The 56423-nt window shown below is 75.5% G+C and carries 57 protein-coding genes and 1 pseudogene (2 of these 58 cut by a window edge); 43 read left to right on the forward strand and 15 right to left on the reverse strand.

The window, feature by feature from the left end:
* The 11 genes and pseudogenes from rpsB to ACQPX6_RS10375 all read left to right on the forward strand — a co-directional run.
* Positions 1-630 (forward strand): annotated as a pseudogene (gene rpsB, locus ACQPX6_RS10325) (30S ribosomal protein S2); its annotated part reaches 234 nt to the left of the window's first position; the annotation flags it as partial.
* 211 nt (positions 631-841) lie between these two features.
* Positions 842-1666, forward strand: coding sequence for a translation elongation factor Ts (gene tsf, locus ACQPX6_RS10330; protein WP_433787207.1), 825 nt, complete (start codon positions 842-844; stop codon positions 1664-1666).
* Positions 1667-1763: 97 nt separating this feature from the next.
* Positions 1764-2510 carry a UMP kinase gene (gene pyrH, locus ACQPX6_RS10335; protein WP_433788242.1) on the forward strand — a complete coding sequence of 249 codons (747 nt, stop codon included), beginning with the start codon at positions 1764-1766 and terminating at the stop codon, positions 2508-2510.
* Between the two features lie 13 nt (positions 2511-2523).
* A complete protein-coding gene (gene frr / locus ACQPX6_RS10340; protein ID WP_433787208.1) occupies positions 2524-3081 on the forward strand; it encodes a ribosome recycling factor in 558 nt (185 codons plus the stop codon).
* Between the two features lie 13 nt (positions 3082-3094).
* Positions 3095-4060 (forward strand): phosphatidate cytidylyltransferase, encoded by a 966-nt coding sequence (locus ACQPX6_RS10345; protein WP_433787209.1) that lies wholly within the window; start codon positions 3095-3097, stop codon positions 4058-4060.
* On the forward strand, positions 4057-4779 hold the full coding sequence (locus ACQPX6_RS10350) for a class I SAM-dependent methyltransferase (protein WP_433787210.1): 723 nt from the start codon (positions 4057-4059) through the stop codon (positions 4777-4779). Before ACQPX6_RS10345 ends, ACQPX6_RS10350 begins: the two co-directional genes overlap by 4 nt.
* A 157-nt stretch (positions 4780-4936) precedes the next feature.
* The gene (locus tag ACQPX6_RS10355; protein ID WP_433787211.1) at positions 4937-6163 is read left to right on the forward strand and encodes a glycine cleavage T C-terminal barrel domain-containing protein; all 1227 of its coding nucleotides are present in this window, start codon (positions 4937-4939) and stop codon (positions 6161-6163) included.
* 7 nt (positions 6164-6170) lie between these two features.
* The gene (locus ACQPX6_RS10360) at positions 6171-7064 is read left to right on the forward strand and encodes a methylenetetrahydrofolate reductase (RefSeq protein ID WP_433787212.1); all 894 of its coding nucleotides are present in this window, start codon (positions 6171-6173) and stop codon (positions 7062-7064) included.
* A gap of 51 nt (positions 7065-7115) precedes the next feature.
* Positions 7116-7775 (forward strand): hypothetical protein, encoded by a 660-nt coding sequence (locus ACQPX6_RS10365; RefSeq protein WP_433787213.1) that lies wholly within the window; start codon positions 7116-7118, stop codon positions 7773-7775.
* A complete protein-coding gene (gene rlmN, locus ACQPX6_RS10370) occupies positions 7772-8914 on the forward strand; it encodes a 23S rRNA (adenine(2503)-C(2))-methyltransferase RlmN (protein ID WP_433787214.1) in 1143 nt (380 codons plus the stop codon). The genes ACQPX6_RS10365 and rlmN overlap by 4 nt, the downstream gene beginning before the upstream one ends.
* A complete protein-coding gene (locus tag ACQPX6_RS10375) occupies positions 8911-10185 on the forward strand; it encodes a GNAT family N-acetyltransferase (RefSeq protein WP_433787215.1) in 1275 nt (424 codons plus the stop codon). Before rlmN ends, ACQPX6_RS10375 begins: the two co-directional genes overlap by 4 nt.
* Positions 10186-10232: 47 nt before the next feature.
* On the opposite strand, the gene ligD is transcribed toward ACQPX6_RS10375, so the two are convergent.
* Positions 10233-11183 (reverse strand): non-homologous end-joining DNA ligase, encoded by a 951-nt coding sequence (gene ligD, locus ACQPX6_RS10380; RefSeq protein WP_433787216.1) that lies wholly within the window; start codon positions 11181-11183, stop codon positions 10233-10235.
* Between the two features lie 53 nt (positions 11184-11236).
* Here ligD and ACQPX6_RS10385 point away from each other — a divergent pair, with 53 nt between their 5' ends.
* Entirely contained in the window at positions 11237-12619 is a 1383-nt protein-coding gene (locus tag ACQPX6_RS10385; RefSeq protein WP_433787217.1) for an FAD-dependent oxidoreductase, read from the forward strand.
* Between the two features lie 49 nt (positions 12620-12668).
* On the opposite strand, the gene ACQPX6_RS10390 is transcribed toward ACQPX6_RS10385, so the two are convergent.
* The gene (locus ACQPX6_RS10390) at positions 12669-14645 is read right to left on the reverse strand and encodes an amino acid transporter (RefSeq protein WP_433787218.1); all 1977 of its coding nucleotides are present in this window, start codon (positions 14643-14645) and stop codon (positions 12669-12671) included.
* The gene (locus ACQPX6_RS10395) at positions 14642-14944 is read right to left on the reverse strand and encodes a DUF2631 domain-containing protein (RefSeq protein WP_433787219.1); all 303 of its coding nucleotides are present in this window, start codon (positions 14942-14944) and stop codon (positions 14642-14644) included. Before ACQPX6_RS10395 ends, ACQPX6_RS10390 begins: the two co-directional genes overlap by 4 nt.
* A 79-nt stretch (positions 14945-15023) precedes the next feature.
* Between ACQPX6_RS10395 and dxr the strand changes: the two genes are divergently transcribed.
* The 6 genes from dxr (at position 15024) to ACQPX6_RS10425 (ending at position 23109) form a co-directional block, all read left to right on the forward strand.
* Positions 15024-16211 carry a 1-deoxy-D-xylulose-5-phosphate reductoisomerase gene (dxr, locus tag ACQPX6_RS10400; protein WP_433787220.1) on the forward strand — a complete coding sequence of 396 codons (1188 nt, stop codon included), beginning with the start codon at positions 15024-15026 and terminating at the stop codon, positions 16209-16211.
* A gap of 61 nt (positions 16212-16272) precedes the next feature.
* Positions 16273-17592 (forward strand): M50 family metallopeptidase, encoded by a 1320-nt coding sequence (locus ACQPX6_RS10405; RefSeq protein ID WP_433788243.1) that lies wholly within the window; start codon positions 16273-16275, stop codon positions 17590-17592.
* Positions 17593-17746: 154 nt separating this feature from the next.
* The gene (ispG, locus tag ACQPX6_RS10410) at positions 17747-18916 is read left to right on the forward strand and encodes a flavodoxin-dependent (E)-4-hydroxy-3-methylbut-2-enyl-diphosphate synthase (protein WP_433787221.1); all 1170 of its coding nucleotides are present in this window, start codon (positions 17747-17749) and stop codon (positions 18914-18916) included.
* Positions 18917-19091: 175 nt separating this feature from the next.
* Positions 19092-21851: an alpha/beta fold hydrolase gene (locus tag ACQPX6_RS10415; RefSeq protein ID WP_433787222.1), complete on the forward strand. Its 2760-nt coding sequence runs from the start codon at positions 19092-19094 to the stop codon at positions 21849-21851.
* Between the two features lie 62 nt (positions 21852-21913).
* Positions 21914-22747, forward strand: coding sequence for a GNAT family N-acetyltransferase (locus ACQPX6_RS10420; RefSeq protein ID WP_433787223.1), 834 nt, complete (start codon positions 21914-21916; stop codon positions 22745-22747).
* Positions 22747-23109 carry a DUF3054 domain-containing protein gene (locus ACQPX6_RS10425; protein WP_433787224.1) on the forward strand — a complete coding sequence of 121 codons (363 nt, stop codon included), beginning with the start codon at positions 22747-22749 and terminating at the stop codon, positions 23107-23109. The genes ACQPX6_RS10420 and ACQPX6_RS10425 overlap by 1 nt, the downstream gene beginning before the upstream one ends.
* Before the next feature lie 33 nt (positions 23110-23142).
* Here the strand turns inward: ACQPX6_RS10425 and ACQPX6_RS10430 are convergent, their stop codons facing one another.
* Positions 23143-23349, reverse strand: coding sequence for a hypothetical protein (locus ACQPX6_RS10430; RefSeq protein WP_433787225.1), 207 nt, complete (start codon positions 23347-23349; stop codon positions 23143-23145).
* Between the two features lie 242 nt (positions 23350-23591).
* On the opposite strand from ACQPX6_RS10430, the gene map reads away from it, so the two are divergent.
* The 5 genes from map to ACQPX6_RS10455 all read left to right on the forward strand — a co-directional run bounded on the left by map (position 23592) and on the right by ACQPX6_RS10455 (position 28113).
* Positions 23592-24449 (forward strand): type I methionyl aminopeptidase, encoded by an 858-nt coding sequence (gene map, locus ACQPX6_RS10435; protein WP_433787226.1) that lies wholly within the window; start codon positions 23592-23594, stop codon positions 24447-24449.
* Between the two features lie 73 nt (positions 24450-24522).
* Positions 24523-25533, forward strand: coding sequence for a dihydrofolate reductase family protein (locus tag ACQPX6_RS10440; RefSeq protein ID WP_433787227.1), 1011 nt, complete (start codon positions 24523-24525; stop codon positions 25531-25533).
* A 3-nt stretch (positions 25534-25536) separates the two neighbouring features.
* Positions 25537-25959 carry a hypothetical protein gene (locus ACQPX6_RS10445; protein WP_433787228.1) on the forward strand — a complete coding sequence of 141 codons (423 nt, stop codon included), beginning with the start codon at positions 25537-25539 and terminating at the stop codon, positions 25957-25959.
* Between the two features lie 43 nt (positions 25960-26002).
* Positions 26003-26578: a pyridoxamine 5'-phosphate oxidase family protein gene (locus tag ACQPX6_RS10450; RefSeq protein WP_433787229.1), complete on the forward strand. Its 576-nt coding sequence runs from the start codon at positions 26003-26005 to the stop codon at positions 26576-26578.
* Complete coding sequence (locus ACQPX6_RS10455) at positions 26575-28113, forward strand: cobyric acid synthase (protein WP_433787230.1); 1539 nt, start codon at positions 26575-26577, stop codon at positions 28111-28113. The genes ACQPX6_RS10450 and ACQPX6_RS10455 overlap by 4 nt, the downstream gene beginning before the upstream one ends.
* On the opposite strand, the gene ACQPX6_RS10460 is transcribed toward ACQPX6_RS10455, so the two are convergent.
* The 4 genes from ACQPX6_RS10460 to ACQPX6_RS10475 all read right to left on the reverse strand — a co-directional run bounded on the left by ACQPX6_RS10460 (position 28092) and on the right by ACQPX6_RS10475 (position 30369).
* Positions 28092-29315 carry a saccharopine dehydrogenase family protein gene (locus ACQPX6_RS10460; protein WP_433787231.1) on the reverse strand — a complete coding sequence of 408 codons (1224 nt, stop codon included), beginning with the start codon at positions 29313-29315 and terminating at the stop codon, positions 28092-28094. The two genes, ACQPX6_RS10455 and ACQPX6_RS10460, sit on opposite strands and share 22 nt — an antisense overlap.
* A gap of 65 nt (positions 29316-29380) precedes the next feature.
* A complete protein-coding gene (locus ACQPX6_RS10465; protein WP_433787232.1) occupies positions 29381-29554 on the reverse strand; it encodes a hypothetical protein in 174 nt (57 codons plus the stop codon).
* A 35-nt stretch (positions 29555-29589) separates the two neighbouring features.
* A complete protein-coding gene (locus ACQPX6_RS10470) occupies positions 29590-29733 on the reverse strand; it encodes a hypothetical protein (protein ID WP_433787233.1) in 144 nt (47 codons plus the stop codon).
* Between the two features lie 186 nt (positions 29734-29919).
* The gene (locus ACQPX6_RS10475) at positions 29920-30369 is read right to left on the reverse strand and encodes a nitroreductase family deazaflavin-dependent oxidoreductase (RefSeq protein WP_433787234.1); all 450 of its coding nucleotides are present in this window, start codon (positions 30367-30369) and stop codon (positions 29920-29922) included.
* A 105-nt stretch (positions 30370-30474) separates the two neighbouring features.
* Between ACQPX6_RS10475 and ACQPX6_RS10480 the strand changes: the two genes are divergently transcribed.
* Both ACQPX6_RS10480 and ACQPX6_RS10485 read left to right on the forward strand, forming a co-directional pair.
* Positions 30475-31131 (forward strand): TetR/AcrR family transcriptional regulator, encoded by a 657-nt coding sequence (locus tag ACQPX6_RS10480; RefSeq protein ID WP_433787235.1) that lies wholly within the window; start codon positions 30475-30477, stop codon positions 31129-31131.
* An 89-nt stretch (positions 31132-31220) separates the two neighbouring features.
* Positions 31221-31523, forward strand: a complete 303-nt coding sequence (locus ACQPX6_RS10485; protein ID WP_433787236.1) for a hypothetical protein — start codon at positions 31221-31223, stop codon at positions 31521-31523.
* Positions 31524-31528: 5 nt separating this feature from the next.
* On the opposite strand, the gene ACQPX6_RS10490 is transcribed toward ACQPX6_RS10485, so the two are convergent.
* Complete coding sequence (locus tag ACQPX6_RS10490; protein ID WP_433787237.1) at positions 31529-32158, reverse strand: TetR/AcrR family transcriptional regulator C-terminal domain-containing protein; 630 nt, start codon at positions 32156-32158, stop codon at positions 31529-31531.
* A gap of 63 nt (positions 32159-32221) precedes the next feature.
* On the opposite strand from ACQPX6_RS10490, the gene ACQPX6_RS10495 reads away from it, so the two are divergent.
* Both ACQPX6_RS10495 and ACQPX6_RS10500 read left to right on the forward strand, forming a co-directional pair.
* Positions 32222-33223 (forward strand): ATP-binding cassette domain-containing protein, encoded by a 1002-nt coding sequence (locus ACQPX6_RS10495; RefSeq protein ID WP_433787238.1) that lies wholly within the window; start codon positions 32222-32224, stop codon positions 33221-33223.
* Positions 33223-34101 carry an ABC transporter permease gene (locus ACQPX6_RS10500; RefSeq protein ID WP_433787239.1) on the forward strand — a complete coding sequence of 293 codons (879 nt, stop codon included), beginning with the start codon at positions 33223-33225 and terminating at the stop codon, positions 34099-34101. The genes ACQPX6_RS10495 and ACQPX6_RS10500 overlap by 1 nt, the downstream gene beginning before the upstream one ends.
* A 3-nt stretch (positions 34102-34104) precedes the next feature.
* Here ACQPX6_RS10500 and ACQPX6_RS10505 read toward each other — a convergent pair whose 3' ends face one another.
* Positions 34105-35493, reverse strand: coding sequence for a mycothione reductase (locus tag ACQPX6_RS10505; RefSeq protein ID WP_433787240.1), 1389 nt, complete (start codon positions 35491-35493; stop codon positions 34105-34107).
* Between the two features lie 276 nt (positions 35494-35769).
* On the opposite strand from ACQPX6_RS10505, the gene ACQPX6_RS10510 reads away from it, so the two are divergent.
* From ACQPX6_RS10510 to ACQPX6_RS10555, 10 genes are all read left to right on the forward strand, one after another.
* On the forward strand, positions 35770-36630 hold the full coding sequence (locus ACQPX6_RS10510) for a S1 family peptidase (RefSeq protein ID WP_433787241.1): 861 nt from the start codon (positions 35770-35772) through the stop codon (positions 36628-36630).
* A 258-nt stretch (positions 36631-36888) separates the two neighbouring features.
* Positions 36889-38904 carry a VWA domain-containing protein gene (locus ACQPX6_RS10515; RefSeq protein WP_433788244.1) on the forward strand — a complete coding sequence of 672 codons (2016 nt, stop codon included), beginning with the start codon at positions 36889-36891 and terminating at the stop codon, positions 38902-38904.
* Between the two features lie 55 nt (positions 38905-38959).
* The gene (gene cobO, locus ACQPX6_RS10520; RefSeq protein ID WP_433787242.1) at positions 38960-39574 is read left to right on the forward strand and encodes a cob(I)yrinic acid a,c-diamide adenosyltransferase; all 615 of its coding nucleotides are present in this window, start codon (positions 38960-38962) and stop codon (positions 39572-39574) included.
* Between the two features lie 14 nt (positions 39575-39588).
* Positions 39589-40947, forward strand: a complete 1359-nt coding sequence (locus ACQPX6_RS10525; protein ID WP_433787243.1) for a cobyrinate a,c-diamide synthase — start codon at positions 39589-39591, stop codon at positions 40945-40947.
* Positions 40944-41825 carry an alpha/beta fold hydrolase gene (locus ACQPX6_RS10530; protein WP_433787244.1) on the forward strand — a complete coding sequence of 294 codons (882 nt, stop codon included), beginning with the start codon at positions 40944-40946 and terminating at the stop codon, positions 41823-41825. The genes ACQPX6_RS10525 and ACQPX6_RS10530 overlap by 4 nt, the downstream gene beginning before the upstream one ends.
* The gene (locus ACQPX6_RS10535; protein WP_433787245.1) at positions 41826-42173 is read left to right on the forward strand and encodes a cobalamin biosynthesis protein; all 348 of its coding nucleotides are present in this window, start codon (positions 41826-41828) and stop codon (positions 42171-42173) included.
* Between the two features lie 64 nt (positions 42174-42237).
* Positions 42238-42654 (forward strand): lipopolysaccharide assembly protein LapA domain-containing protein, encoded by a 417-nt coding sequence (locus ACQPX6_RS10540; protein WP_433787246.1) that lies wholly within the window; start codon positions 42238-42240, stop codon positions 42652-42654.
* Positions 42651-43736 carry a cysteine--tRNA ligase gene (locus ACQPX6_RS10545; protein WP_433787247.1) on the forward strand — a complete coding sequence of 362 codons (1086 nt, stop codon included), beginning with the start codon at positions 42651-42653 and terminating at the stop codon, positions 43734-43736. The genes ACQPX6_RS10540 and ACQPX6_RS10545 overlap by 4 nt, the downstream gene beginning before the upstream one ends.
* Before the next feature lie 161 nt (positions 43737-43897).
* A complete protein-coding gene (locus ACQPX6_RS10550; protein WP_433787248.1) occupies positions 43898-45451 on the forward strand; it encodes a hypothetical protein in 1554 nt (517 codons plus the stop codon).
* A gap of 192 nt (positions 45452-45643) precedes the next feature.
* On the forward strand, positions 45644-47395 hold the full coding sequence (locus ACQPX6_RS10555; RefSeq protein WP_433787249.1) for a proline--tRNA ligase: 1752 nt from the start codon (positions 45644-45646) through the stop codon (positions 47393-47395).
* Positions 47396-47410: 15 nt separating this feature from the next.
* Here ACQPX6_RS10555 and ACQPX6_RS10560 read toward each other — a convergent pair whose 3' ends face one another.
* Together ACQPX6_RS10560 and ACQPX6_RS10565 are read right to left on the reverse strand one after the other, a co-directional pair.
* Positions 47411-48631 (reverse strand): MFS transporter, encoded by a 1221-nt coding sequence (locus ACQPX6_RS10560; protein WP_433787250.1) that lies wholly within the window; start codon positions 48629-48631, stop codon positions 47411-47413.
* On the reverse strand, positions 48628-49284 hold the full coding sequence (locus ACQPX6_RS10565; RefSeq protein ID WP_433787251.1) for an HAD-IA family hydrolase: 657 nt from the start codon (positions 49282-49284) through the stop codon (positions 48628-48630). Before ACQPX6_RS10565 ends, ACQPX6_RS10560 begins: the two co-directional genes overlap by 4 nt.
* Positions 49285-49341: 57 nt before the next feature.
* Between ACQPX6_RS10565 and ACQPX6_RS10570 the strand changes: the two genes are divergently transcribed.
* Positions 49342-50520 carry an ROK family transcriptional regulator gene (locus tag ACQPX6_RS10570; protein ID WP_433787252.1) on the forward strand — a complete coding sequence of 393 codons (1179 nt, stop codon included), beginning with the start codon at positions 49342-49344 and terminating at the stop codon, positions 50518-50520.
* A 5-nt stretch (positions 50521-50525) separates the two neighbouring features.
* On the opposite strand, the gene ACQPX6_RS10575 is transcribed toward ACQPX6_RS10570, so the two are convergent.
* Positions 50526-50933, reverse strand: coding sequence for a secondary thiamine-phosphate synthase enzyme YjbQ (locus ACQPX6_RS10575; RefSeq protein ID WP_433787253.1), 408 nt, complete (start codon positions 50931-50933; stop codon positions 50526-50528).
* A gap of 52 nt (positions 50934-50985) precedes the next feature.
* On the opposite strand from ACQPX6_RS10575, the gene ACQPX6_RS10580 reads away from it, so the two are divergent.
* Both ACQPX6_RS10580 and ACQPX6_RS10585 read left to right on the forward strand, forming a co-directional pair.
* Positions 50986-51795, forward strand: coding sequence for an SDR family oxidoreductase (locus ACQPX6_RS10580; protein ID WP_433787254.1), 810 nt, complete (start codon positions 50986-50988; stop codon positions 51793-51795).
* Between the two features lie 122 nt (positions 51796-51917).
* A complete protein-coding gene (locus ACQPX6_RS10585; RefSeq protein WP_433787255.1) occupies positions 51918-53279 on the forward strand; it encodes a hypothetical protein in 1362 nt (453 codons plus the stop codon).
* Positions 53280-53288: 9 nt separating this feature from the next.
* On the opposite strand, the gene ACQPX6_RS10590 is transcribed toward ACQPX6_RS10585, so the two are convergent.
* Positions 53289-53756, reverse strand: coding sequence for a ferritin-like domain-containing protein (locus tag ACQPX6_RS10590; protein ID WP_433787256.1), 468 nt, complete (start codon positions 53754-53756; stop codon positions 53289-53291).
* Positions 53753-54268 carry a hypothetical protein gene (locus ACQPX6_RS10595; protein WP_433787257.1) on the reverse strand — a complete coding sequence of 172 codons (516 nt, stop codon included), beginning with the start codon at positions 54266-54268 and terminating at the stop codon, positions 53753-53755. The genes ACQPX6_RS10590 and ACQPX6_RS10595 overlap by 4 nt, the downstream gene beginning before the upstream one ends.
* 182 nt (positions 54269-54450) lie before the next feature.
* Between ACQPX6_RS10595 and rimP the strand changes: the two genes are divergently transcribed.
* The 3 genes from rimP to ACQPX6_RS10610 all read left to right on the forward strand — a co-directional run.
* Positions 54451-55101 carry a ribosome maturation factor RimP gene (rimP, locus tag ACQPX6_RS10600; protein ID WP_433787258.1) on the forward strand — a complete coding sequence of 217 codons (651 nt, stop codon included), beginning with the start codon at positions 54451-54453 and terminating at the stop codon, positions 55099-55101.
* Positions 55098-56210 carry a transcription termination factor NusA gene (gene nusA, locus ACQPX6_RS10605; RefSeq protein ID WP_433787259.1) on the forward strand — a complete coding sequence of 371 codons (1113 nt, stop codon included), beginning with the start codon at positions 55098-55100 and terminating at the stop codon, positions 56208-56210. The genes rimP and nusA overlap by 4 nt, the downstream gene beginning before the upstream one ends.
* A 138-nt stretch (positions 56211-56348) precedes the next feature.
* Positions 56349-56423, forward strand: the start of a protein-coding gene (locus ACQPX6_RS10610; protein ID WP_433787260.1) for a YlxR family protein. The gene runs 204 nt beyond the window's last position; the window shows 75 of its 279 coding nt (coding positions 1-75); its start codon is at positions 56349-56351; its stop codon lies beyond the right edge, outside the window.

Consider the following 56423-nt stretch of genomic DNA (forward strand, 5'->3'; position numbering starts at 1 on the left):
GCCATCGACGAGCAGGCGCGCCGGGTCGGCATGCCCTTCGTCAACCAGCGCTGGCTGGGCGGCATGCTCACCAACTTCCAGACCGTGCACAAGCGCCTCCAGCGCCTCAAGGAGCTGGAGGCCATGGAGCAGAGCGGGGGCTTCGAGGGTCGCACCAAGAAGGAGATCCTCATGCTCACCCGCGAGCACGACAAGCTCGAGAAGACGCTCGGCGGCATCCGCGACATGGGCCGCGTGCCCAGCGCGGTGTGGGTGGTCGACACCAAGAAGGAGCACATCGCGGTCGGTGAGGCCCGGAAGCTCAACATCCCGGTCGTCGCCATCCTCGACACCAACTGCGACCCCGACGAGGTCGACTACCCGATCCCGGGCAACGACGACGCCATCCGCTCGGCGGCGCTGCTGACCCGCGTGGTCGCCCAGGCGTGCGCCGACGGCCTCCAGGCCCGCGGCCAGCGCGACGGTGGCGGCGAGCGCGGCGAGGACGAGCCGCTGGCCGAGTGGGAGCAGGAGCTCATGGCCTCCGGCGGCGACGGCGCGTCCGCGCCGACCGGGCTCGACCAGGGCAGCACCAGCAGCGCGGTCGACGCGCCCGGTGACTCGCCGGTGGCCTCGCCCGAGGCCGAGGCGACCGCGGACGCCATCGGCGACGACACCACGCCGACCAGCCGCCCGGAGCGCACCGAGGGCGTCGCCACCGAGGACTCCGAGGTGGACGACAACGCCATCGCCGCGTCGCCGGAGGCCGGCCAGGTCAACGGCAACACCCCGTCCGGCGGGGCCGGCTGACGGTCCCCGCCGGCGACCGACACACGACGACGAGGACGGACGAGAGCCTCACATGGCGAACTACACCGCAGCGGACGTGAAGAAGCTCCGGGACCTGACCGGTTCCGGGATGATGGACTGCAAGAAGGCCCTCGAGCAGGCCGAGGGCGACATGGACCAGGCGGTCGAGGCGCTGCGCATCAAGGGCGCCAAGGACGTCGGCAAGCGGGCCGGCCGCACCACCGCCAACGGCGTGGTGGCCGCCCGTGACGGAGCGATCATCGAGCTCAACTCGGAGACCGACTTCGTCGCCAAGAACGCCGACTTCGTGGCGCTCGCCGACGACATCCTCGGCGCGGCCCTGGCGAACGGCACGAAGGACCTCGAGTCCCTCAAGGCCGCGAGCCTCGGCCAGGGCACGGTGGACGACAAGGTGCAGGAGCTTTCGGCCCGCATCGGCGAGAAGCTCGAGCTGCGCCGCGTCGCGGTGCTCGACGGGCCGACCGCCACCTACCTGCACCGCCGGTCCTCGGACCTCCCGCCGGCCATCGGCGTGGTCGTCGCCTACGACGGTGACGGCGACGACGCGGCCGACGCGGCGCGCGGTGCCGCGATGCAGGTCGCGGCGGCCCGCCCGCTCTACACCACCCGCGACGAGGTCCCGAGCGAGGTGGTGGAGAACGAGCGCCGCATCGCCGAGGCCACCGCCCGCGAGGAGGGCAAGCCCGAGAAGATCCTCGAGAAGATCGTCGAGGGTCGGCTCAACGGCTACTACAAGGACACCGTGCTCCTCGAGCAGGACTCGGTGGCCGTGGACAAGAAGACGGTCGGCAAGGTGCTGGAGGAGGCGGGCGTCGGAGTCCGCTCCTTCGCGCGCTTCGAGGTCGGCCAGCCCTGAGCCCGCCGCGGCGCCGGCACCCGGGAGCACCGGGTGCCGGCGTCGCGATCGGCGCGCCGAGAACCCCGTGGAGGAGAGCGTGGCCAGTCCCCAGACGGTGTCGGACGCCGGTCCCGACGCCCGTTCCGGTCACCGACGGGTCCTGCTCAAGCTCGGCGGCGAGATGTTCGGCGGGGGCGCCGTGGGCGTCGACCCGGTCGTCGTCCAGACCGTCGCCCGCCAGATCGCCGACGTCGTGCGCACCGGCGTCCAGATCGCCGTCGTCATCGGCGGCGGCAACTTCTTCCGTGGCGAGGAGCTGCACCGCTACGGCATGCAGCGCCAGCGTGCCGACTACATGGGCATGCTCGGCACCGTCATGAACTGCCTCGCGCTGCAGGACTTCCTCGAGCGCGAGCACCACATCGACACCCGCGTGCAGACCGCCATCACCATGGGCCAGGTCGCCGAGTCGTACATCCCGCGCCGTGCCATGCGCCACCTCGAGAAGGGCCGCGTGGTCATCTTCGGTGCCGGGGTCGGCATGCCCTACTTCTCCACCGACACCACGGCCGCGCAGCGGGCGCTGGAGATCGAGTGCGAGATCGTGCTCATGGCCAAGGGCGTCGACGGCGTCTTCACCGCCGACCCGAAGCTCGACCCGTCGGCGGCGATGTTCCACGAGATCTCCCACCGCGAGGTGCTGGAGAAGGGCCTCAAGGTCGCCGACGCCACCGCGTTCAGCCTCTGCATGGACAACAACATGCCGATCATGGTGTTCAACCTGTTGGTCGAGGGGAACATCGCCCGTGCGGTGCGGGGTGAGAGGATCGGGACGCTGGTCACCACCCCCTCCGGCCCCTGAGGAGAGCCCACACATGATCGACGAGACGCTCCTCGACGCCGAGGAGAAGATGGAGAAGGCCGTCAGCGTCGCCAAGGACGACCTGGGCGGCGTGCGCACCGGGCGGGCCAGCCCGGCGATGTTCAACCGCATCCAGGTCGAGTACTACGGCTCGTGGACGCCGCTCAACCAGCTCGCGTCGGTGCAGGTCCCCGAGGCGCGCATGGCCGTCATCAAGCCGTACGACGCCAGCCAGCTCCAGACCATGGAGCGCGCCATCCGCGACTCCGACCTGGGCGTCAACCCCAGCAACGACGGCCAGATCATCCGCGTCGTGTTCCCGCAGCTCTCCGAGGAGCGCCGCAAGGACATGGTCAAGGTCGCGCGCAGCAAGGGCGAGGACGCCAAGGTCTCGATCCGCAGCGTGCGCCGCACCGCGATGACCGAGCTGCAGCGCATCGTCAAGGACGGTGAGGCCGGCGAGGACGAGGAGTCGCGGGCCGAGAAGGAGCTCGAGAGCGTCACCGCGCGCTACGTCGCGCAGGTCGACGACCTCGTCAAGAACAAGGAAGCCGAGCTCCTCGAGGTCTGAGGTCACCGGTCCCATGCCCCCCTCCGCGCCCCGACGGCCCACCCCGGCCTCGCCCGACCCCGCGCCGTCGCGGGACGCGGACCCGGCGCGCACCGAGGGCGTCGACGACACCCGGGTCCCGGCCGAGCCCGCCGAACCGGCCGAGCCCGCCGAGAAGCCCCGCTCCTCGCGGGCGGGCCGCAACCTGCCCGTCGCGATCGGCGTCGGTCTCGCGATGGGCGGCGTGGTCCTGGTCGCGCTGCTCACCGTCCGGTGGGCGTGGATCGGCGTCCTCGCGGTGTGCGCCGTGATCGGCACCTGGGAACTGTTCGGCGCGCTGCACCGGGCCGCCGGCATCCGGCTCTCCCGCGTGCCGGTGCTCGTGGGCGGTCAGGCGATGATCTGGCTGGCCTGGCCGTTCGGCACCGAGGGCATCCTCGGCGGGCTGATGGTCACGGTGCTCGGCTGCTTCCTGTGGCGCATGCGGCTGGGGGCCGGCGGGTTCGTCCGCGACGTCGGCGCCTCGATGCTGGTGCTGTGCTGGATCCCGCTGTGCATGGCGTTCGGCACCATGCTCGTGGTGCCCGCCGACGGCGCGCAGCGGGTGCTGACGTTCCTCATCGTCGTCATCTGCTCCGACACCGGCGGCTACGCGCTGGGTGCGCTGTTCGGCAAGCACCCGATGGCGCCGAAGGTCAGCCCGAAGAAGTCGTGGGAGGGCTTCGCCGGCTCGCTGCTGTTCGGCTCGGCGGGCGCCTGCCTGTCGATCGCGCTGCTGCTCGGCGACCGCTGGTGGTACGGCCTCATCGTCGGCCCGCTGCTCGTCGGCACCGCCGTCACCGGTGACCTCGTCGAGTCCTTGATCAAGCGGGATCTCGGCATCAAGGACATGGGCTCGGTGCTGCCCGGGCACGGCGGGCTCATGGAGCGCCTGGACTCGCTGGTCACCTCGGCGCCGGTGGCGTGGCTCCTGCTGCTCGTCCTGGTCCCGGTGCCTTGACGCGGTTCCGCAGCAGGGACGTCGTCGAGTCCCCGAACATCTGGCGCTGGCCCGAGGTCTACGAACGGGAGAACGAGGCGCAGGACGCGACCGGCGCGCTGTGGGACGTGGTGTGCGCGCTGGCCCCGCACGACGGCGCCGACGTCCTGGACGTCGGCTGCGGCGACGGCTACCACCTGCCGCGCTTCGCCGAGCGCGCCCGCTCGGTGGTCGGCGTCGAGCCGCACGCCCCGCTGGTCGCCCGCGCCCGCGAGCGCGTCGCCGGCGTGGACGGGGTGCACGTCGAGCAGGGCAGCGCCGCCGCCCTCCCGCTGCCCGACGACGCCGCCGACGTCGTGCACGCCCGCACCGCCTACTTCTTCGGGCCCGGCTGCGAGCCCGGCCTGGCCGAGGCGTCGCGGGTCCTGCGCCCCGGCGGGGTGCTCGTGATCGTCGACCTCGACGCCACCCGGCACTCCTACGGCGCGTGGATGCGCGCGTCCGCGCCGCGCTACGACCCCGCGGGCGCCGAGCGCTTCTTCGCCCGCAAGGGCTTCGCGGTGCGGCGCGTCGACACCCAGTGGCGCTTCCCGGACCGCGCGACCCTCGCCGACGTCCTGCGCATCGAGTTCACGCCCGCCGTCGCCGCCCGCGCGATCGGGGACACCCCGGGCCTCGCGCTCTCCGTGGCCTACCGCGTCCACACCCGCCGCGAGCCCGTCGGCCTCGTGCGGCCCTGAGCGCGCACCGGGATATATCAGTCCTCGCGAACCCCTTGACGTGATGTCGCTCACGGTCGCAAACTCGTTGCGTCAGCGACAACCCGTTGCGTTGAACGCAACATCGTCCGAGCGGTTCAGCGGAGGTGCCCCGGACGCACGAAGGACTGGAGTACCGATGACGGACGTCCTGCCCCACCCGGGCGCGCTCGACATCGCGCCGGAGCCGCCCCCCGCGACGGTCACCGACCCGGCGATGCTGCTGTACCCGCGCCTGCGCAAGTCGCCCTACTTCTGGAAGTCCCGGGCGCACGGCGTGGCGATGTACAGCGTCTACAACCACACCTACCACCCCCGCCACTACGGCGACCCGGTCGCCGAGTACTGGGCGCTGCTCGAGGGCGTGACCCTCTGGGACGTGGGGGTGGAGCGCCAGATCGAGATCACCGGCACCGACGCCTTCGCGTTCACGAACACGCTCGTGCCCCGCGACCTGACCAAGTGCGCCGTCGGCCAGTGCAAGTACGTGTTCGTCACCGCGCCCGACGGCGGGATCATCAACGACCCGGTCCTCCTGCGCATCGACGAGGACCGCTTCTGGCTCTCCCTCGCCGACTCCGACGTCGGGCTTTGGGCCACGGGCCTGGCGCACGCCGGCGGCTGGGACGTGCGGGTCCGGGAGATCGACGTCGCCCCGGTGCAGGTCCAGGGGCCGAAGGCGAAGGCGCTGGTCACCGACCTGTTCGGCGCCGACGTCGCCGAGATGCCCTACTACCACCTGCGCCACGCCGTCCTGGACGGCATGGACGTCGTGGTCAGCCGCACCGGGTACAGCGCGGAGATCGGGTACGAGATCTACCTGCACCACGCGACCCGGGACGCGGGCCGGCTGTGGGACCGGGTGTGGGAGGCGGGCCGGCCGCACGGCCTGCGCCCGATCGGCCCGTGCCACATCCGCCGCATCGAGGGCGGCATGCTCGCCTACGGCTGCGACATCACGCTCGACACCAACCCGCTCGAGGTCGGCTACGACTACACGTGGATGGTCGACCTCGACCAGGAGGCCGACTTCGTGGGCAAGGACGCGCTGATCCGCGCCAAGGCGCGGGGGCTGACGCGCTCGCTGGTCGGGCTCGAGATCGGCGGCGCGCCGCTGGGGTCGTTCAACGACGGGTCGATGATCGAGCCGTTCGCGGTGCGCGATCCCGCGGGGCAGCTCGTCGGGTCGGTGACCAGCGCCTGCTGGTCCCCGCGGCTCGAGCGCAACATCGGCCTGGCGATGGTCGCGACGCCGTCGACGCCGCTGGGCACCGAGCTCGTCATCGCGACCCTCGACGACGTGCGCGACGGCGTCGTGGTGGAGAAGCCGTTCGTCGACCCCCGCAAGCAGACCCCGAAGGGCTGAGCGGGACGTGGACGGAGCCGGGGGAGCGGCCGTCCCGGACGGGCCCGACGCCCGCCGGGCGGTCGCCGCGCTGCTCGACCGGCCGCGCTTCGAGGTGGCGCCGACCGCGGGGGTGCTCGAGGCCGCCGCCGACCTGCCCGCCGGGGCGACGGTGGCCGTCACCGCGTCGCCGAGCCGGGGCGTCGGGGCCACCGTCGCCACGGCCGAGGCGCTCGCGGCCCGCGGGTTCGCCGCCGTGCCCCACCTCGCGGCCCGGAGCCTGCGCGACCGGGGCGAGCTGGCCGAGGTCCTCGACCGGCTCGCGGCCGCCGGCGTCGCCGAGGTGTTCGTCGTCGGCGGCGACGCCCGCGAGCCGGCCGGGGCGTTCCCGGACGGGCTCGCCCTGCTGCGGGCCGTCGAGGACCTCGGGCGGCGGCCGGCCCGGGTGGGCGTGCCGTCGTACCCCGACGGCCACCACCGCATCGGCACCGACGTGCTGTGGGCGGACCTGGCGGCCAAGGCGGCCCACGCCGACCTGACCGTCACGCAGCTGTGCTTCGACGCCGATCTCGTGTGCGCGTTCGCCGGCGAGGCCCGCCGGCGGGGGATCGGGCTGCCGGTCGTCGTCGGCGTGCCCGGCGTGGTCGACACCGCGCGGCTGCTGCGGATCAGCGTCCGCATCGGCGTCGCCGACGCGGTGCGGTTCGCCCGCTCGCACCGCACGACGGCCGGGGCGCTGCTGCGCCCTGGGCGCCACCGGCCCGACGCGCTGGTCGGCGCGCTCGCGGCCCACGTGGCGGCCGGCCGGTGCGAGCTCGCGCAGCTGCACCTCTACACGTTCAACCAGGTCGAGCCGACGGTGCAGTGGCTGGCGCAGGCCCGCCGGGCGGCCGCTCCCGGCTTGCGGGAAGGGGGCCGCTGAGCCGGGGGCCGTGCGCTGGGCCACCCCGCCGACCGGGTTACCGTGGACGTCGTGTCGTATCCCCCTCCCCGCCCGCCGTCGGGGCCCCATGGCCCCGGGCGTGGTCCCGGTGGCTTCGGCGGTGCCGGTGGCGGCCCCGGTGGTGGCCGCGGTGGCCCGCCGCCCCGCCGGGGGCGCACGGGCCGCGCCGTGCGCGTCGACCCCGTGCTCGTCGAGCTCGGGGCCGGGCTCGTGTGGCTCGCGGTGGGCACGCTCGGGCTCGGCGCGGGCGGCGCGGGCACGCTCGTGCTCGCGATCGGCATCGCGGTCGCCATCGTCATCGGGGTCGAGAACCGCCGCCGCGGCCCGCGGCTGTTCGACACGACCCGCTCCACCGAGCTGCTGCGCCTCGCCGGCGGGGTGATCGCGCTGGTGGTCCTCGCGTCGCTCGTGCTCGGCCTGCTCAGCTCGTCGGCGTTCCTGCCCGGGCTCGCGCTCGTGCTCACCGGGGCGGCGTTCGTGCTGCTCAGCCGGGTGACGGGCCAGCAGCCGAGCCGGTGGCTCGGGTTCGCGCTCGTCGCCGAGGGCCTGCTGTCCGCGCTGCTGACCACCATGCTCGGCGGCGGCTTCGTCACCCAGGGCCTGCTGGGCATCCTCGCCGGGGTCCTCGTGCTGCTGTCCGCGGCCGACCGCGTCGGCCTGGTCGAGATGCTGCGGGACCGGTCGCGGTGAGCGAGCCCGCCACCGAGCCCGCCCCGCTCCCGGTGCTGTCCCTGTCGCCGGCGGGCACCCGGCGCACGCGCCCGGCGCGCCACCTCGCCGACATCGACACCGACGCCCGCCGTGCCGCGGTCGCCGAGCTGGGCCTGCCCGCCTTCCGCGCCGACCAGCTCTCGCGGCACTACTTCAGCCGCCTCGAGAGCGACCCGGCGACGATGACCGACCTGCCCGCCGCGGCCCGCGACGCGGTCGGCCCCGCGCTGTTCCCCGAGCTGCTCGCCCCCACGTCGGTCGTCGAGTGCGACGGCGGCACCACCCGCAAGACGCTGTGGCGCGCGAACGACGGCGTGCTCATCGAGAGCGTGCTCATGGGCTACCCGGACCGCGCCACCGTCTGCATCTCCAGCCAGGCCGGCTGCGGGATGGCGTGCCCGTTCTGCGCCACCGGGCAGGGCGGCCTCGAGCGCAACCTGTCGACGGCCGAGATCGTCGAGCAGGTCCGGTCGGCGGCCGCCGTCGTCCGCGACGGCGGGCTGGGCCCGGACCTGCGGCGCCTGTCCAACGTCGTGTTCATGGGCATGGGCGAGCCGCTGGCCAACTACCGGCGCGTCGTCGACGCCGTGCACCGCCTCTGCGACGCGCCGCCCGCCGGGCTGGGGCTCTCGCAGCGCTCGGTGACGGTGTCGACGGTCGGGCTCGTGCCGGCGATCCACCGCCTCGCCGACGAGGGCCTGCAGGTCACGCTCGCGGTGTCGCTGCACACGCCGGACGACGAGCTGCGCGACAACCTCGTCCCGGTCAACCAGCGCTGGCCGGTGGCCGACGTGTTCGCCGCCGCCCGCCACTACGCCGACGTCACCGGGCGCCGCATCTCGATCGAGTACGCGCTGATCCGCGACGTGAACGACCAGCCGTGGCGCGCCGACCTGCTCGCCAAGCTGGCGCACCGGCACCTGGGCCGGCTGGTGCACGTCAACCTCATCCCGCTCAACCCGACGCCGGGCAGCAAGTGGGACGCGAGCCCCGCGCCGGTGCAGGCGGAGTTCGTCCGCCGGGTGCGCGACGGCGGCGTGGCGTGCACGGTCCGCGACACCCGCGGGCGCGAGATCGCCGCGGCCTGCGGGCAGCTCGCCGCCACCGCCCGGCCGTGAGCCCCGGGCCGCGCGGCCACGAGGTCCGTCGCCTCGTCCCGCACGTGGTCGAGGGCGCCGCGGACGCCGACACGGTGACGTGGACGCGCGCGGTGCAGGCGGCGTTCCTGGGCCCGCGCATGGACCCGGGCGACCTGGCCCGCGCAGGCGCGGCGTTCGCGGGGCAGCGGCTGCGCGGGGTGTACGAGACCGCCGACCCGGCACCCGTGGCCACCCTGCGCTCGTGGGACGTGCGGATGGCGGTGCCCGGCGGCGAGGTGGGCGTCGACGCCGTCAGCTCCATCGGCGTCCGGTCGACGCACCGCCGGCGCGGGCTGCTGCGCGCGGTGCTGACCGACGACCTCGCCGAGGCGGCCCGCGACGGGACCCCGGTCGCGGCGCTGACCTCGACGCAGGGCGCGCTCTACGAGCGGTTCGGCTTCGGGCTGGCCACCTGGACGCGCTCGCTCTCGCTCGACACCCGCCTCGCGACGTTCCGCGACCCGGCGCCCACGGGGCGCCTGCGCACCCTCGACGTCGCGACGCTCGGGCCGGCCGCGGCGCCGGTGGCCGACCGCGCCCGGCGTCGGCACCCCGGGTCGATGGACCGCACCGAGGGGTCGTGGTCGCCGCTGCTGACCGGCGAGGTGGGCTTCGCCGGCATGGTGCCCGACCGCGGCCGCCACGCCGTGCTCTGGTCGGACGCGACCGGGCGCCCCGGCGGGTACGTCGTCTACCGCGTCGCGCGGGGCTGGGGGCAGACCGGCACCGCCGAGATCGCCGTGCTCGACCTGCAGACCACGACACCCGAGTCCTACCGCGAGCTCTGGCGCCACCTGGCCTCGCTCGACCTCGTCGACACCGTGAGCTGGGCCGACGCGTCGGTCGACGAGCCGCTGCCGTGGCTGCTCGCCGACCCGCGGACCGTGACCGCGGGCACGAGCCGGGAGATGCTCTGGCTGCGGGTCCTCGACGTCCCCGCGGCGCTGACGGCCCGCCGCTACCCGGTGACCGACCGGGTCGTGCTGCGCGTGCACGACCCCGGCGGGTTCGCGCACGGCACGTGGGCCCTCGACACGTCCGACCCCGTCAGCCCGGCGGTCGCCGCGACACGGGACGACGCCGACGTCGCCCTCGACGCCCCGGAGCTCGCGTCGGTGTACCTGGGCGGGGTCGACCCGCGGGTGCTCGCCCGCGCCGGGCGCCTGGAGGAGCTGACCCCCGGCGCCGCGGGGCGGCTCGCGCGCCTGTTCGCCGCTCCGAGCGTGCCCTGGAACGGCATCCGCTTTTGACCTCCGGTCCCGTGCGTGCCCGCCCGTGCCGGGGCACGGGCAAGCGCTCACACCTCCGGGGCCTCGTCCGGGACGCCGTCGTCGCGGTCGGCCCACGCGATCAGTGCGTTGAGGTCGAACACCTCGTCGTCGATCGCCGCGTGCAGCTCGCCGACCTCCGCGTAGCGCGCCGGCATGGTCGCGATCGTGAAGTCGCCGGGCTCGGCGTCGTCGATCTCGTCCCAGCGCACCGGGGCCGAGACGCGCGCCTCCGGGGTGCCGCGCACCGAGTACGCCGAGGCGATGGTGTGGTCGCGGGTGTTCTGGTTCCAGTCGAGGAACACGGTGTCCGGCGCGCGGTCCTTGCGCCACCACGCCGTCGACACCAGGCCGCCGGCGCGGCGCTCGACCTCGCGGGAGAAGGCCAGCGCGGCCCGGCGCACCTCGCCGAACGAGTGCTCGGGGCGGATGCGGACGTAGACGTGCAGGCCCTTGCCGCCCGAGGTCTTGGGGAAGCCGACGGCGCCGAGCTCGTCGAGGACCTCGTGCACGACGCCCGCCACCCGCCGGATCGTCGGGAACTCGACGCCGGGCATCGGGTCGAGGTCGATGCGCCACTCGTCGGGGGTCTCGACGTCGGCGGCCCGGGTGTTCCACGGGTGGAACTCGACGGTCGACATCTGCACCGCCCAGACGACGTCGGCGATCGAGGCGACGCACAGCTCGTCGGCGGTGCGGTTGTAGCGGGGGAAGTGCACGCGCACCGTCGGCACCCAGTCCGGCGCGCCCTTGGGCAGGCGCTTCTGGTGCACCTTCTCGCCGTCGACGCCCGACGGGAAGCGGTGCATCATGCAGGGCCGGTCGCGCAGCGCCCGCACGATGCCGTCGGCGACCGACAGGTAGTACTGGGCGAGGTCCAGTTTGGTTTCTCCCCGCGCCGAGAAGTACACCCTGCCCGGGTTGGTCAGCCGTACGGTCCGGCCGTCCACCTCGATCTCCGCAGCGTCGCTCCCGGCCACGGCCCGAGAACCTACCCCTGCGGACGGCACCTCCCCGATCCGAACGGAGCCCCATGAGCAAGCGGATGGTCGTCATCGGCGGCGACGCGACCGGGATGTCCGCGGCCTCCACCGCCCTGCGGCACTCCGCGGAGGGGGAGATCGAGGTCGTCGTCCTCGAGCGCGGCCACTACACGTCGTACTCCGCCTGCGGGATCCCGTACTGGATCTCCGGGCACGTCGCCGACGGGGACCAGCTCATCGCGCGGACCCCGGAGCAGCACCGCGAGGCCGGGATCGACGTGCGGATGCGCACCGACGCGACGGCCATCGACCTGGAGAACCGGACGGTGAGCGTCCGCGGCGTCGACGACGGCGACACCTACGACCTCGGCTTCGACGAGCTCGTCATCGCCACCGGCGCGGTGCCGACGGTGCCGCCGCTGGAGGGTGCCGACGCGCAGGGCATCTTCGGCGTGCAGTCGCTGGAGCAGGGCGAGGAGATCGTCAAGGACCTCGCCGACGGCGACCGCCGCCGGGCGGTGGTGGTCGGCGCGGGCTACATCGGCGTCGAGATGGCCGAGGCGATGGTCGTGCGCGGGCTCGACACGACGGTCGTCGAGCGGGCCACCGAGCCGTTCACGCAGGTCGACCCGGACATGGGTGCGATCATCCGGGAGGCCATGGAGGGCATGGGGATGTCCGTGCTCACCGGCACCGCGGTGGAGGGCTTCGACGTCGGCGAGGACGGGCGCGTGCGCGCGGTGCGCGCCGGCGACACGGTGCTGCCCGCGGACATCGTGATCATCGGGCTGGGGGTCAAGCCGAACGCCCAGCTGGCCGCCGACGCCGGCCTGACGATCGGGCCGTCGGGCGGCATCGTCACCGACGCGCGGATGCGGGCCGCGCCCCACGTGTGGGCGGGTGGCGACTGCGTCGAGACCCACCACCGCCTCTCGGGCCACAACGTGCACATCCCGCTGGGCACCCACGCCAACAAGCACGGCCGCATCATCGGGACGAACATCGCGGGCGGCTACGGCGCCTTCCCCGGGATCATCGGTACCGCGATCAGCAAGGTGTGCGACCTCGAGATCGGGGTCACCGGCCTGGGCGAGACCGAGGCCGACGCCGTCGGCTTCGGCTACGTCACCGCCACCGTCGAGTCGACGACCACGGCCGGCTACTGGCCGGGGGCCGAGCAGATGACGGTCAAGGTGCTCGCCGAGCAGCGCACGGGCCGGCTGCTCGGCGCCCAGATCGTCGGGCGCACCGGCTCGGGCAAGCGCATCGACGTGTTCGCGACGGCGATCTGGAACGGGATGACGGTGGAGGAGATGACCTTCATGGACCTCTCCTACGCCCCGCCCTTCTCGCCGGTGTGGGACGCGGTGCTCGTCGCCGCCCGCAAGGCGGCCAAGGAGGTCCAGGGCGAGATCCCCGCGTCGCCCGTGTAGTACGTGCGTGATCTTCTGAGCTATAGCTCAGAAGATCACGCACGTGGGGTCAGCCGACGTGGACGGCCGGGCGGCGGTCGCGGTCGGGCTCGGCCTCGCGGAGCACCTCGCGCGTCACCGGCGCGACCTCGCCGACCCCGAAGAGCAGGTAGCGGGCGATGTTGGTGGCCGGGCTGCCCTCGTCCCACTCGAAGTAGACGTGCGGCACGCGGCCGGTGACGTCGCGCAGGTGCAGCAGCAGCGCGGCGATGGCGTTGGGCACCGTCGCCGACCGCGCCCGCAGGATGCGGTAGCCGTGGCGCTCCTCGCCCAGGACGTGCAGCTCGGACTCGAAGTTCGACGGGTCGTCGACGGTGATCTCGACGAAGATCACGACGTCGCCGGACGGGATGTGGTGGTCGAGGCGCTCCTCGAGCTCCTTCTCCTCGTACTCGCGCTTGTCGCGCCGGTTGGGCTCGTTGGCCACCAGCCGGATCGTCGCCTCGGGGTCCTCCTCGTGGGCCTCGCGGATGATCCGGCGCGCGGTCTTGTCGAGGTGCACCGCGCTGATCCGCAGCTCGGTGCTGCGCAGGGCCCGCGACGCGAACGACACCACGAAGATCGCCAGCACGAACAGCAGGCCGATCTTGAGGCCCTCCGGGCGCTCGATCATGTTCGCGACGGTGGTGTAGAGGAAGACCAGCGCGATGACGCCGAAGCCGACGGTCGCCGCGCGCTGGCCCTTCGCCCGCGCGGAGAGCGTCACCGCGATCGAGGCCGACGTGATCAGCACCAGCACGCCGGTGGCGTAGGCGCCGCTCTGCGCGTCGACGTCCGCCTTGAAGATGATCGTGATGGCGATGCCCAGCGCCGTGAACACCAGCACCATCGGGCGCACCGCGCGCGCCCAGTTCGGCGCCATGCCGTAGCGCGGCAGGTAGCGCGGGACGAGGTTGAGCAGCCCCGCCATCGCCGAGGCGCCGGCGAACCACAGGATCGTGATGGTCGAGAGGTCGTAGACGGTGCCGAGGACCTCGCCGAACTGCTCGTGCGCGAGGTAGGCCAGCGCGCGCCCGTTGGCCTGGCCGTCGGGCCCGAACTGCTCGAGCGGGATGAGCAGCGTGGTGACGAAGCTCGACGTGACGAGGAACCCGCTCATGATCAGCGCGGCGGTGGTGAGCAGCTTGCGCGCCCCGGCGATGCGCCCGGCCGGGTCCCGGTGGGTGTCGCCCTCCGCGCCGCGCACCAGCGGCATGACCGCGACGCCGGTCTCGAAGCCGGACAGGCCCAGCGCGAGCTTGGGGAAGACGACGAGGGCGATGGCCACGACCACGAGCGGGCTGCCGTGCTGGGTCAGCAGCGCGTCGCCCCAGTCGGTGATGAGCGCGGGCTCGGTGAACACGCGGTAGAGCGCGCCGCCGACGACGACGAGGTTGAGCAGCAGGAACACGCCGACGACGACCACGGCGATGCCGATGGCCTCGGCGAACCCCATGAGGAACACGACGCCGAGCAGCAGCACCAGCCCGACGGTCAGCGGCACCTCCCACCCGTGCAGCGCCGTCCCCACCAGCGGGTTCTCGACGATGTGCGCGGTGGCGTCGGCGGTGGACAGCGTGATGGTGATGAGGAAGTCGGTGACCGCAAAGCCCAGCAGCACCAGCACCAGCAGCTTCGACCACCAGTAGGACAGCAGCCGCTCGAGCATGGCCACCGAGCCCTCGCCGTGGGGGCTCTCGCGCGCGACCCGCCGGTAGATCGGCAGGGCGCCGCCGAGGGTGAGGACGACGAGGACGAGCGTGGCGATCGGCGAGACGACGCCGGCGGCGACGACCGCGACCGCCGGCTGGTAGCCCAGCGTCGAGAAGTAGTCGACGCCGGTGAGGCACATGACGCGCCACCACGGCTTGCCCTCGTGCTCGGGGGCCGGGCGGGCGTGGGGCCCGGAGTGCTGGGCGCTGCGGTCGGCGAGGCCGTCGAGCAGCCAGGCCCGCAGCCCGGAGGTCTGCTCACGGCGCTCCGCGGGAGCGGCGGGCGGGGCGCTCACCGCCGCCAGGACGTCCGCGAGCGGATGATCGCGCCGAGCGACAGGCAGAAGAAGCCCACGGCCAGGACCACGAGCCAGATGTCCTCCTGGGCGCCCACGTGGTTGCCCCAGAGCATGACCAGCAGGATCGCCGCGACGAGGAACCCGGACAGGCGCGCGACCTTCGGGTAGTGCCCGTGCCAGCCCCACTCGACCGAGGGCTCGTCGTCGGACGACACGCCGTTGACCACCACACCGGCGTCGTCGCGGTGCGCGACACCGCCGTCGTGTCGCCGCTTGGCGGGGCTGTTCGAGGCCACGAGGGACTCCTGGGATTCGCGGTCGGACGGGCGCGCCCAACCTACCGCGAGTGGCGCGCGCCCGTGATGATGAGCCGCGATGAGCACACCCACCGGGCCCCCCGACCAGCGCCGGCTCGTCCTGCTCGGGTCGACGGGCTCGATCGGCACGCAGGCCCTCGACCTCGTGCGCGCCCACCCGGAGCGCTTCGTGGTCACCGGCCTCGCCGCGGGCGGCGGGCGCCCCGACCTGCTCGCGCAGCAGGCCGTCGAGTTCGGGGTGACGACGGTGGCCGTCGCCGAGCCCGCCGCGGCGCAGGACCTGCGCGGGCGCCTCGGCCCGCACGTCGAGGTGCTCGTCGGCGAGCAGGCCGCGGCCGAGCTCGCCGGGGCCTGCGCCGACCTCGTGCTCAACGCGATGGACGGCTCGCGCGGCCTCGCCCCCACCCTCGCCGCGCTCGCCGCCGGCTCGACGCTGGCGCTGGCGAACAAGGAGTCGCTGGTCGCCGGGGGCCCGCTCGTCACGCGCGCCGCGACGCCGGGCCAGATCGTGCCCGTCGACTCGGAGCACTCGGCGCTGGCGCAGTGCCTGCGCGGGGGCCGGCCCGAGGAGGTCGCGCGCCTCGTGCTCACGGCCTCGGGCGGCCCGTTCCGCGGGCGCACGCGCGCCGACCTCGCCGGCGTCACCGTCTCCGACGCCCTGGCGCACCCCACGTGGGCGATGGGCCCCGTGGTGACGCTGAACTCGTCGACGCTGGTCAACAAGGGCCTGGAGCTCATCGAGGCGCACCTGCTCTTCGGCGTCCCCTACGAGCGCATCGACGTCACCGTCCACCCGCAGTCGATGATCCACTCGATGGTGACGTTCACCGACGGCGCGACGATCGCGCAGATCAGCCCGCCCGACATGCACGTGCCGATCGCCCTGGCGCTGGCGTGGCCGGACCGCCTGGCCGGCGCCGGGCGCCCCGAGACGTTCACCGACCCGACGAGCTGGACGTTCGAGCCCGTCGACACGGTGACCTTCCCCGCGCTCGACCTCGCCCGCGCCGCGGGCAGCGCCGGCGGCTGCCTGCCGGCCGTGTTCAACGCCGCCAACGAGGAGGCCGTCGCGGCGTTCCTGGCCGGGCGGTGCGCGTGGACCGGGATCGACGGGACGCTCGCGGCCGTGCTCGACGACGCGCAGCAGTGGGCGGCCGACCCGCGCGACGTCGACGACGTGCACGCCGCGGAGGCGTGGGCGCGCCAGGCGGCGGGGAAGCGGCTGCGGGGCGTGGCCGCGGGCTGACCGCGGGTCCCGGGGCCGCACACGGGGCACACCGGTGCCGGGGCTACCGTCGTCGCCCGTGATGCTCGTCCTGGGGATCGTGCTCTTCGCACTCGGTCTGCTGCTCTCGATCGCGTGGCACGAGCTCGGCCACTTCACCGCGGCACGCCGCTTCGGCATCCGCGTGCCCGAGTTCATGGTCGGGTTCGGGCCGACGGTGCTCTCGCGCAAGATCGGCGAGACCCGCTTCGGGGTGAAGGCCGTGCCGCTCGGCGGCTTCATCCGCATGATCGGCATGGTGCCGCCCGCGCCGGGCGAGACGATCGGGCGCAGCCGCCGCTCCGGGCCGTTCCAGGGGATGGTCGACGACGTCCGCGCCGACTCCGTGCGCGACTTCGAGCCCGGCGACGAGGACCGGCAGTTCTGGACCCGCAAGCCGTGGAAGCGGATCATCGTCATGCTCGCCGGGCCGTTCATGAACCTGGTGCTGGCGATCGCCCTGTTCGCCATCGTGCTCATGGCCATCGGCGTGCCGACGCCGCAGCCGGTGGTCCAGCGGGTGAGCGCCTGCGTCCTGCCGGCCTCGCAGGCGCAGGCGGCGCAGTGCCCGCCGGGCGCCGCGCCGACCCCGGCCGCGGAGGCCGGGTTCCGGCCCGGCGATCGCATCGTCAGCTTCGACGGCCGGCCGTACACGGAGTGGGCGCCGCTCGTGGAGGCCATCCGGGGCGCCCGCGGCACCGTCCAGGTGATCGTCGAGCGGCAGACCCCGGCCGGCGTCGTGCAGGTCCCGCTCACCCCGACGCTCATCGACAACCAGGTCCAGGACCTCAGCCCGCCGCCCGAGGGCGCCTCGCCGACCGAGCAGCGCTACGTCACCGCCTCCTTCCTGGGCATCGAGCCGATCCGGCCGCTCGAGCGCCAGGACGCCGGCGCCGTGGTCGCCGCGGGCGGCTACATGCTCGAGCGCACCGCGCACGCGATCACCCGGCTGCCGGAGAAGATCCCCGGCCTGTTCGGCGCGGTGTTCCTCGGGGAGGAGCGGGACGCCGAGGGTCCGGTCAGCGTCGTGGGCGTCTCGGTGCTCGGCGGCCAGGTGCTCGAGCGCGACCAGGCGGTGCTCGAGGAGGTCGCGACGTTCCTCAACCTGCTCGCCGCGGTGAACCTCTCGCTGTTCCTGCTCAACCTGCTGCCGATCCTGCCGCTGGACGGCGGCCACGTGCTGCCCGCGGCTTGGGAGGCGATCAAGAAGCGGATCGCCCGCCTGCGCGGCCGCCCCGACCCCGGCCCGGTCGACCTCGCGCGGCTCATGCCGATCGGTGTCGGCTTCGCCGTGCTGATCATGGGTTACGGGCTGCTCGTGATCGTCGCCGACATCGTCAACCCCATCCGCCTGCCCCTGTAGCCAGCTCTTCCTCCGGCGACGGCGAGACGGCGCGAGGAACGAGCGGCGGCTCGGTGATCGCCTTGGAGGATCCGCGGGTGTCCAGGGCCACCGGCGGGGTCGGTGGCGCTGGGGCAGACTGGGAAGCGACGAATCCGCGTCGTCGAGGAGTGAGATGACCGTCGATCTGGGTCTGCCCGAAGCGCCTGCCGTGCTCGCGCCGCGCCGCAAGACCCGCCAGCTCGACGTCGGCGGGGTCGGGGTCGGCAGCGACCACCCGGTCTCGGTGCAGTCGATGACCACCACGCTGACCAGCGACGTCAACGCGACGCTGCAGCAGATCGCCGAGCTGACCGCCGCCGGCTGCGACATCGTGCGCGTCGCGGTGCCGAGCGCCGACGACGCCGAGGCGCTGCCGGCGATCGCGAAGAAGTCGAACATCCCGGTGATCGCCGACATCCACTTCCAGCCGAAGTACGTGTTCGCCGCGATCGACGCCGGCTGCGCCGCCGTGCGCGTCAACCCGGGCAACATCAAGAAGTTCGACGACAAGGTCGGCGAGATCGCGCGCGCCGCCAAGGACGCGGGCACCCCGATCCGCATCGGGGTCAACGCGGGGTCGCTCGAGCCCGGCATCCTCGCCAAGTACGGCAAGGCCACGCCCGAGGCGCTGGTCGAGTCGGCGCTGTGGGAGGCCTCGCTCTTCGCCGAGCACGACTTCCACGACATCAAGATTTCGGTCAAGCACCACGACCCGGTGACGATGGTGCGCGCGTACGAGCTGCTCGCCGAGCAGTGCTACTACCCGCTGCACCTCGGCGTGACCGAGGCCGGGCCGACGTTCCAGGGGACGATCAAGTCGGCCACCGCGTTCGGGGCGCTGCTCTCCCGCGGGATCGGCGACACGATCCGCGTCTCGCTCTCGGCCCCGCCGATCGAGGAGGTCCGCGTCGGGCTCTCGATCCTCGAGTCGATGAACCTCCGCCCGCGCAAGCTCGAGATCGTCTCCTGCCCGTCGTGCGGCCGCGCGCAGGTGGACGTCTACAAGCTCGCCGACGAGGTCACCGCCGGGCTCGAGGGCATGGAGGTGCCGCTGCGCGTGGCCGTCATGGGCTGCGTCGTCAACGGCCCGGGCGAGGCGCGCGACGCCGATCTCGGCGTGGCGTCGGGCAACGGCAAGGGCCAGATCTTCGTCAAGGGCGAGGTCATCAAGACCGTGCCCGAGGCCCAGATCGTCGAGACCCTCATCGAGGAGGCCATGCGCCTGGCCGACGAGGCCGAGGCCGCGGGCGAGGAGCTCTCGGGCGGCCACGCCGGCGGCGCCCCCACGGTGACCGTCAGCTGAGCTTTGCGCTCCGCGCTCGTGCGCGCCTTCCCGTGCTGGGGCACGGACGAGCGCTCACGGTCCGCGGTGCGGGCTCCCCACGACGGAGCTGCCGGGCGCATCGTGCCCTCTTCGTGACCTGATCACGGCTTCGCGTCCTCCGGCACTGTCGGGGGTCGGTCCTACCGTCGGGGGCATGGACGGGGACGAGTGCGAGGTCAACGGCGGGTCCGCCGGCCTGCCGCCGCTCGCCCTCCGGCAGGCGCTCGCCGCCACCCTGGCCGACCGCCTGCCCCTCGCCGCCGACGCCGTGCTGGTCGGGACGCTGGACGCCGAGCAGCTCTACGCACTCATCGAGGGCGTCGAGCAGCTGACCCGCGCCGGCCACGGTCCCGACGTGATCGCCGAGCTGGAGCGGCGGCTCGTCGACCTCGCCTCCGCTCGTCGCGGCGTCGACCTCGCCGGGCCGGCGGCCGAGTACCTCGCCGACCTGGGCGGAGACGTCGGGGCCGATGAGTTCGTGCCCGGACCTGCCGGGTCCGGGTCAGCGGACGGCGAGCCGTCTCGCGTCGACCCGGAGGAGCCCACCAGCGACGCGGGGCCGGTCAACACGACCGTCCGCCCGGCCGACCGCGTGCTGCCGGTGCCTGTTGCGGGCGTCGCGGACGTCTGTCCCGACTGCGTGCTGGCGGCGCCTGCTGGCGGCACCCGTTGGGCGCCCGCTCCAGCGGCGGGCGCTGTCGTGCCTGTTGGCGGTGGGGAGCCTCCTCGCGAGGGGGCCGCCCGCGGCTGGGTTGCGTGTCGGCGCCCCAGAAGCGCTCGGAGAATCGGCTCGTCGTGGAGGTTCCGAGTGACGGCGCGCGGTCCTCCTCGTCCGGACAGGTCGGCCCGAGCACGGAGCGCTCCGATGCTCTCGTGCGGCGGAGTCGCGCTTCGTGATCGGATGTGCGGCGTGAGCACGTTCGACGACCTCGACGCCTTCGCCGCCACCCGCCGCTGCGCCGGGCTGGCGCTCTCGCCGGACGGCACGCGCCTGGTCACCACCGTGTCCGAGCTCGCCGCCGACGCGAAGTCCTACGGGACGGCGCTCTGGGAGCTCGACCCGGCGGGGGAGCGGGCACCGCGGCGGCTGACGCGCTCGTCGGCGGGGGAGTCGTCGGCGGCGTTCACCCCGGGCGGCGATCTGCTGTTCACCTCGCGCCGCGCCGACCCCACCGCGGAGAAGCCGACCGAGGACCGCGCCGCACTGTGGCTGCTCCCGGCCGCCGGCGGCGAGGCCCGCCCGGTGGCCGAGCGCCCGGGCGGGGTCAGCGGATTCGCCGTCGCCCGCGACGCCGGGACGGTCACGCTCGTGACCCCGAAGCCGGTGGTCGGCGACGCCGAGGAGCAGCGCGAGGCCCGCGAGTCCGCCGGGGTGTCGGCGCGCCTGCACACCCACTTCCCGGTGCGCTTCTGGGACCACGACCTCGGTCCGGGGCAGGCGCACCTGCAGCGCTGCGCGCCGCCGGACCCCGCCGATCCGGACGCCGTCCTCGGCGAGCCCGAGCACCTCGCGCCGGGAGAGGGCGAGCGCTTCGGCGGCTCGGCCATCAGCCCCGACGGGCGCACGGTCGCGGTGGTCGTCGACGTCCCCGACCCCGCCGACCCCGCGTCGTGGCGCCGACGTCTCGAGCTGCACACCGACGCCGGCCGCGTCGTCGTCGGCGACGAGCCGGGCGCCGACCACGAGGCCCCGACGATCACCCCGGACGGGCGCTGGCTGCTGTGGGTGCGCGAGCGCCACCCCCGCCCCGGGCGCGGCATGGCGCACACGCTGCGGGCGCGCTCGCTGGAGGACGGCACCGAGATCGACGTCCTCCCCGCCGAGCAGTGGCAGGTCCGCGGGGTCACCGGCGCACCCGGCGGCGACGTCGTCCACGTCGTGGTCGACGAGCTCGGGCACGCGCCGGTGCTGCGGGTGTCGATCACCGACGGCACCGTCACGCGGCTCACGGCGTCCGGCGCCTACACCGACGTCGTCGCGGCCCCCGACGGGTCGGCGCTCTACGCGCTGCGCTCGGCGGTGGACGCCCCGCCGACGCCGGTGCGCCTCGACCCCGAGGCCGCCGATCAGGAGCCCACCGCGCTGCGCGGGGTCACGATGATCGACCCGCTGCCCGGCACGCTCACCGAGGTCCACGCCACGGCGGCCGACGGCACGGCGCTGCGCTCGTGGCTGGTGCTGCCCGGCGGCGCGTCGGCGTCGTCACCCGCCCCGCTCGTGCTCTGGATCCACGGCGGCCCGCTGTCGAGCTGGAACGCCTGGTCGTGGCGCTGGAACCCGTGGCTGATGGCGGCGCGGGGCTGGGCGGTGCTGCTGCCCGACCCGCGGCTGTCCACCGGCTACGGCCAGGAGTTCCTCGACCCGGCCACCGGCGCCTGGGGCGAGCTGCCCTACACCGACCTCATGACCACCACCGACGCGGCGCTCGCCCGCGACGACGTCGACGCCACGCGGGTCGCGGCCATGGGCGGGTCGTTCGGCGGCTACATGGCCAACTGGATCGCCGGGCACACCGACCGCTTCGCCGCGATCGTCACGCACGCCAGCATCTGGCACCTCGACGGCTTCGTCGGCACCACCGACGCGTCGTTCCACTGGCGCCGCGAGTGGGGCGACCCGCTCTCCGAGCGCGAGCGCTACGACGCGCACTCGCCGCACCGGCACGTGCGCGCGATCCGCACGCCGATGCTGGTGATCCACGGCGACAAGGACTACCGCGTGCCGATCGGCGAGGGCCTGCGGCTCTGGTACGACCTGCAGCGCTGCGGGGTGGAGTCGCAGTTCCTGTACTACCCCGACGAGAACCACTGGGTGCTCAAGCCGGGCGACGCGAAGCTCTGGTACCGCACCGTGTGGGCGTTCCTCGACCACCACGTCCTCGGGCGCCCGTGGGAGCGGCCGGCACTGGTGTAGCCCTCGATCCACTCGGGCGACTCGGCTGCCCGATCCCGACCCGGACGTGGCACGCTGGGACCGTGCTCCGTACCGCCGGTGCGCGGCTGCTCGACGACCGGGACCGGTCGAAGGTGCGGAGCGCCCTCGACGCCGATCCGGTGGCCACCTGCATGGTGGCGTCCCGGGTCGAGACGGTCGGTGTCGAGCCCTGGCGCCTCGGCGGCGAGCTGTGGGGCGTGGGCGGTCGCCTCGACGGTCTGTGCTTCTCCGGGGCCAACCTCGTGCCCCTGCGGGGCGACCGCGCCGAGGTGCGCCACTTCGCCGAGCGCGCCCGCCGGCAGCGGCGCTCGTGCTCGTCGCTGGTCGGGCGCCGCGAGCTGGTGCTGCCGCTGTGGGAGGAGCTCGCCGAGCACTGGGACGCCGCGCGCGAGGTGCGTCCCGACCAGCCGCTGATGGCCACCGCGGCGGCGCCCGCGATCGAGCCCGACCCGGCGGTGCGCCAGACCCGCCCCGACGAGCTCGAGCGCTACCTGCCCGCGGCCATCGCGATGTTCCTCGAGGAGGTCGGCGTCGACCCCCGCCTCGGTGACGGCGGCGCCGGGTACCGCGCGCGGGTGGCCGAGCTGATCGGCGCCGGGCGCGCGTTCGTGCGCTTCGAGCAGGGCGAGGTCGTGTTCAAGGCCGAGATCGGCGCGCTGTCGTCGCGCGTGGGCCAGATCCAGGGCGTGTGGGTGCACCCGGAGTGGCGGGGACGCGGGCTCGGCCAGGCCGGCACCGCCGCGGTCGTCGCCCACCTCGTGCGCGCCCGGCGGGTGGCGAGCCTCTACGTCAACGCCTTCAACACCCCGGCCCGGCGCGCCTACGAGCGCATCGGCTTCGAGCAGGTCGGCTCTTTCGCGACGGTCTTGTTCTGATGCGCCGGCCCGCCCTGCTGCTCCTCGACCTCATCGCGGTCCTGGCGTTCGCCGCGATCGGACGCGCCAGCCACGCCGAGGACGTCGCCGGCACGCTCGTCACCGCCGCACCGTTCGCGGCCGGGGCCGTGGTCGGCGTGCTCGTCGCGCGGGCCTGGCGCGACCCCGTCGCCTGGCGCTCGGGCCTGCTCGTGTGGGCGGGCGCGGTGGTGGTCGGGCTCGCGCTGCGGGCGCTGGTCACCGGGCGGCTCCCGCTGTCGTTCGCGGTGGTCGCCACCGTCGCGCTGGGCGTCCTCGTGCTGGGCTGGCGGGCGGTGGCGCACCTCGTCGCCGCGTCGGCCCGCCGCCGCGTCTCCCGCTGATCTTCGCGGACCCGTCCGGGTGACGCTGGGCGCTCAGCCGAGGTCGGTGATCGGCGCGGGCCGGGTCGTCGCGTCGACCACCACACTGGGGCCGCCGACCGGCAGTCCGGGCGGCCCGGGGACACCGGGTCCGCACGGCGGCCCGGGCGGGTCGGCCGTGGGGACGGGCGGCGCGGCCTGCGCCGCCGCGGCACCGGAGACCGCCAGGGCCCCGGCCGCGAGACCGTTGACGACGGCCACGACGACTCTTCTCTCCACGACGGAACCCCCCACGCAAGCGCCGAGCGCGCCGTCCCCACGCGGCGCGCCGACCGGGGCCACCCTCCGCGTGATCACGCTCGGTGGCGAGCAGGCGGCCGCCCTCGTCACCGGAACGTGTGGCGGGGTGGGTCCGGCGGCTGCTCCGAGTGGGTGCCGCGCGCCGGGGATCCGTCGGCGGCACGGTGGCGGCACGGTGGCGGTGCTGCGCCTACGCTGGGGTCATGCCGGTCCGCGCCCCGCTGCGGTCCGGGCAGCAGACCCCGCTGCGCCCGGTGCCTCCGCAGATCTCCCGTCCCGAGTACGTCGGCAAGCCCGCGCCGGCACGCAGCACCGACCCCTGGGTGCAGCCGCCCGAGGTCATCGAGGGGATGCGGGTCGCCAGCCGGATCGCGGCGCAGGCGCTGCAGGCCGGCGGCGAGGCCGTGCGACCGGGCACCACCACCGACGAGGTCGACCGCGTGGTGCACGAGTTCCTCGTCGACCACGACGCCTACCCGTCGACGCTCGGGTACCGCGGCTTCCCGAAGTCGTGCTGCACCTCGATCAACGAGGTCATCTGCCACGGCATCCCCGACTCGACGGTCATCGAGGACGGGGACATCGTCAACATCGACGTCACCGCGTTCATCGGCGGCGTCCACGGCGACACCAACGCGACGTTCCTCGCCGGCGAGGTCGACGAGGAGGACCGCCTGCTCGTCGAGCGCACCCACGAGGCCACGATGCGGGCGATCCGCGCGGTCAAGCCGGGGCGCGAGCTCAACGTCGTCGGCCGGGTGATCACCGCGTACGCCAACCGCTTCGGCTACGGCGTCGTCCGCGACTTCACCGGCCACGGCATCGGCCGCGCGTTCCACTCCGGCCTCGTGGTCGTGCACTACGACGACCCGTCGCGGCACGAGGTGCTGGAGCCGGGGATGACGTTCACGATCGAGCCGATGATCACGCGCGGGACGATCGACTACGACGTCTGGGACGACGGGTGGACGGTGACGACGAAGGACAAGTCCCACACCGCCCAGTTCGAGCACACCATCCTCGTCACCGACACCGGCAGCGAGATCCTGACCCTGCCGTGACCGTGGCCCAGTGTCAGCGGAGCGGCTCCGCTGACACTCAACGTCCGTGTCGCCGCTCCGTCGGATCGCTGCGGTGAAGCGCCCGCACGTGCTCGCGTCGGCCGCGGTGTCGATCGACGGGTTCCTCGATGACGACACGCCCGTGCGTCTCGTGCTCTCCGGGCCCGCCGACCTCGACCGCGTCGACGCCGAGCGGGCGGGCGTCGACGCGATCCTCGTCGGCGCGGGCACCGTGCGTGCCGACGACCCCCGACTGCTCGTGCGCTCCCCGCAACGCCGCGCCGACCGCGTCGCCCGCGGCCTCGGCCCCTCGCCGCTGCGCGTCGTGCTCGCCGCCGGCGCGCTCGACCCGCACGCGCGGGTGTTCGCCGAGGGCCGCGAGCTGGCCGACACCGTGGTCCTGCACGGCACGCCCGACGAGGTGCTCGGGCGCCTCGCCGAGCACGGCGTCGTGCGCCTCATGGTCGAGGGCGGCGCGGCCGTGCACCGCGACTTCCTCGCCGCCGGCGCCGTCGACGAGCTCCAGCTCGCCGTCGCGCCGCGGCTGGTCGGCGCGGGCCCCCGGTTCACCGGCGCACCGGGCCACGCCCACCTCGTGGAGACGCGCCGGGTCGGCGGGGACGTGCTGCTGCGCTACCGGCTCGGCGACGCCGACGAGCGCTGGCTCGCCGAGGCGTGCACGCTCGCCGAGCGCTGCCCGCCCTCGCCGTCGGCGTTCTCCGTGGGCTGCGTGGTCGTCGCCGACGACGGCACCGTGCTCGCCACCGGCTACAGCCGCCGCGACCACGTCCTCGACCACGCCGAGGAGGCCGCGCTGCGCGACGTCGACGCGGGAGACCCGCGCCTGCCCGGCGCCACGATCTACACCTCGCTGGAGCCCTGCGGCCAGCGGGCGTCGCGGCCGGTCACCTGCGCGCAGCACATCCTCGACGCCGGGATCGGCCGCGTCGTCATGGCCTGGCGCGAGCCGCCGACGTTCGTCGGGGTCCCCTCGGGCGCCGCGCGCCTGGCCGACGCGGGCGTCACCGTCGTCGAGCGCCCCGAGCTCACCGACCTCGCCCGCCGGCCCAACCGGCACCGCTGAGCCGTGCGCTCGCTGCCGATCCTGCTGCCCGCCGCCCTGATCCGGGCCCGCGCCTGCCCGCTCGCCTCGATCCGCCAGGTGCGGACGTGGCGCCTGCGCTTCGTCGAGCGGGTCCCTGCCGGCCCCCGCCCGGCGGGATGGTCGGACGTCGTCGAGGCCGAGGCGGTCCGGCACGCCGACGGACCCGTCGAGCTCGCCGGCGATGGGTTCCGGGCCCTGTGGGACGCCCCGCGCCCCGTCGCGGGCCCCGTGCGGCTGCGCGGGGAGCTGGTGGTCGACCCGCTCGACGGCCTCGCGACCACGGGGCGCATCCACCGCCTGCGTCTGCTCACGGGGGCCGCCGCGCGTGACCTCTCGGCGATCCCGAAGGACGTCGACGACGACGCGGCGGGCGTGCTGGTCGACCTCGAGCTCGGCGTGACGTGAACGTCGGTGCGGGCTCCCCGCCCGCCGTGCGAGATTGCCGGACGTGGCCAAGGTCTACGAGCGCATCGAGCCCCGGCTGGCACGCTGGATCGGCCGGCAGCCGGTGTTCTTCGTGGGCACCGCCCCGCTGTCCGGCGACGGGCTGGTCAACGTCTCGCCCAAGGGCCTGCGCGGCACGTTCGGCGTGCTCGACGACCACACCTTCGCCTACGTCGACATGACCGCGAGCGGCGTCGAGACCATCGCCCACCTGCGCGAGAACGGGCGCGTGTGCGTCATGTTCTGCTCGTTCGACGGCACGCCCAACGTGGTGCGGCTGCACGGGCGCGGGCGCGTGGTCACCCACGGGGAGCCGGGGTTCGACGCCGCGCTCGAGCCGTTCGCCATGGGGCTGGCGGCGCGGCGCACGGAGGCCCGGGGGGTGGTCACCGTCGACGTCACCCGCGTCGCCGACGCCTGCGGCTACGCCGTCCCGCGCATGACGCTGGAGAGCGACCGCGAGCTGCTCGACTCGTGGTCCGAGCGGCACAGCCCGGAGTGGCTGCGGGACTACCGCGCCCGGAAGAACCAGGAGTCCCTCGACGGCCTGCCGGGTCTCGCCGGCCTGCCCGACTGGTGAGGGGCGCGCTGCTCGTCGCGGGCACCACCTCGGACGCCGGCAAGAGCGTCCTCGTCGCCGGCATCTGCCGCTGGCTGCACCGCCGCGGGGTCGACGTCGCGCCGTTCAAGGCGCAGAACATGAGCAACAACAGCGTCGTGTGCGCCGACGGCGGCGAGATCGGGCGCGCGCAGGCGCTGCAGGCCGCCGCGTGCGGGCTGGCGCCCAGCGTGCGGTTCAACCCCGTGCTGCTCAAGCCGGGCAGCGACCGCAGCTCGCAGGTGGTGGTGCGCGGCGTCGTCGACGGGACCGTGTCGGCGGCGAGCTACCGGGAGCGCAAGGCCGCGCTGCTGGAGGTGGTCGTCGAGACCCTCGCCGACCTGCGCGCCGACCACGACGTCGTGGTCTGCGAGGGCGCCGGCTCGCCCGCCGAGATCAACCTGCGCGCCACCGACATCGCCAACATGGGCCTCGCGCGCGCCGCCGACCTGCCGGTGATCGTCGTCGGCGACATCGACCGGGGCGGGGTGCTGGCGCACCTGTTCGGCACGCTCGCCGTGCTCGAGCCCGCCGACCAGGCGCTGATCGCGGGCTGGGTCGTCAACAAGTTCCGCGGCGACCCCGCCCTGCTCGCCCCCGGCCTCGAGCAGCTCCACGGTCTGACCGGCCGCCCGACGCTCGGCGTCCTGCCCTGGAGCCCCGAGCTGTGGCTCGACGCGGAGGACTCGCTGGGCCACGTCGCCGACGGCGTGGTGGGCCGGCCGGGCGTGCCGCGGGGGCGGGACTGGCTGCGGGTCGCGGTGGTGCGCCTGCCGCGGGTGTCCAACGGCACCGACGTCGACGCGCTGAGCTCGGAGCCCGGGGTCGCGGTCCGCTGGGTCACCGAGCCGTCACGCCTCGCCGACGCCGACCTCGTCGTGCTCCCCGGATCCAAGGCCACCGTCGCCGACCTGGCGTGGCTGCGCGCGCAGGGCCTCGCCGACGCCGTCGTCGCCCACGCCCGTGCCGGGCGCCCGGTGCTCGGGGTCTGCGGCGGCTACCAGATGCTCGGGCGGCGCATCCACGACCCGCACGGCGTCGAGACCACGCCGGGCACGGTCGACGGGCTGGGCCTGCTCGACGTCGAGGTGACCTTCGACGTCGCCAAGCACCTCGGCACGCCGGCCGGGACCGCGCTGGGCGAGCCGGTGGCGTTCTACGAGATCCACCACGGGCGCGAGCTGCGCGAGGGAGCGCGACCGTTGGTGACGCTGGCCGACGGCGCGCCCGAGGGCGTCGACGCCGGGCACGTGCTGGGCACGCACGCGCACGGGCTGCTCGAGAACGACGCGTTCCGCCGCCGCCTGCTCGCCCGCGCCGCGACGGCCGCCGGGCGCGACTTCACCCCGGCGCCCGACACCTCCTTCGCCGCGGTGCGCGACGCCCAGCTCGACCTGCTCGGCGACCTCATCGAGACCCACCTCGACACCGACGCGCTCGAGCGGCTGATCCGTGAGGGCGCGCCGGCGGGGCTGCCGGTGATACCCCCCGCCGGTCAGGCCCGCGCGACGTCGTAGACGTGGCCGGCGTTGCGCAGGCGCTCGAGCAGCGCCGGGCCCATCGCCGTGGCGGGGGTCAGCGAGCCGGCACGCTCGGGCAGGCGCTCACCGTCGAGGGCCAGGCACAGCCCGCTCTCGCCGAGCATGACCGCGGTCGCGGCGTAGCCCGGGTCGCCCGAGCCCGAGACGCGGGCGGTGTAGCGGGCGCCGGTGGTGGTCGTCGCGTCGACGTCGTGGCGGAACCAGCCGTTCTCGCGCGTCTTCTCGCTCGGGCCCTCGCCGGGCTTGGGCAGCACGCGGTCGAGCACCTGGCGCACGCCGGGCGTGGCGAACCCGCCCAGCATGGCCCCGAGCCCGGCGGTCACCGCGCCGGCGGTCACGGCGCCGACCGGCCCGCTGCCCACGCCCATGACCTCGCCGTAGCGCAGCCCCTTGCCGTAGGCGTAGCCCGCGATGGCGTTGGACCGGCGCACGATGCGGGTGTTGTAGGACGCCATGACGAACGGCGCCACCCAGCGGCCGTCGACCTGGTGCGGCGCCGGGTTGTCGCTGGGCTGGCGGGTGTCGGGCTCCGCGTCGCGCTCGGGGCTCAGGCCGTAGGGGTCGCGCATGAGCTTGAACACCGCGCGGTCCGCCCGCGCGCCGTCGGCCAGGCCGCGCATCGAGTCGATCGTGCCGCCCGAGACCCCGCCGCGCATGCGGGCGACGGTGGTGACGTCCTCGAGCTCGCCCTCGCCGTCCGCCTGCACGCGGCTGTGCAGCAGGAGCACCGCGAGGTCGGACGGGATGGAGTCGTAGCCACAGGAGTGCACGATCCGCGCGCCGCTCTCGCGCGCCGGGACGTCGTAGCGGTCGATGGCCTCGCGGGCGAACTGGACCTCGCCGGTGAGGTCGGCGTAGTGGGTACCGGCCTGCGCGCACGCCGCGACCACGGGCAGCCCGTACTTGGCGTAGGGACCGACGGTGGTGACGAGCGCGGTGGTCGACGCGGCCATGCGGGCCAGCGCGTCGTCGTCGCCGGTGTCGGCCACGATCAGCGGCCAGTCGCCGCCGGGGGCCGGCAGGCGGTCGCGGACCTTCTCCAGCCGCTCGCGGGACCGGCCCGCCAGCGCGATGCGGGTGCCCGCGGGGGCGTGCCGCGCCAGGTAGGCGGCGGTGAGCTCCCCGACGAAGCTCGTGGCGCCGAACAGGACCAGCTCGTGCTCGCGATCACCGGACATGGCGGCACGATAGCCGCGGCCCCGCCGGGCGGCAGGACCGCGACCGGCGGCCGGTCAGCGTGTGATCAGCGCCGCGGCGGCGGGTCGACCACGGGCAGGCCGACGGCCTTGGCGAGGCCCAGCATGCCCAGCAGCTCCGCGCAGTCCTCGACGCCGGTCGAGCGCGACGCGACGACGCGCGCGGCGACCCGCTGGTCGGCCTGGTGCGCGACGAGCGCGGACTCGTGGGCGTCGGTCACCCGGTTGGGGGTCGGCTCGGTCTTCGGTCCGGCTCTCACAGTGCGCCACCCTTGCTGCGTGTCGGGAAGGTCGCGCCGTCGTCCGACCCGTCCTTCTTGGCCTTCTTGACGGCCCGCTTCTCCTTGAGGGTCTTGTCGGACTTCTTGCTCGCGCTCTGGCGCGGCGACTTGTCGGACATTGCGGGCTACCTCTCGGTAGACCGTCACGAGGACCCGGGAGCGGGCCGGACGAGGCGGGGTACGCCCGGCACGGATCGCGCCGAGGGGCGCACATCCCTTCACTCGTCCCAGAGGCGACGTCCGGGGCTCAGCCCCGGGCCGGGTCGTCCCCAGGATACCCCGGGGCGAGGGAGATCCGGACCCCCTCACCTGCCGCTGATCGCGAACACCGGGTGGCGCGGGGCGATCGCGGCCAGCTCCGCGTCGCTCGCGTCGGCGTCGACGCCCTCGAAGAACGCCCCCACCTCCCAGGCCCAGGCGCGCAGGTAGGCGCGCAGCACGGGCGCCTTCTCGGCGTCGGGGAGCTCGACCGCCCGCACGGTCTCGGCGCGCCGGCCGACGGTGAGCTCGGCCTCGCCGGCGACGCGCAGGTTGCGCACCCACTGGGTGTGACCGCGGGCCGCGACGAGGTAGCGCTGCCCGTCGAGGTCCAACGGGTTGACCGGTGTCGTACGCACCTCGCCGCTGGTGCGGCCGCGGACCCCGAGCACCGCCGACCCGGCCAGTGGGAGGCCGAGCCGGGTCAGGCCGGCGACCAGGGGGTTCATCACGGTGCGGGTGAAGCGGCCGGGGGCGCGGTAGTGGGCGGTGGCCATGGTGTCCTCCGGGGGTGTGAGCACTGCTCTCGACAAGGAGCACTGTTCACCTTCGACGGCTGCCCGTCAAGAGCACTGCTCTCGGAAACGTGACACGATGCGCGTGTGCCCCCCGGAACCCGCGCCCGCGTCCGCGCCGAGACCACCCGCGCGATCCTCGACGAGGCCCGCCGCCAGCTCGCCGAGCAGGGCGCGGCGGCGCTGTCGCTGCGCTCGGTGGCGCGCGAGGTCGGCATGGTGTCCTCGGCGGTCTACCGCTACGTCGCCAGCCGCGACGAGCTGCTGACGCGGCTGATCGTCGAGGCCTACGACGCGGTGGGGGAGCGCGCCGAGGCCGCCCGCGACCCCGAGGCGCCGCCCAGAGTGCAGTGGCGCGCGGTGTGGCGGGCGGTGCGGGCCTGGGCGCTCGAGCACCCCGCCGAGTACGCGCTGGTGTACGGCTCGCCGGTGCCGGGCTACGCCGCGCCCGCCGAGACGATCCCGGCCGCGGGGCGGGTCGCGATGGTGCTGGTCGCGATCGTCGCCGAGCACGGCGCGGCCCCGGCCGGTGGTGGTCCCCCCGATGTGCTCGAGGGCGACGTCCTGCCCGGCCTCCCGCCGGCGCTGGCGGTGCCGGCGGTGGCCGCGTGGACCCAGCTCTTCGGCACCGTCGGGTTCGAGGTGTTCGGGCAGTACCAGAACGTCGTGCGCGACCGCGAGGGCTTCCTCGACCGCGTCGCGGACGCCGCCGCGACGACCCTCGGGCTCCCCGCGGGGGCCTGACGCCGTCCGGTGGCTTGACGCCGGGTGCCCCGCACCTCGACGGTGACGTGGCCGAGGTTGCCGACGTCCTCGTCGCGAGGGAGCCCCACATGGCCGAGCACGACCGCTCAGACGAGGGCGAGCGCCCCGCGCCGTCGCTCCCCGAGACCGTCGCGCAGGAGCGAGCGGAGGAGGAGGCCGCGGACAGCGACCCCTCGGCCGCCGGCTCCATCGCGGGCACGGAGCGCCGCACGCGGGCCGCCGGGAAGGACCACGCCACGTCACTGCCCGGCACCGAGGACCGGGAGCGGCAGGCCGAGGAGGGCGCCGACGCCGAGCAGGCGCGCTCGGACCTCCCGTCGGTCCCGGGCACCGAGCAGCGCCAGCGCGAGGACGAGCCGCGCCGCGACTGAGCGGCTCAGCCCCGCCGGGCCCGCAGACCGGCGATCATGAGGTCGAGCCCGTGGCGCACGACGTCCTCGTGCGCCTCGCCCGACGCGCCGCCGAGCTCCGCAGCGAGCGCGGCGAGGTGCGGGTGGGTCGTGGGGTCGTGGCCGCCGTGCGCCGGCGGCGTCCCGGCCCGCGCCCGGTCGTGCTCGGCGTGGTACTCCAGCGCCGAGCCGATGACGAAGTGCCCGATCGAGAGCAGCGTCCAGAACGCGTCGCGGTGGCTCAGCCCGCCCGCGACGACGAGCACGCCCAGCGTGGACTCCACCGCCGGCATCGACTCCTCGGTGGGGCGGTTGCCGGCCACCACGAGCGCCGCGTCGCGGTGGGCGACCAGCGCCCGGTACTGGGCCATGGCGCGCGCGTGCAGCCACTCCCACCACGGCTGGCCCTCGGCCGGGCCCGGCGCGCGCCACTGGTCGGCGAGCAGGCGGTCGGCGACGTGGTCGAGCAACGTGCGCTTGTCGGCGACGTGCCAGTAGAGCGTCGGGGCGCTGACGCCGAGCTCGCGGGCGAGGCGGCGCAGCGACAGCCCCTCCAGACCCACCTCGCCGAGCAGGTCGACCGCGGCGTCGACGACGGCGTCGCGGGTCAGCGCCATGGGTCCTCCTTGCCGTCTCTAACAGCGTGAGGGTACCGTCCCTAACGCTGTTAGGGAGGGATCATGGACGACACACCGGCGGTCGCGGTCCGCGGCCTGGTGAAGCGCTACGGCGAGGTCGAGGCGGTGCGCGGCATCGACCTCGAGGTCGCGCGCGGCGAGACCTTCGGCTTCCTCGGCCCGAACGGGGCCGGGAAGTCGACGACGATCAACATCCTGTGCACGCTGGTGGCGCCGACCGCGGGGGAGGCGCGCGTGGTCGGCCTCGACGCCGTGCGCGACCGGGCCGCCGTGCGCCGGCGCATCGGGCTGGTGTTCCAGGACCCGACGCTCGACGGGCCCATGTCGGGTGAGCAGAACCTGCGCTTCCACCAGGAGCTCTACGGCGTCGACCGCCGGCGCGCTCCCGCGCGGCGCGAGGAGGTGCTGCGCACCGTCGGGCTCTGGGAGCGCCGGGCCGACCCCGTCACGACGTACTCCGGCGGGATGCGGCGGCGCCTCGAGATCGCGCGCGGCCTCCTGCACTCGCCGCAGGTGCTCTTCCTCGACGAGCCGACGATCGGGCTCGACCCGCAGACGCGCAGCTCGATCTGGGCCTACCTCGCGGAGCTCCACCGTAACCCCAAAGATCTTGGACATGAGGAGATCACGGTCTTCGTCACCACCCACTACATGGACGAGGCCGAGCACTGCGACCGGATCGCGATCATGAACGAGGGCCGGATCGTCGCGCTCGACACCCCGGACGCGCTGAAGGCGCAGGTCGGGGCGGACCGCGTCACGATCACCACCGACGACGACGAGGCCGCGCTGCAGGCGCTGCGCTCCGAGTTCGGCCTCGAGGGGGCGGTGCGCGAGGGCGCGGTGACGCTGCGCGTGCCCGACGGCGCCGGCTTCGTGCCCCGTCTGTTCGCCCGGCTCGGCGTGGGGATCCGGTCGGTGACCGTCACCCGGCCCAGCCTCGACGACGTCTTCCTGGCCCACACCGGCACGACGATCCGCGACGCGGAGGCCGGCGCGGGCGCGAGCATGCACCCGATGGCCGCCCGGATGAGGGGACGCTGATGACCACCGAGGAGATGTCGGGCCTGCGGACCGAGGCGGTCCGCGTCCCCGAGAGCAGCCTCGCCACCGAGGCCCGCGCGGCCGCGGTGGTGTGGCAGCGGGAGATGATCCGGTTCGTCAAGGACCGGGCGCGCATCCTGTCGTCGCTGGCCCAGCCGCTGCTGTTCCTGTTCGTGCTGGGCAGCGGGCTGGGCTCGCTGCTCGGCACCGGCGCGGGCACCGGCTCCGTCGCGTTCACGACGTTCCTGTTCCCCGGGGTCATGGCCATCTCGGTGCTGTTCACCGCCGCCTTCGCCGGCATCTCGATCGTCTGGGACCGCGAGTTCGGGTTCCTGCGCGAGATGCTCGTGGCGCCCGTCTCGACGGCGTCGATCCTCGTCGGCAAGGCGCTGGGCGGCGCCACCGTCGCGACGCTGCAGTGCCTGGTGCTGCTCGCGCTGGCCGGGCTGGTGGGCGTGCCCTACGACCCGCTGATGCTGCTGGCGATGATCGGCCTGATCTTCCTCATGGGCCTGATGATCACGGCCCTGGGCCTGGTGCTGGCGGCGCGGGTGCGCCAGGTGCAGTCGGCGATGCCGCTCGTGCAGCTGGTGATCACACCGCTGATGTTCCTGTCCGGGGCGCTGTTCCCGCTCTCGGGCCTGCCGACGTGGCTCGCCGTGCTCACCCACGTCAACCCGATGACCTACGCCGTCGAACCGCTGCGCTCGGTGGTCTTCGACCACCTCGACGTCGACGCCGCCACCCGCGCGCGCTTCGACCCGGGCATCGTCTGGGGGACGTGGCCGGTGCCGATCGCCCTGCAGATCCTCATCACGGTCGCGTCGTGCGTGTTGCTGCTCGGGCTCGCGGTGTGGCGGTTCCGCCGGACGGAGTGAGCCTCAGGCCTCGGGGCCGAGCGGGAGGCCGAGCAGGGCGTTCTCGATGACCTCGGGCAGCGCCGGGTGGATCCAGTACTGCTTCTCGGCCATGGTGCGCGCGTCGAGGCCGAAGGTGATGGCCTGGATCAGCGGCTGGATCAGGGTCGAGGCCTCCGGGCCCATCATGTGGGCGCCGAGCAGGGTGCCGTCGGGGCGGGCGATCAGCTTGACGACGCCGGTGGTGTCCTCCATGGCCCAGCCGAAGGCGACGTCGCCGTAGTTCTGGGTCTTGGTGACGTAGGGGATGCCGCGGTCGCGGCAGTCCTGCTCGCGCAGGCCGATCGCGGCGATCTGCGGGTCGGTGAACACCGCGGCCGGGACGTGGGCGTTGTTCACCGACCGCGGGTCGTCGGGGTGCAGCAGGTTGTGCCGCACGATCGAGGCCTCGTGGTTGGCGACGTGCTTGAGCTGGAACTCCGAGCTGATGTCGCCCAGCGCCCACACGCCCGGCGCGGTGGTGCGCTGCTGCTCGTCGACGACGATGCGCCCGTCGGGGTGCAGGTCGAGCCCGCCTGCGGCGGCGTCGAGCAGGTCGGCGTTGGGGATGCGCCCGGTGGCCACGAGCAGGGCGTCGCCCTCGATGGCGCCGTGGCGGCAGTGCAGCACCACGGTGCCGTCCTCGCGCTGCTCGGCCGGGGCGGTGGGCGCGGCGTCGAGCAGCACGTTCCAGCGCTGCTGGGCCAGCGCGGTGAAGCGTGCGGAGATCTCCTCGTCCTGCTCGCGCAGCAGCGCCGTGCCGCGGGTGGCGACGGTGACCTCGGAGCCCAGCGCGGAGAACACGTGGGCGAACTCGGCGGCGATGTAGCCGCCGCCGACGATCGTGAGGCGCCGGGGCACCTCGTCGAGGCGCATGACGTCGTCGCTGGTGTGGAACGGCACCCCGCTGTCACCGATGCTGTCCGGGATCGACGGGCGGGCGCCGGCGGCGACGACGACGCGGTCGGCGGTGATGGTGGTGGGCGCGCCACCGTCGGTGGGGGTCACGCGCAGCGTGCGGTCGCCGGTGAAGGCGGCGTGCCCGAGGTAGACCGTGGTGTTGGGCAGCCCGTGCTCGCGGTAGCGCTGCCCGCCGGCGGCGATCGGGTCGATGCGCCCGAACACCCGGTCGCGGATGTCGGCCCAGCGGACCTTGTCGATCGTGGCGTCCACGCCGTAGATGCCGGCCCGACGGATGGTCTGGGCGACGTCGGCGGCGTAGACGTACATCTTCGTCGGGATGCAGCCCACGTTGAGGCAGGTGCCGCCGAAGACCCCGTGCTCGACGATCGCGACGTCGAGGTCGGCGAATCGGTCGTCCGGGATCGTGTTGCCCGAGCCGGTGCCGATGATGACGAGGTCGTGGTGGGGCACGGGTCCACGGTAATCCGCGGTGAACGGTCGCGACGAGCGGTCAAAGATCGACCGCTCGTCGGTGGTCATTGACCGCTCGTCGCGCTCCGGCCACTCCATGGTGACGTTTGTCGACGAAAATCGACCGTTCACCGTCGCTCGGCGGAGCGAACCTTCCCCTCCTCGCCTTGTCCGGGCTCCCGGCGACTGCTGTCGTCTCTCCCGGCGAACGACCGCTGGGCCGAACGGTCCTCAACAGAGCGCCGAACGGTCCAGAACGGCGGAGGGGCGGGGCGGATGACGAACGGCGTGCGCGGCGGGCTGACGGTGCTCGTACGGACCCTCGTGCTCGCCGGGGTGGCGCTGCTGCTCACGCTGGCCGGAGCGGCGGGTGCCTGGGCGACCGAGGCCACGACGCCCGACGACGACCCCGGGACGGACGCCGACACGACATCGGGCCTGGTCGTCGACGCCGGCGTCCGCGTCGTCGGCGGGGCGCGCACGTCGACCGACGAGCACCCCTGGGCGGTGTTCCTCACCGACGCCGCCGGCTTCCAGTTCTGCGGCGGCACCCTCGTCACGCCGACCAAGGTCGTCACCGCGGCGCACTGCATGGCGACGACGACCGCGCCGCAGGTCAAGGTGGTGGCCGGACGCGACGACAAGCAGTCGACCGCGGGGGAGACCTCGGCGGTGGCCTCGGCGTGGGTCAGCCCCGAGTTCGAGGGCGTCGGGCGGGGCACCGACCTCGCGGTGCTGACGCTCGCGACGCCGAGCACCCGCACGCCGCTGCCGCTGGCCCGGCCGGGCGACGAGGCGCTCTACGCCGACGGGCGCGCGGCCCAGGTCTACGGCTGGGGCGCGACGGCGGAGACCGCGGCGCCCTCGCGCTTCCTGCTCACCGCGACCGTGCCGATGCGCGGCGACGACTACTGCCGCGCGGGCGACCAGACCTTCGACGCCCGCCGCCTGACCTGCGCGGGCTTCGACAGCGGCGGCGTCGACTCGTGCCAGGGCGACTCGGGCGGCCCGCTGGTGGCCGCCGGGAAGCTGATCGGGGTGACGTCGTTCGGCGACGGCTGCGCCCGCGCCGGCCGCCCCGGCTACTACGTGCGCATCGCCGCGGTGAGCGACGTGCTGGCGGCTCACCTCACGTGAGTGATCTTCTGAGCCATAGCTCAGAAGATCACGCACATGGACGTGCGGACCGGCGGGCAGGCCGGTCCGGCGAGACGGTGGCGGGACCCGGACCACATGCCCCCGGTCCGGGTCCCGCGCCGTGGTCACCTTCATCTCAGCGATCGCTCAGATGTCGTGGGTTAGGGTCGGCCGACCCCGCTCCGACGCCCCTGAGGACCCCCGTTGCCCTTCCCGTTCTCGGCCGTGGTCGGCCACGAGGACCTGCGTCTGGCCCTCATGCTCACCGCGGTCGACCCGGGCATCGGCGGGGTGCTGGTGCGCGGGGAGAAGGGCACGGCGAAGACGACGATCGTGCGGGCGCTGGCCACGCTGCTGCCGCCGGTCGAGGTCGTCGCCGGTGACCGCTTCTCGGCCGACGTCGACGCCGGCGAGCACAGCCCCGACGGACCGTTCCCCGCCGGCGCGCCTCGCGAGCGGCGCCCGGTGCGGCTCGTGGAGCTGCCGGTCGGTGCCTCGGAGGACCGGGTCACCGGGTCGCTGGACCTCGAGGAGGTCCTCGCCCACGGCCGCACCGCCGTGCGTCCCGGGCTGCTCGCGGCCGCGCACCGGGGCGTGCTCTACGTCGACGAGGTCAACCTGCTCCACGACCACCTCGTCGACCTCCTCCTCGACGCCGCCGCCACGGGCCGCGCCCACGTCGAGCGCGACGGCGTCTCGCTGACCCACCCCGCGGCGTTCCTGCTGGTCGGCACGATGAACCCGGAGGAGGGCGAGCTGCGGCCCCAGCTGCTCGACCGCTTCGGGCTCACCGTGCACGTCGCCGCCTCGCGCGACGTCGCCCTGCGCACCGAGGTCGTGCGGCGCCGCCTGGCCCACGACGCCGACCCCGGGGGGTTCGCCGCCCGGTTCGCCGCCGACGAGGACGCCCTGCGCGCCCGCCTCGTCGACGCCCGCGCCCGGCTGGCGGCGGTGGCGCTGCCCGACGCCGAGCTCGTCCGCATCTCCGCGCTGTGCGCCGAGGTGCAGGTCGACGGGATGCGCGCCGACGTCGTCCTCGCCCGCACCGCCGTCGCGCACGCCGCGTGGCGCGGGGCGGACGCGGTGGACGCCGACGACGTGCGCGCCGCCGCCCGCCTCGCCCTGCCTCACCGGCGCCGCCGCGACCCGTTCGACGAGCCGCACCTCGGCGACGACGAGCTCGACCAGGCCATGGAGCGGGCGGACGAGGCGGCGGCCGAGGAGCCGGAGCCGCCCGAGCCGCCGGAGGGCGGTCCTGACGGCGAGGGACCGGACGACGGCGGCCCCGACGATCCCGGACCCGACGGCGGCGGCCCCGGCGGTGGCGGCGGCGCCCCACCCCCGGCGGGCGACGCGCCGCCGGCGCCGCCACCCCCGCCGCCCTCGAACGGCGACGGCGACTCCTCGAGCCCCACCCGCGAGGACCCCGAGCCCGCCGGGGTACCGGTCGGCGCGCCGGCGTCCACGCGGCTGCGGGCGCGGCGGTTCGAGGTCCGCGGCACCGGCGAGGGCGCGCCCGGCCGCCGCTCGCGGGCCCGCGGACGCCAGGGCCGCACCGTGCGGACGGTGCCCGAGGCCCGCGAGGCCCAGGAGACACTGACGCTGCACGTGCCCGCCACCGTGCTCGCCGCGGTGGGACGGGGTGCCGGGCGCCAGGTCGAGCGCGCCGACCTGCGCCACGCGGTGCGCGAGGGCCGCGAGGGCAACCTCGTGCTGTTCTGCGTCGACGCGTCGGGGTCCATGGCCGCGCGGAAGCGGATGAGCGCGGTGACCGGGGCCGTCGCGGCGCTGCTGCGCGACGCCTACCAGCGCCGGGACCGCGTGGGCGTGGTGACGTTCCGCGGGACCTCGGCGACCGTGGCCCTGCCGCCGACCACCTCGGTGCACGCCGCCCACGCCCGCCTGCACGACCTGCGCACCGGCGGGCGCACCCCGCTCGCGGACGGCCTGCGCACGGCGCGGGCGGTCCTGCGCACCGAGCGCACCCGCGACCCGCGCCGCCGCGGGCTGCTCGTGGTGCTCACCGACGGGCGGGCGACGGCGTCCGGTGGGCTCGACGCGGCGCTCGACGCGGCCCGGGGGCTCGCGCGCGACGCGGGCGCGGCCGGGCGGGGCGCGAGCATGAGCACGGTCGTCGTCGACTGCGAGTCGGGGCCCGTGCGCCTCGGGCTCGCCGGTCGCGTGGCCGGCACGGCCGGCGGCACCGTTGTCACCCTCGACGACCTGACCGGCGAGTCGGTGGCCGGCGTCGTGGAGCAGTTCCGCGCCTCGTGAGCGATCTTTGGGCCTATGGGCCCAAAGATCGCTCACATACGGAAGGAGCAGACCAGTGCCGCAGGGGGTCCCCGCGACGGTGCCGCAGGACGGGCTGACGACGCGCCAGCGCCGGCGCCGGCCGCTGCTCGTCGTGCACACCGGCGTCAACAAGGGCAAGTCGACCGCCGCGTTCGGGCTGGCGCTGCGCCAGTGGACCGCCGGATCGTCGATCGCCGTGTTCCAGTTCGTGAAGTCGGCGAAGTGGCGGGTGGGCGAGGAGACCGCGCTGCGCGCCCTCGGCGACGTCCACCGCGACACCGGCCAGGGCGGGCCGGTCGAGTGGCACAAGATGGGCGAGGGCTGGTCGTGGTCGCGCAAGCAGGGGTCCGAGGAGGACCACGCGGCGGCCGCGCGGGAGGGCTGGGCGGAGATCCGGCGCCGGCTCGAGGCGTCGGCGCACGACTTCTACGTGCTCGACGAGTTCACCTACCCGCTGAAGTGGGGCTGGGTCGACGTCGACGAGGTGGTCGCGGTGCTGCGTGACCGGCCGGGCCACCAGCACGTCGTGGTCACCGGCCGGGACGCCCCGGAGGCGCTGGTCGACGCGGCGGACCTCGTCACGGAGATGACCAAGATCAAGCACCCGATGGACGCGGGGCAGAAGGGGCAGAAGGGCATCGAGTGGTGATCCTCCCGGCTCGTGTGGTGATCGCCGCGCCCTCCTCGGGCAGCGGCAAGACCACCGTGACCACGGGCCTGCTCGGCGCCCTCGCCGCCCGGGGCACCGCGGTCGCGCCGTTCAAGGTCGGCCCCGACTACGTCGACCCCGGCTACCACGCGCTGGCCGCCGGGCGTCCCGGCCGCAACCTCGACCCCGTCCTCGTCGACCCCGCGACGCTGCCCGGGCTCGTCGTGCACGGCGCCCGCGGCGCGGAGCTGGCCGTGGTCGAGGGCGTCATGGGGCTGTTCGACGGGCGTAGCGGCACCGACCCCGACAGCGACGGCTCCACCGCGCACGTCGCCCGCATGCTCGACGCGCCGGTGGTGCTCGTCGTCGACGCCCGCGGCCAGTCCCGCTCGGTCGCCGCGCTGCTGGCCGGCTTCCGGGACTTCGACCCCCGCCTGCGCCTGGGCGGGGTGATCCTCAACCGGGTCGGGACGAACCGCCACGAAGAGGTCCTGCGCGCGGCGTGCGCCGAGGTCGGCCTGCCGGTGCTCGGCGTGCTGCCGCGCCGCGCGGAGCTGGCGGTGCCCTCGCGGCACCTGGGCCTCGTCACCGCCGCCGAGCACGGGGGCGCGGCGCGCGCCGCCGTCGACGCCATGGCCGCGCTGGTCACCGAGCACGTCGACCTCGACGCCGTCGCGGCGCTCGCCCGCTCGGCCCCGCCGACGCCCGCGACCGCCTGGGACCCCGCCGCGGAGATCGGCGCGCCCGTGACCGGCGAGCCGGTCGTCGCGGTCGCGGGCGGGTCGGCGTTCACGTTCGGCTACCCCGAGCACGCCGAGCTGCTCGCCGCCGGCGGGGCGCGCGTCGTCACCGTCGACCCCGTGCGCGACGAGGCGCTCCCGACGGGCACCGCGGGCCTCGTCCTGCCCGGCGGGTTCCCCGAGGAGCACGCCGAGGCCCTCAGCGCGAACGCCCCGCTGCGCGCGGCCGTGCGGGCCTTCGCCGCGTCCGGCGCGCCCGTGCACGCCGAGTGCGGCGGGCTGCTCTACCTGTCGCGCTCGCTGGACGGCGCCCCGATGTGCGGGGTGCTCGACGCCGACGCCGCGATGGGACCGCGGCTGTCGCTGGGCTACCGCACCGCCACCGCCTGCGCGGACTCCCCGTTCGCCGCGGCCGGCGAGACGGTCACGGGCCACGAGTTCCACCGCACGGTCGCCGTCCCGCGCGCCGGCGCCGACGCCGCGTGGCGCTGGGACGGCGCGGAGCCCGAGGGGTTCGTCGCCGGCGGCGTCCACGCGTCCTACCTGCACACCCACCCCGCCGGCCGGCCCGGCGGTGTCGCACGATGGCTGCGCCACGTCGCGAGCCACGTCACGGATCGGAGGGCCTCGTGACAGATCGCCACGTCACCGATCGCCACGTCACCGTCGAGGGCCGCACCGTCGCCCTCACCGAGCACGGCGACCCCGACGGTGCCCCGGTGTTCCTCTTCCACGGCACGCCCGACAGCCGGCTGGGCAAGGAGTTCACCGACGCCCCGGCGCGCGAGCGCGGCCTGCGCGTGATCTGCCCCGACCGCGGCGGCATCGGTGGCTCCGACCCGCTGCCGGACCGGACGATCGCGGGCTACGCGGGCGAGGTGCTCGCGCTGGCCGACGTGCTCGGCGTCGACCGCTTCGCGACGGTCGGCTACTCCGCCGGCGGGCCCTTCGCCCTCTCCTGCGCCGCCGGGTGCGGGACGCGGATCACCGGGACCGCGCTGATGGCCGGCGCCGGCCCGATCGACGACCGGCCCGGCGCGAAGGAGGGGCTCGCGCCGTCGGACCTCGACGCGGTCCGGCTCGTCGAGGAGCACCCCCACCGCGAGGCGCTGCTGCTGCGGTTCCAGAAGTGGGCGACGCAGCTCGCGCCCTCGTCCGCGGTCGACCAGGTCTCGTCCGAGCTCTCGGCGCCGGACCGGGAGTTCCTCGCCCGCCGCCCCGCCGGCGAGGAGATGACCTTCTTCGTCGAGGCGCTGCGCCAGGGCCCCGCGGGCGTGATGGACGAGTACCGCCTCTGGGCGGGCCCGTGGCACCTCCAGTGGTCGGCGGTCGCCACGCCCGTCGAGATCTTCCAGGGGGAGGACGACGGGATGGTGCCGATGCACCACGCGGAGGACATCGCGTCGCGCCTGCCGCCGGGGACCGCCCGGATCCACCGCCTGCCCGGCGTCGGGCACCTCTCGATCCAGGACCACGTCGGCGACGTCCTCGACGCCCTGACCACCCCGTAGATGCTGGTCCTCGGCGTCGGGATCGAGCCGGGCACCCCGCTCGCGCACCTGCGCGAGGCCGTCGACGCGCTCGGGCTCGCCGGGTTCGACGTCGTGGCCACCATCGACCGGCGTGCGGCCGAGCCGGCGGTGCTCGCCCTCGCCGCGGGCCGAGCTCTGCGGACCTACCCCGCCGCGGTGCTCGACGCCGTCGACGTCCCGCACCCCTCGGCCGTCGTGCGCCGCCTGACCGGCACGGGCAGCGTCGCCGAGGCCGCCGCCGTGCTGGCGGCCCGCGAGGTGGGCGAGGGGGTGCTCGTGACGCCCAAGCAGCGCGGGCGGGGCGTCACGGTCGCGGTGGCGCGCTGAGTCCCGGCATGGCGTGACCGGCCGGGACTCACGCTGCAGCCCGCGACGCGCGAGGATGACCACCATGAGCGAGCAGTACGGCGCCCCGTCGCCCGCCGACGGGCCCACGACGCCGGGGACGGCGGCGGTCCGCCCCGACGCGGTCCGGGCGGCGCGCACCCCGCCCTCCGAGCCGGTCACCGTCCCCGACGGCGCGGCCGCCTCCCGCCCGCGGGCACGGGTGTCGCCGGGACGCACCAAGGTGGGCGGCGCCTGGATCGGGCTGATCCTCGGCGCGGTCGTCCTGGTGTTCCTGCTCGTGTTCATCCTGCAGAACCTCGACCCCGCCCGCGTGCAGTTCCTCGGCATGGAGGGGACGCTGCCGCTGGGCATCTGGCTGCTGTTCGCGGCGATCGCCGGGGTGCTGCTGCTCGCGATCCCGGGGCTCGGGCGCATGGTGCAGTGGCGCCGCGCCGGTCGCTCGGGACGGCGGCGCCCGTGAGCGCCACCCTGCGCCTCGCCGGCGCCCCGCTGCCGCTCGTCGGGCGCGGGCGGGCCTACGTCTGCGGCATCACGCCCTACGACACCACCCACCTCGGCCACGCGGCGACGTTCGTGTGGGCCGACGTCGCGTCGCGGGTGCTGCGCCGCGTCGGGGTCGAGCTCGTCAGCTGCCGCAACGTCACCGACGTCGACGACGTCCTCGACGCCGCCGCCGAGCGGGCCGGGGCGCGGTTCGACAGCTTCGCCGCGGTCGGCCAGTTCCGCTTCGACCACGACATGGCCGCCCTCGGGGTGCGCGCGCCGACCCACGAACCGCGCGCCCACAACCACGTCGACGGCGTCGTCGCCCTCGCCGCCGCGCTGCTCGAGCGGGGCGCGGCCTATGAGCGCGACGGGGCGGTGCTCTTCCGCGCCGGGCAGGTCGCGGCCCCGCCGGTGCCCGCCGACCCCGACGAGACGTCGTCCGAGGCCCCCTGGCCGGACGCCGACGACCCCGACGACGCCCTGGTCTGGCGGCCCGCGACGCCGGGGGAGGCGGCCTGGCCGAGCCCGTGGGGTGACGGGCGCCCGGGCTGGCACGCGGAGTGCGCCGCGATGGCGCTCACGGTGCTCGGGCCGGCGGTGGACCTGCACATCGGCGGCGCCGACCTGCGCCACCCGCACCACACCCACCAGGCCGCCATGGTCGAGGCCGTCACGCAGGTGCGCCCGTTCGCCCGCGCCCGGCTGCACGTCGGGACGGTGCGCATCGACGGGCAGAAGATGGCGAAGTCGGCGGGCAACCTGCTGCTCGTCGGCGAGCTGCTCGAGAACCACCCGGCCGCCGCCGTGCGCCTGCTGCTGCTCGACCGGCCCTGGGCCCGCGCCTGGGACGTCGTGCCCGGCGCCCTCGACCAGGCCGCCGCCCGCCTCGAGCGCCTCTACGGCGCGGCCGCGCGTCCCGGGGGAGCGGACGCGGGCGCGGACGCCGTGCTCGCGCGCCTGCTCGACGACCTCGACGTCCCCGGCGCCCTCGCGGTCGCCGAGGACGAGGGCGGCGTCGCCGCGCGCACGGCGCTGGCGGTGCTCGGGCTGGCCTGACCCTGGGGCGGGTGGTGCGGGTGGTGCTGGTGTTTCGGCCAGGACCTTCCGCGTGTCGGGGCGCGGCACGCCGGATCTCGCCCGGCGCCCACCTACCGTGAGCCCGCGCGCCGTGGGAGGCCGTGTGACGCCTCGGCGGCGGGAGGGGAGGTGGCCTCGTGGTGGCTGGCACCCGGTGGTGGCGTCGCGACGACGCCGGGGCCGGCACCGACGTCTGGGGCGGGCCGGACGAGGTGACCGTCGCGCCCGGACCGCGCACGGATCCCGAGGACGCCGACGACGCGGGGGACACGGCGCGCCGGGACCGCGAGCGGGCGGCGCAGGAGCACGCGGAGCGCGAGCAGGCGGAGCGTGCGGAGCGGGAGCGCAGTGAGCGCAGTGAGCGGGAGCGGGCGGGGCAGGCCGAACGGGAACGTGCGGAGCAGGCGGAGCGGGAGCGTGCGGAGCAGGCGGAGCGCGAGCGCGCGGAGCAGGCCGAGCGGGAACGGGCCGAGCAGGCCGAGCGGGAACGCGCCGAGCAGGCCGAGCGTGAGCGCGCCGAACAGACCGAGCGCGAGGAGCGCGAGCGCGCCGAGCAGGCCGAGCGCGAGCGCGTCGACCGCCTCCAGCGGGAGCGCGAGGAGCAGCAGCGCGAGGACCGCGAGCGCCGGGAACGCCAGCGCGCGGAGCAGGAGCGCCGGGTCGCCGCGCGCCAGGAGCAGGCTCGCCGCGAGCGCGAGGAACGCGAGCGCCGCGAGCAGGAAGAGCGGGCCGGGTCCGACGACACGACCCTGATCCCGCTCGCCCACGAGCCCGTGGTCGACGACCAGGACCGGGTGAGCACGCTGCCCGGCGCCGAGACCGTCCCGCCCGCGCTGGCGCGGGACGCCGCGGCGCGCGAGGCCGCCGCCCGCGAGGCCGCCGCGGCGGACCGCAAGCGCCGGCGCCGCCGGGTCCTGTCGGTGTTCCTGGTGGCCCTGCTCGCCGTGGCCGCGGTGTGGATCCTGCCGCGCCTCGTGGCGCTGGCGCTCTCGCTGGTCACCGCACTGGGTGGCGCCGTCGCCCCCGACCCCGTCCCGGCGTCGACCCCGGTCGTCGCGGCCGCCGCCCCCGCCCCCGACGCGCCGCGTCCTGAGCTGCCCCGCGGGGGGACGACCATCGCCCCGGGGCAGCGGGTCGTCGTGATGCGCGTCGACCCCGTCGCGACGCCCGAGGAGACCGCCGACCGCCTCGACGCGACGGCCACCCCGTTCACCACCACCGACCGCGGGGTCCTGCCGGCCCTCGAGCTGCCGGTGCACGACGCCGTCGCCGACGCGGGCGCCGCCTGGCAGCGCCTCGCGGTGACCCGCGCCCACCGCCAGGTGCTGCTGCTCGCCGTGGCGACCGGTCCCACCGGCGTCGGCGAGGCGATCGACCCCTGGGAGCGGCTGCTGCGCGAGCCCGACGTGGGCCTCGCCCTCGACGCCCCCGGGCCCCTGCCGCCCGAGGAGATCGCCAGGACGAGCGATCGTCTTGCCGGGCTCGTGCGCGACGCCGGCCTGCCCCAGAAGCTCCTCGTCGTCCCCGCAATCGCGGCGGGGCCGGCCGTGCCCGCCGAGGTCGCCCTCGTCGCCGTGCCGGGCGACGCGGTGTCGGCGCCGGTGCTGCGCGGCGTCGTCCTCCCGCCCGGCGGCCCCGCCCCGCGCGAGGTGCTCGCCGCCGCGCCGTCCCCGGACGTCGTGCTCCTGCGCTGAGCATGATCGCTCCCGCTGCTCCGGGGAGCCCGTTGAGCGGGTCCGACGGAGCACCCGGAGCGATCACCCCCTGGCCGCCCGCGCGAACGCGGACTCCGCGCGCACAGAGGCAGCGAACCGCCCGTTCGCTGCGGTCGACGAAGGCGGCAGTCCGCGGGCAACCGGCTTCCGCCGCGTCGTTACGCTCGGTCCATGGCACGAGGCGTCACGCGCATGTCGGGATTGTTCCTGCGCACGCTGCGCGAGGACCCGGCCGACGCCGAGGTGGTCAGTCACAAGCTGCTCGCGCGCGCCGGCTACGTCCGCCGCGTGGCGCCCGGCATCTACTCGTGGCTACCGCTGGGGATGAAGGTGCTCGCCCGCATCGAGACGGTCATCCGCGAGGAGATGGACGCCATCGGCGGCCAGGAGGTGCACTTCCCCGCGCTGCTGCCGAAGGAGCCCTACGAGGCGACCGGCCGCTGGACCGAGTACGGCGACGCGCTCTTCCGTCTCAAGGACCGCAAGAAGGCCGACTACCTGCTCGGGCCCACGCACGAGGAGATGTTCACCCTCATGGTCAAGGGGGAGACCAGCTCCTACCGCGACTTCCCGGTGACGCTCTACCAGGTCCAGACCAAGTACCGCGACGAGGAGCGCCCGCGCGCGGGCATCCTGCGCGGGCGCGAGTTCACGATGAAGGACTCGTACTCGTTCGACCTGTCCGACGAGGGGCTGCAGGCGTCCTACGACGCGCACCGCGAGGCCTACCTGCGCATCTTCGCCCGCCTGGGGCTCGACGTGCAGATCGTGTCCGCCATGTCCGGGGCGATGGGCGGCTCGGCGTCGGAGGAGTTCCTCGCCCCGTGCGAGGCCGGTGAGGACACCTACGTGCGGGCCCCGGCGACGGGCTACGCCGCCAACGTCGAGGCCGTCACCACGCCCGCGCCGCCGGAGCAGTCGATCACCGACAAGCCCGAGGCGGTCGTGTACGACACCCCGGACACGCCGACCATCGACACGCTCGTCGCCCACGTCAACGGTCTCGGCCTGGGCCGCGAGTTCACCGCCGCGGACACCCTGAAGAACGTCATGGTCAAGACGCGCCTGCCCGGGACCTCGGAGTGGACGCTGCTCGGCGTCGGCGTGCCGGGCGACCGCGAGGTGGACATGAAGCGCCTCGAGGCCGCCGTGTCGCCCGCCGAGGTCGCGCTGCTCGAGGACGCCGACTTCGCCGCGAACCCCTACCTCACCAAGGGCTACATCGGGCCGGTCGGGCTCGCGAAGAACGGCGTGCGCTACCTCGTCGACCCCCGCGTCGTCACCGGCACCGCCTGGGTCACCGGCGCCGACGAGCACGGCCGCCACGTCGTCGACCTCGTCGCCGGCCGCGACTTCACCCCCGACGGCACCATCGAGGCCGCCGAGGTCCGCGAGGGCGACCCCTCGCCCGACGGCGGCGGCCCGCTGGTCGCCGCGCGCGGCATCGAGATGGGCCACATCTTCCAGCTCGGCCGCAAGTACGCCGAGGCGCTCGGGCTGTCCGTGCAGGGCGCGGACGGCAAGCCGACCACGATCACGATGGGGTCCTACGGCGTCGGCGTCACCCGCGCCGTCGCGGCGATCGCCGAGCAGCACGCCGACTCCAAGGGCCTGGTGTGGCCGGCGGAGGTCGCGCCGTACGCGGTGCACCTCGTCATCGCCGGCAAGGACCCGGCCCAGGCCGAGGCGGCCGGGGCGATCGCCGACGGCCTCGCCGCCGAGGGTCTCGAGGTGCTGCTCGACGACCGCAAGGCCTCGCCCGGCGTGAAGTTCGCCGACGCCGAGCTGCTGGGCATGCCGACCACGCTCACGGTGGGGCGGGGCCTGGCGAACGGGGTCGTCGAGGTCACCGACCGGGCCTCGGGCGTGCGGCGCGAGGTGCCGGTCGACGACGTGGTCGCGGAGCTCACCGGCCGGGCCTGACGCCGGCCGCCGGGGTCAGGCGCGCGCGGCCCGGCGCTCCATGCCCACCGACACCGCGAGGATCCCGAGCCCCAGCAGCGGCAGCGCGGCGCCCACGGCGGCCGGGGCGTCGTAGCCCAGGCCCGAGGCGAGCACGACCCCGCCGAGCGCGGCGCCCACCGCGTTGGCCACGTTGAACGCCGAGTGGAAGCTGGCGGCGGCCAGCGACGGGCCCTCGGCGGCGAAGTCGATGAGCCGCCCCATCAGCGCCGGCCCGGCCGACAGGCCCACGAACCCGAGCGCGAAGAGCCCGACCGACGCGGCGATCGCGTCGTGCGCGGCGAAGACGAACGCCACGAGCACGCCGGCGTAGGCCACCAGCGCGAGCGCGATGGTCAGCCGCGGCGCGCGCTCGGCGAAGCGTCCGCCCGCGACGTTGCCGATCGTCATGCCGACGCCGAGGGCGCCGAGCATCAGCGGGACGGTCGTGGGCGAGACGCCGGCCTGGTTGGTGAGGATCGGGTTGATGTAGCTGTACACCGCGAACAGGCCGCCGAAGCCGGCGGCGATGACGCCGAGGGTCAGCCACACCTGCGGGCGGTAGAGGGCGGTGAGCTCGCCACGGATGCTGCCGCCGCCGGCCTCGCGGGCGTTCGGCACGAGGGTGACGACCGCGAGCACCGTGACCAGCGCGACGAGCGTCACGGCCCAGTAGGCGCTGCGCCAGCCGAACGTCTCGCCCAGCCAGGTGGCCGCGGGCACGCCGACGATGTTGGCGATCGTCAGCCCGAGCATCACGGTCGCCAGCGCCCGCGCCCGCTTCGCCGGGGGCACCAGCGCGGACCCGAGGACGGCGGCCGCCCCGAAGTACGCCCCGTGCGGCAGGCCCGACAGGAAGCGCAGGCCCACGAAGGGCACGAACGACGGCGCCACGGCCGACAGGGCGTTGAAGACGACGAGGGCGACGGCCAGCACGAGCACCATCTGCTTGCGCGGCCAGCGGGCCCCGACGAGCGTGATCAGCGGGGCGCCCACGACCACGCCGAGCGCGTAGGCGCTGATCGCGATGCCGGCGGTGGGCACCGAGACGCCGAGATCGGAGGCGAAGCCGGGCAGCACGCCCATGCTGGCGAACTCGGTGGTGCCGATCGCGAGCCCGCCGAGGGCGAGCGCGGCGAGGCTGACGCCGACGGGGACGCGGGATCGACGGCTGGGGCGCTGCTCCGCGAGCGCGGTGGACGTCTCGGTGGCGGTCACGCGGTCACCTCCTGGGCGATCAGGTCCACGACGTCGTGCAGGGAGCCGATGGCGACGTCGGCCTCGACGCCGCGCAGGCCGGCAACGGTCGCGCCCGCAGCCCGGCCGGCGGCGACCCCGACGGCCGAGTCCTCGACGACGAGGCAGTCGGCCGGTCGGACGCCGAGCAGGTCGGCGGCGGTGAGGTAGCCCTCGGGGTCCGGCTTGCCCGCGGCGACCATGTCGCGCGGCACGAGCACGGGGAACTCCAGGCCCGCGGCCGCGAGCCGGGCGCGGGCGAGACGGGTGTCGGCGCTGGTGACGACGGCCCAGGGCGTGAACGTGGCCTCGAGGTGCGCGATGAGCTCGCGCGCCCCGGGTGCGGCGACGACGTCCGCGAGGTCGGTGTACTCGTGCTCGAGGTGGTCGCGGGCGGCGGCGGCGATCGTGGTCTCGTCGAGGTCGGGGCGGACCCGGCGGACCGTGGCGTCGGCGGGGTGCCCGGTCATGACGGCGAGCACCGCGTCCGGGTCGGCGCCCCAGCGGCCGGCCCAGGAGCGCCAGGAGCGCTCGACGGCGGCGTCGGAGTCCACCAGCGTGCCGTCCATGTCCAGCAGCACGCCCGTGAAGGCTCCGGCCACCGGACGTTCGAGCACCGCGGGGTGCAGCGTCACGGTAGGTCCTCTCCTGCGTCTCGACAATATCCTCGGTCTCCGAGCATAATCAGACCCATGACGGCGTCAACGGGGACGGGGCGTGAGCCCGGTCGCGCCCGGGTCGACCGCTGGCGCACGAAGGCGGAGGTGCTCGGCGAGGTCCGGCGCACGCCCGGGCTGACCCGGGTCGAGCTCGGGCGCCGTCTCGGGCTGTCGAGCGCGTCGGTCACCGAGACGGTGACGCGCCTGCGCGACGCCGGCTGGATCACCGAGCGCCGCGCGCCGGTCCAGGGGCGCGGGCGTCCCACCACCTGCCTGGGACCCTGCCCCGACGGCCCGCGGGTGGTCGCGGTGGACGTGCGCCACGAGGACTGGCGGGTGGGGCTCGCGGGTCTCGACGGCGAGGTCACCGGGGTCGTCGGCGCCCGGCACGACCGCGAGCCCGAGCAGGTCGCCGCCGCCCTGCGCGAGGCCGTGGCCCGGGTCGCCGCGGGGCACCGCGTCGTGGCCGTCGGGCTCGCCGCGCCGGCGCCCGTGTCGATCGAGGGCCTGGTCAGCGCCGGCGAGCTGGCCTGGGACGCCGTCGACCTCGCGTCGGTCGCGGCCGCGCTGGGCCCGGTGCCGCTGCGCGTGGGCAACGACGCCACGCTCGCCGGCGTCGCCGAGGCGCGCACGGGGGCGGCGGCGGGCGCGCACACGGCCGTCCACCTCATCGTCGAGGTCGGCCTCGGCGGGGCGCTGCTGCTCGACGGGTACCCGCACCTCGGCGCGCGCGGGGCGGCGGGGGAGTACGGGCACCTGCCGTTCGGCGACCCCGCCCGGCGCTGCGTGTGCGGCGCGACGGGCTGCTGGGGCTCCGACGTCGACGGCCGCGCGCTGGCCCGCCGGCTCGGCGACGACCCGCCCGCCGACCCCCGCTCCTACGGTGACGCCGTCCTCGCCCGCGCCGCGGGCGGGGAGGCGCGCGCCGTCGAGGCCGTCCGCGGGGTGGCCGCGTGCCTGGCGCGGGGCATCGCCGGCGTGGTGCACGTCCACGACCCCGACGTCGTCGTGCTCGGCGGGCTGGCCCGCGGGCTGCGCGCGTCGCCGGGGTTCGACGAGGCCTACACCGGCGCGCTCATGGCCTTCCGCCGTGACCGGCCGGTGCCCGTGCTCGACGCGCGGCACGGCGACGACGGCGCCCTGCTCGGGGCCGCGGCCCTGGCCCTGGACCACGCGACGAGTCCCGAGGGGCTCGCGGAGATCTGCGACTGACCCGACTAGGTGAGCAGGCTCAGGCGCACCTTGCGGGTGGGGTTGTCGGTGTTCGTGTCGACGAGGCACACCGACTGCCAGGTCCCCAGCGCCAGGCGCCCGCCGAGCACCGGCACCGACATCGACGGGGCGACGAGGGCGGGCAGCACGTGGTCGCGGCCGTGGCCGGGGGAGCCGTGGCGGTGCGACCAGCGGTCGTCGGCGGGCAGCAGCTCGCGCAGCTGGGTGAGCAGGTCGCCGTCGCTGCCGGCGCCGGTCTCGATGATCGCCACCCCGGCCGTGGCGTGCGGGACGAACACGTGCAGCAGCCCGTCGGCGGTGCCCGCCTCCTCCACGAACCGGGAGCACTCCCCGGTGATGTCGCGGACCGTCTCGCGGTCGCCGGTGCGGACCTGGATCTCCTCGCTGTACACGCCGACCGAGGGTAGGCGGGGAGCGCGCGCGGCGAGGGGCCAGAATGCCGCCGTGCAGCCCGAACCCCGCCAGGGACACCTCTCCGTCGCCGTCGTGACCGGTGCGGGTCGCGGGATCGGCGCGGGCCTCGCCGCGGCGCTCTCGGCCCGCGGCCACCACGTCGTCGTCACCGACGTCGACGGGGACGCCGCGCAGGCGACCGCCGAGACCCTCGACGGCCCCGCCACCGCGATGCCCCTCGACGTGCGCGACCCGTCCGCCCACCGGGCGGTGGCCCTGGCCGCGGCCGCGCTCGGCGACGTCCGGGTGTGGGTCAACAACGCCGGCGTGCTCTCGACGGCGCCGGCCTGGGAGGCCCGCGACGACGAGGTCACCACGACCTTCGAGGTGAACACCCTCGGCGTCGTGCACGGCAGCCGCGCGGCCGTGGACGTCATGCGCCGCGGCGACGTCCTCAACGTCGTCTCGCTCTCGGGCCTCGGGCCGACGCCGGGCTTCGCCCTCTACGGGGCGAGCAAGGCCGCCGCGCTGAGCTACTCCCAGGCCCTCGACATCGAGCTGGCCTCCGCGCGCCGCCCCATCCGGGTGCGCGCGCTGTGCCCCGACGTCGTCGACACCTCGCTGGTCAGCGCCGTCGCCCACCGGCCGAGCGCGGCCCTCCTGTTCACCGGGACCCGGCTGCTCTCGATCGACGAGGTGGTGGACGCCGCCATGGGCATGATCGGGTCGCGGCGCGCGATGCGGACCCTGCCCTCGTGGCGGGCGGCGCTGCAGCGCACCTCGGCGGCGCTGCCCGGCCTCGCGCGGGTGGCGGTGCCGATCGTGGCGCGGACGGGCGAGCGCCGCCGCCTGTCGCGGTAGGGAGACGCAGCGCAGCGGAGCTCGACCATCGGTACAGCCCCGCCGGGCGGGGGTCGTGATCGGAACGTGACCCGCTCGGCTACGTTGAGCGCGGTCCAAGTCCGGAGAACGTGGAGGATCGGATGCTGGTCCTGGCCCCCGATCCCCGTCTCGGTATCGCTCCGGAGCGGGTCTCGCGGCTGCGCGCGCTCCTGGACGCCGCGGCGGCCGAGGCGCGCGTTCCCGGTGTCGTCGTGGCGCTGCCCGGTGGCGCCGACGGCGTGCTCGACGCCGTGGTGGTGCGTCCCGACGGCGTGCTCGGTCTCGCCCCGCTGTCCGCGAGCGAGCGCGAGGCCGCCCGCGAGTCGGTCGCCGCGGGCGGCGGGCGTCTGGACACCCCGCCCACCGGGGTCGGCCGCGGTGCGCCGGGACCGACCGCCGTCTCCGTCGCCGAGGAGCTCGACCGCCTGCTCCTGCTGCCCGAGCCGTCCTGCGTGGCGCCGCGCCGGGTGCTCGGCACCCGGGACGACGGCGGTGCCGGGGACGGCCCCGACGACACCCGCGCCGCGCTCGTCGCGCCGGTCGGCTCGTTCCGGGTGATCGACGTCGAGGACCTGCGCCGGCTGCTGGTCGCCTTCCGCCTCGCCGAGCACGTGCCCGACGCCGCCCGGCTCGCCGAGGCCGGCTTCCTCGACCCCGAGACGCCCGCGGTGCACGCGGGCGCCGCGCCCGAGACCGCCCCCGTGCCGGTGCCGGACGACGGCCCCGCCGACACCTCGGGGTCACGCCACGGGTCCCTGCCCCGCACGGGACGCCTGCCGTCCACCGCCCCCGAGTCGTCGGGCCCGCCGTCCGGCCGGGCCATCGGGCTGCTCGCCGGCCCCGGGCGCGCCGGCCGCGCCGCTCGCGTGGCCCGCAGCCGCTACGGCGGCTCGCTGCCCGACTGGGTGTGGGGCTGGCGGGGCCTGACCGTCGCCGCCGTCGCCGCCTTCCTCGTGGCCCTCGCCCTGGCGATCCTCGTCGGCCGCGCGGCCACCGGCGGCGGCGAGCCGGACCCCGACCCGAGCGCCACGCGCACCGTGGACGGCGTCACCTTCACCCGCCAGGTCGTCACCTACGACGCGTCCTGCGAGGGCCACGCCTACGGCCAGGCGCAGGCCTTCCTGCGCGAGCGCGGCTGCCTGCACCTCGACCGCTCCCTGTGGTCCGGGGTCGCGGACGGGCAGGAGGTCGTCGTGGCCATCGCCACCGTCCAGATGCCCGACACGACCACGGCCGGCGCCTTCCGCTCGGTGGTCGACAGCAACGGCACCGGGAACATCTCCGACCTGCTGCGCGAGCAGCGCGGCTACCCCGGCGCCCCGCCCGCGCTCTCGGGCCAGGGCTACGCGTCGGCGCAGCTCGGCGACCGGGTCATGGTCGCCGAGGCCGACGGCATCGACGAGGACTTCACCGACGGCGACGCGCTCGACCGCATCTCCCGCGCGGCGCTCGCGCTGCGCTGACCTCCGGGCTCAGACGCCCGAACCGTCCCCCGGGAACGGCGGGACGAGCGGGGTCCGGCCGGCGAGGCGGCGCCACGCCACCCCGGTGGTGGCCGCGACCGTCACCGCGTCCAGCGCGAGGCGGCGCAGCTCGGCGTCCTCGGGCGCGCTCGTGCGCTCGGCCACCGCGCGCCACGCGGCGGCGACGTCGTCCTCGGCCACCACGGCGAGCCCCGCGGCCGAGGCGGCGTCGGTCACCGGCGCGGGCGGGCGGTAGGCCGCGGCGGCGGGCGGCGCGGTGACCCCGGTGCGCGCCAGCAGCGCGACCACCGCGTCCCGGCGCTCGCGGTGGGCCAGCGAGGCGGCGGTGACGGCGGCGGTGGCCGTCGCGGGCAGGAACGCCGAGACCAGCCCGTAGACCCAGATCGCGGCGTGCTCGGTGGCGAGCGCGGCGAGCATCGCGTCCTCGAGGTCGTCGTCGTCGAGAGGAGAGGTCACCCGAGCACCGTCACCTGGCCGGCGCAGCTCGCGGCGACGGAGGTCAGCAGTCCGCAGCGGTGGGGCTCGGTGGTGAGCGCCAGCGCGCCCGCGGCGTCCCGGGCGGCGCCCAGCGAGGTCTTCAGCGCGGTGACCGCGGCCGCGGCGCTGGCGGGGCGCTCCGGGGCCGTCGCGGGGGCGTCGACGGCGGGCGCCCGGTCGGGGCGGGCGCGCCGGACCTCGGCGGCGAGCGCGTCCGCGTGCGCCCGGCGGGCGTCGGCCAGCGGAGTCAGGCGGGTGGCGAGGTCGGGGGAGGCGGCGACGGCCGCCGTGGCGACGGCCACGTCGGAGCGGGCCGCGGCGAGCGGGGCCTCGAGCTCGTCGGGGCCCTCCGGCGGGCGGGCGCACCCGCCGGCGGCGAGCCCCGCGAGACCGCCGAGCGCGGCCAGCGCGGCCGTGGTGCGCAGCACCGTGCGCCGGGGCGTGCCCGTCGGCGGGCCGGCTCCGGGCGCGGCGGTGTCCACGGCGACCACGGGGGGCCAGTGTGCCAGCCGGGCCCCGCGGCGGCGTCGCCCGCGCGAGGGGGCCGCGCCGGGGCGAGCGCTAGGCTGGACCACTGCGCGTCCGCGCCCACCCGATGATCTCGGCCCGCCCCCGGCGCGCTCGTCGCCCCGCGACGTCGCCGCCCCGGCGGGCCCGCTCGTGAGGAGCCCCGTTGTCCCGAGGGACGCCCCCCGCGCCCGCCGGCGACAGTCGTGACCAGACTGCCGCGCGGCTGCGCCCGACCGTCGTCGAGGTCGTGGAGAAGGCCGGCTTCGTGCTGGACGACCTCGAGGTGCGCCCGGCCGGGCGACGCCAGGTGGTGCGCGTCGTGGTGGACACCGCCGACGTCCCCGGCCCGCACGACCCGCCCGCCCCCGGCCCGGACCTCGACGCCGTCGCCGGTGTGAGCCGCGCGCTCTCGGCGGTGCTCGACGCGGCCGAGGAGGACGGGAGCCCGCTGCCCGGCGGCGAGTACACCCTCGAGGTGTCCACCCCGGGCACCGACCGACCGCTCACCCGCCCGCACCACTGGCGGCGGGCGTGGCTGCGCCGGGTGGCCGTCACGCGCACCGACGGCTCCGCGCTCACCGCGCGCGTCGGCCCGGTCAGCGACGGTGCCGACACCGGGGCCGGGGACGGGGGGACCGTGACGCTCGCGGAGGGCACCCCCCGCGGGCCGGTGCTGCACCGGCTCCCGCTGGACGACGTCCGGCTGGCCGTGGTCGAGGTCGAGTTCAAGCCGGCGCCCACCTCCGAGGTCGAGGCGCTCGTCGCCGAGGCCACCGGCGGGACGGACGCGCACGGACAGGAGGAACGGTCGTGAAGGTCGACATCGCCGCGCTGCGCGCCATCGAGCGGGACAAGGAGATCCCGTTCGAGACCGTGCTGTCCGCGATCGAGACCGCCCTGCTCACCGCGTACCGGCAGAACGGCGGCGAGAACCCGAAGGCGCGCGTCGAGGTCGACCGCAAGAGCGGGACGGTCGCGGTCCTCGTGCCCGAGACCGGCGACGACGGCGAGGTGCTCGGCGAGTACGACGACACCCCCGACGGCTTCGGGCGGATCGCGGCGTCGACCGCGCGCCAGGTCGTCGTCCAGCGCCTGCGCGACGCCGAGCACGAGCGCACGTACGGGGAGTTCTCCGCCAAGGAGGGCGAGGTCGTCGCAGGCGTCGTCCAGCGCGACGCCCGAGCCAACGCCCGCGGCGTGGTGGTCGTGGAGATCGGCTCGATCGAGGGCGTGCTGCCCGCGGCCGAGCAGGTGCCCGGCGAGCGCTACGAGCACGGCGCGCGCCTGCGCTGCTACGTCGTCGGCGTCAACCGGGGCCCGCGTGGCGTGTCGGTGACGCTCTCGCGCACCCACCCGAACCTCGTGCGCCGCCTGTTCGCCTTCGAGGTGCCCGAGATCGCCGCGGGCCACGTCGAGATCGTCAACGTGGCGCGCGAGGCCGGGCACCGCTCCAAGATCGCCGTGCGGTCCCTGGTCCCCGGGCTCGGCGCGAAGGGCGCGTGCATCGGCCCGATGGGTGCGCGCGTCCGCGGCGTGATGAGCGAGCTCAACGGCGAGAAGATCGACATCATCGACTGGGCGGAGGACCCGGCCACCTACGTCGGCAACGCCCTCTCGCCGTCGAAGGTCGTCTCGGTGACCGTCGTCGACGCCCGCGCCCGCGCCGCACGGGTCGTCGTGCCGGACTTCCAGCTGTCGCTGGCCATCGGCAAGGAGGGGCAGAACGCCCGCCTCGCCGCCCGGCTCACGGGCTGGCGCATCGACATCCGCTCGGACGCGGAGCCGCCGCCCGCCGACGACGAGCTCGCCGACGAGGGGTCCACCGACGACGCCGGTGTCCAGGGCCGTTCCGGTGATCCGTCCGGACCGGTCGAGGTCCCCGGTGGCGGGGTCGAGCAGTCGTCGAGTGGCGCGGTAGAGTGACCGGTGGCCCGAACCCGCGAGCCCGGTCGTGGGGTGGCGTCGGATCGCGATCGTCGCAGTGACGTTCCCGGACCGGTGCGCACCTGCATCGGCTGTCGTTCGCGGGCCTCGGCGTCGGAACTCCTGCGAGTGGTGGCTGTGGACGGGGTCGTCGATCCCGACCCGCGGCGTCGGTTGCCCGGTCGTGGTGCGTGGGTGCACCCCGAGGCGGAC

Source organism: Actinomycetospora sp. CA-101289 (assembly GCF_050955895.1).
Lineage (GTDB): Bacteria > Actinomycetota > Actinomycetes > Mycobacteriales > Pseudonocardiaceae > Actinomycetospora.

Bases quoted from the DNA above. Each gene is read 5' to 3' on its own strand.
- tsf (WP_433787207.1), top strand. From the start codon at position 842: ATGGCGAACTACACCGCAGCGGACGTGAAGAAGCTCCGGGACCTGACC.
- frr (WP_433787208.1), top strand. From the start codon at position 2,524: ATGATCGACGAGACGCTCCTCGACGCCGAGGAGAAGATGGAGAAGGCC.
- ACQPX6_RS10345 (WP_433787209.1), top strand. From the start codon at position 3,095: ATGCCCCCCTCCGCGCCCCGACGGCCCACCCCGGCCTCGCCCGACCCC.
- ACQPX6_RS10355 (WP_433787211.1), top strand. From the start codon at position 4,937: ATGACGGACGTCCTGCCCCACCCGGGCGCGCTCGACATCGCGCCGGAG.
- ACQPX6_RS10385 (WP_433787217.1), top strand. From the start codon at position 11,237: ATGAGCAAGCGGATGGTCGTCATCGGCGGCGACGCGACCGGGATGTCC.
- dxr (WP_433787220.1), top strand. From the start codon at position 15,024: ATGAGCACACCCACCGGGCCCCCCGACCAGCGCCGGCTCGTCCTGCTC.
- ACQPX6_RS10405 (WP_433788243.1), top strand. From the start codon at position 16,273: ATGCTCGTCCTGGGGATCGTGCTCTTCGCACTCGGTCTGCTGCTCTCG.
- ispG (WP_433787221.1), top strand. From the start codon at position 17,747: ATGACCGTCGATCTGGGTCTGCCCGAAGCGCCTGCCGTGCTCGCGCCG.
- ACQPX6_RS10415 (WP_433787222.1), top strand. From the start codon at position 19,092: ATGGACGGGGACGAGTGCGAGGTCAACGGCGGGTCCGCCGGCCTGCCG.
- ACQPX6_RS10425 (WP_433787224.1), top strand. From the start codon at position 22,747: ATGCGCCGGCCCGCCCTGCTGCTCCTCGACCTCATCGCGGTCCTGGCG.
- map (WP_433787226.1), top strand. From the start codon at position 23,592: ATGCCGGTCCGCGCCCCGCTGCGGTCCGGGCAGCAGACCCCGCTGCGC.
- ACQPX6_RS10460 (WP_433787231.1), bottom strand. From the start codon at position 29,315: ATGTCCGGTGATCGCGAGCACGAGCTGGTCCTGTTCGGCGCCACGAGC.
- ACQPX6_RS10470 (WP_433787233.1), bottom strand. From the start codon at position 29,733: ATGTCCGACAAGTCGCCGCGCCAGAGCGCGAGCAAGAAGTCCGACAAG.
- ACQPX6_RS10475 (WP_433787234.1), bottom strand. From the start codon at position 30,369: ATGGCCACCGCCCACTACCGCGCCCCCGGCCGCTTCACCCGCACCGTG.
- ACQPX6_RS10485 (WP_433787236.1), top strand. From the start codon at position 31,221: ATGGCCGAGCACGACCGCTCAGACGAGGGCGAGCGCCCCGCGCCGTCG.
- ACQPX6_RS10490 (WP_433787237.1), bottom strand. From the start codon at position 32,158: ATGGCGCTGACCCGCGACGCCGTCGTCGACGCCGCGGTCGACCTGCTC.
- ACQPX6_RS10495 (WP_433787238.1), top strand. From the start codon at position 32,222: ATGGACGACACACCGGCGGTCGCGGTCCGCGGCCTGGTGAAGCGCTAC.
- ACQPX6_RS10500 (WP_433787239.1), top strand. From the start codon at position 33,223: ATGACCACCGAGGAGATGTCGGGCCTGCGGACCGAGGCGGTCCGCGTC.
- ACQPX6_RS10510 (WP_433787241.1), top strand. From the start codon at position 35,770: ATGACGAACGGCGTGCGCGGCGGGCTGACGGTGCTCGTACGGACCCTC.
- ACQPX6_RS10515 (WP_433788244.1), top strand. From the start codon at position 36,889: ATGCTCACCGCGGTCGACCCGGGCATCGGCGGGGTGCTGGTGCGCGGG.
- ACQPX6_RS10535 (WP_433787245.1), top strand. From the start codon at position 41,826: ATGCTGGTCCTCGGCGTCGGGATCGAGCCGGGCACCCCGCTCGCGCAC.
- ACQPX6_RS10540 (WP_433787246.1), top strand. From the start codon at position 42,238: ATGAGCGAGCAGTACGGCGCCCCGTCGCCCGCCGACGGGCCCACGACG.
- ACQPX6_RS10555 (WP_433787249.1), top strand. From the start codon at position 45,644: ATGGCACGAGGCGTCACGCGCATGTCGGGATTGTTCCTGCGCACGCTG.
- ACQPX6_RS10570 (WP_433787252.1), top strand. From the start codon at position 49,342: ATGACGGCGTCAACGGGGACGGGGCGTGAGCCCGGTCGCGCCCGGGTC.
- ACQPX6_RS10585 (WP_433787255.1), top strand. From the start codon at position 51,918: ATGCTGGTCCTGGCCCCCGATCCCCGTCTCGGTATCGCTCCGGAGCGG.